The 57,671-nt window shown below is 73.3% G+C and carries 40 protein-coding genes and 2 pseudogenes (2 of these 42 cut by a window edge); 18 read left to right on the forward strand and 24 right to left on the reverse strand.

The window, feature by feature from the left end; genetic code table 11:
• Both IEY78_RS17385 and IEY78_RS17390 read right to left on the reverse strand, forming a co-directional pair.
• Positions 1–398: the 5' portion of a beta-ketoacyl synthase N-terminal-like domain-containing protein gene (locus IEY78_RS17385; RefSeq protein WP_189099250.1), read on the reverse strand. Its footprint begins 937 nt before the window's first position; 398 of the gene's 1,335 nt are visible here — the first part of the coding sequence; the start codon lies at positions 396–398; the stop codon falls past the left edge of the window.
• Positions 399–477: 79 nt separating this feature from the next.
• Entirely contained in the window at positions 478–684 is a 207-nt protein-coding gene (locus IEY78_RS17390; RefSeq protein WP_229700010.1) for a DUF5988 family protein, read from the reverse strand.
• Positions 685–2,945: 2,261 nt separating this feature from the next.
• Between IEY78_RS17390 and IEY78_RS17395 the strand changes: the two genes are divergently transcribed.
• Positions 2,946–4,022: a tyrosine-type recombinase/integrase gene (locus IEY78_RS17395; RefSeq protein ID WP_189099252.1), complete on the forward strand. Its 1,077-nt coding sequence runs from the start codon at positions 2,946–2,948 to the stop codon at positions 4,020–4,022.
• 51 nt (positions 4,023–4,073) lie between these two features.
• Here IEY78_RS17395 and IEY78_RS17400 read toward each other — a convergent pair.
• Positions 4,074–4,322 (reverse strand): annotated as a pseudogene (locus IEY78_RS17400) (alpha/beta fold hydrolase); the annotation flags it as partial.
• A 183-nt stretch (positions 4,323–4,505) separates the two neighbouring features.
• On the opposite strand from IEY78_RS17400, the gene IEY78_RS17405 reads away from it, so the two are divergent.
• The 3 genes from IEY78_RS17405 to IEY78_RS17415 all read left to right on the forward strand — a co-directional run bounded on the left by IEY78_RS17405 (position 4,506) and on the right by IEY78_RS17415 (position 6,307).
• Positions 4,506–4,895 (forward strand): PadR family transcriptional regulator, encoded by a 390-nt coding sequence (locus IEY78_RS17405; protein WP_444544918.1) that lies wholly within the window; start codon positions 4,506–4,508, stop codon positions 4,893–4,895.
• Entirely contained in the window at positions 4,892–5,911 is a 1,020-nt protein-coding gene (locus IEY78_RS17410; protein ID WP_189099254.1) for a hypothetical protein, read from the forward strand. The genes IEY78_RS17405 and IEY78_RS17410 overlap by 4 nt, the downstream gene beginning before the upstream one ends.
• A 102-nt stretch (positions 5,912–6,013) precedes the next feature.
• Positions 6,014–6,307 carry a hypothetical protein gene (locus tag IEY78_RS17415; RefSeq protein ID WP_189099256.1) on the forward strand — a complete coding sequence of 98 codons (294 nt, stop codon included), beginning with the start codon at positions 6,014–6,016 and terminating at the stop codon, positions 6,305–6,307.
• 15 nt (positions 6,308–6,322) lie between these two features.
• Here the strand turns inward: IEY78_RS17415 and IEY78_RS17420 are convergent, their stop codons facing one another.
• Together IEY78_RS17420 and IEY78_RS17425 are read right to left on the reverse strand one after the other, a co-directional pair.
• On the reverse strand, positions 6,323–7,402 hold the full coding sequence (locus IEY78_RS17420; RefSeq protein ID WP_189099258.1) for a rod shape-determining protein: 1,080 nt from the start codon (positions 7,400–7,402) through the stop codon (positions 6,323–6,325).
• 172 nt (positions 7,403–7,574) lie between these two features.
• Positions 7,575–9,737, reverse strand: coding sequence for an FUSC family protein (locus tag IEY78_RS17425; RefSeq protein WP_189099260.1), 2,163 nt, complete (start codon positions 9,735–9,737; stop codon positions 7,575–7,577).
• A gap of 268 nt (positions 9,738–10,005) precedes the next feature.
• On the opposite strand from IEY78_RS17425, the gene IEY78_RS17430 reads away from it, so the two are divergent.
• Positions 10,006–11,025 carry an alpha/beta hydrolase gene (locus IEY78_RS17430; RefSeq protein WP_189099262.1) on the forward strand — a complete coding sequence of 340 codons (1,020 nt, stop codon included), beginning with the start codon at positions 10,006–10,008 and terminating at the stop codon, positions 11,023–11,025.
• Positions 11,026–11,082: 57 nt separating this feature from the next.
• Here IEY78_RS17430 and IEY78_RS17435 read toward each other — a convergent pair whose 3' ends face one another.
• From IEY78_RS17435 to iolC, 8 genes are all read right to left on the reverse strand, one after another.
• Positions 11,083–11,943, reverse strand: coding sequence for an ABC transporter permease (locus IEY78_RS17435; protein ID WP_189099264.1), 861 nt, complete (start codon positions 11,941–11,943; stop codon positions 11,083–11,085).
• Complete coding sequence (locus IEY78_RS17440) at positions 11,940–14,642, reverse strand: alpha/beta fold hydrolase (protein ID WP_189099266.1); 2,703 nt, start codon at positions 14,640–14,642, stop codon at positions 11,940–11,942. Before IEY78_RS17440 ends, IEY78_RS17435 begins: the two co-directional genes overlap by 4 nt.
• 147 nt (positions 14,643–14,789) lie before the next feature.
• Positions 14,790–15,344: a GNAT family N-acetyltransferase gene (locus tag IEY78_RS17445; protein ID WP_189099268.1), complete on the reverse strand. Its 555-nt coding sequence runs from the start codon at positions 15,342–15,344 to the stop codon at positions 14,790–14,792.
• A gap of 202 nt (positions 15,345–15,546) precedes the next feature.
• Positions 15,547–17,040, reverse strand: a complete 1,494-nt coding sequence (locus IEY78_RS17450; RefSeq protein WP_189099270.1) for a CoA-acylating methylmalonate-semialdehyde dehydrogenase — start codon at positions 17,038–17,040, stop codon at positions 15,547–15,549.
• Between the two features lie 37 nt (positions 17,041–17,077).
• A complete protein-coding gene (gene iolD / locus IEY78_RS17455; RefSeq protein WP_189099272.1) occupies positions 17,078–18,961 on the reverse strand; it encodes a 3D-(3,5/4)-trihydroxycyclohexane-1,2-dione acylhydrolase (decyclizing) in 1,884 nt (627 codons plus the stop codon).
• Positions 18,958–19,854: a 5-deoxy-glucuronate isomerase gene (gene iolB / locus IEY78_RS17460; protein WP_189099274.1), complete on the reverse strand. Its 897-nt coding sequence runs from the start codon at positions 19,852–19,854 to the stop codon at positions 18,958–18,960. The genes iolD and iolB overlap by 4 nt, the downstream gene beginning before the upstream one ends.
• Before the next feature lie 30 nt (positions 19,855–19,884).
• Positions 19,885–20,772 carry a Cgl0159 family (beta/alpha)8-fold protein gene (locus IEY78_RS17465; protein WP_189099276.1) on the reverse strand — a complete coding sequence of 296 codons (888 nt, stop codon included), beginning with the start codon at positions 20,770–20,772 and terminating at the stop codon, positions 19,885–19,887.
• Between the two features lie 68 nt (positions 20,773–20,840).
• Positions 20,841–21,842 carry a 5-dehydro-2-deoxygluconokinase gene (gene iolC / locus IEY78_RS17470; RefSeq protein ID WP_189099278.1) on the reverse strand — a complete coding sequence of 334 codons (1,002 nt, stop codon included), beginning with the start codon at positions 21,840–21,842 and terminating at the stop codon, positions 20,841–20,843.
• 556 nt (positions 21,843–22,398) lie between these two features.
• Between iolC and IEY78_RS17475 the strand changes: the two genes are divergently transcribed.
• The 5 genes from IEY78_RS17475 to IEY78_RS17495 all read left to right on the forward strand — a co-directional run bounded on the left by IEY78_RS17475 (position 22,399) and on the right by IEY78_RS17495 (position 27,528).
• Positions 22,399–23,319 (forward strand): sugar phosphate isomerase/epimerase family protein, encoded by a 921-nt coding sequence (locus tag IEY78_RS17475; protein ID WP_189099280.1) that lies wholly within the window; start codon positions 22,399–22,401, stop codon positions 23,317–23,319.
• A gap of 355 nt (positions 23,320–23,674) precedes the next feature.
• Complete coding sequence (locus IEY78_RS17480; RefSeq protein WP_189099282.1) at positions 23,675–24,694, forward strand: Gfo/Idh/MocA family protein; 1,020 nt, start codon at positions 23,675–23,677, stop codon at positions 24,692–24,694.
• Positions 24,695–25,060: 366 nt separating this feature from the next.
• The gene (locus tag IEY78_RS17485; protein ID WP_189099284.1) at positions 25,061–26,470 is read left to right on the forward strand and encodes a sugar porter family MFS transporter; all 1,410 of its coding nucleotides are present in this window, start codon (positions 25,061–25,063) and stop codon (positions 26,468–26,470) included.
• Positions 26,471–26,561: 91 nt separating this feature from the next.
• On the forward strand, positions 26,562–26,930 hold the full coding sequence (locus IEY78_RS17490; protein ID WP_229700011.1) for a peptidoglycan-binding domain-containing protein: 369 nt from the start codon (positions 26,562–26,564) through the stop codon (positions 26,928–26,930).
• 403 nt (positions 26,931–27,333) lie between these two features.
• Positions 27,334–27,528 (forward strand): helix-turn-helix transcriptional regulator, encoded by a 195-nt coding sequence (locus IEY78_RS17495; protein ID WP_189099287.1) that lies wholly within the window; start codon positions 27,334–27,336, stop codon positions 27,526–27,528.
• Between the two features lie 73 nt (positions 27,529–27,601).
• Here the strand turns inward: IEY78_RS17495 and IEY78_RS17500 are convergent, their stop codons facing one another.
• Positions 27,602–28,696, reverse strand: coding sequence for a LacI family DNA-binding transcriptional regulator (locus IEY78_RS17500; protein ID WP_189099288.1), 1,095 nt, complete (start codon positions 28,694–28,696; stop codon positions 27,602–27,604).
• A 189-nt stretch (positions 28,697–28,885) separates the two neighbouring features.
• On the opposite strand from IEY78_RS17500, the gene IEY78_RS17505 reads away from it, so the two are divergent.
• A complete protein-coding gene (locus IEY78_RS17505) occupies positions 28,886–29,917 on the forward strand; it encodes a Gfo/Idh/MocA family protein (protein ID WP_189099289.1) in 1,032 nt (343 codons plus the stop codon).
• Between the two features lie 6 nt (positions 29,918–29,923).
• Here the strand turns inward: IEY78_RS17505 and IEY78_RS17510 are convergent, their stop codons facing one another.
• Positions 29,924–30,577 carry a DedA family protein gene (locus IEY78_RS17510; protein WP_189099290.1) on the reverse strand — a complete coding sequence of 218 codons (654 nt, stop codon included), beginning with the start codon at positions 30,575–30,577 and terminating at the stop codon, positions 29,924–29,926.
• Between the two features lie 267 nt (positions 30,578–30,844).
• Between IEY78_RS17510 and IEY78_RS17515 the strand changes: the two genes are divergently transcribed.
• Positions 30,845–31,132, forward strand: a complete 288-nt coding sequence (locus tag IEY78_RS17515) for a heavy-metal-associated domain-containing protein (protein WP_189099291.1) — start codon at positions 30,845–30,847, stop codon at positions 31,130–31,132.
• Positions 31,133–31,796: 664 nt separating this feature from the next.
• Here the strand turns inward: IEY78_RS17515 and IEY78_RS17520 are convergent.
• The 5 genes and pseudogenes from IEY78_RS17520 to IEY78_RS17540 all read right to left on the reverse strand — a co-directional run bounded on the left by IEY78_RS17520 (position 31,797) and on the right by IEY78_RS17540 (position 38,920).
• Positions 31,797–33,086, reverse strand: a complete 1,290-nt coding sequence (locus tag IEY78_RS17520; RefSeq protein WP_229700012.1) for a citrate synthase — start codon at positions 33,084–33,086, stop codon at positions 31,797–31,799.
• Between the two features lie 178 nt (positions 33,087–33,264).
• A complete protein-coding gene (gene recD2 / locus IEY78_RS17525; protein WP_189099293.1) occupies positions 33,265–35,523 on the reverse strand; it encodes an SF1B family DNA helicase RecD2 in 2,259 nt (752 codons plus the stop codon).
• Between the two features lie 232 nt (positions 35,524–35,755).
• The gene (locus IEY78_RS17530) at positions 35,756–36,613 is read right to left on the reverse strand and encodes a sugar phosphate isomerase/epimerase family protein (RefSeq protein WP_189099295.1); all 858 of its coding nucleotides are present in this window, start codon (positions 36,611–36,613) and stop codon (positions 35,756–35,758) included.
• Positions 36,610–37,758, reverse strand: coding sequence for a dihydrodipicolinate synthase family protein (locus tag IEY78_RS17535; RefSeq protein ID WP_189099297.1), 1,149 nt, complete (start codon positions 37,756–37,758; stop codon positions 36,610–36,612). Before IEY78_RS17535 ends, IEY78_RS17530 begins: the two co-directional genes overlap by 4 nt.
• Positions 37,755–38,920: pseudogene (locus IEY78_RS17540) on the reverse strand (Gfo/Idh/MocA family protein). The gene IEY78_RS17535 and the pseudogene IEY78_RS17540 overlap by 4 nt, the downstream one beginning before the upstream one ends.
• Before the next feature lie 220 nt (positions 38,921–39,140).
• Between IEY78_RS17540 and IEY78_RS17545 the strand changes: the two are divergent.
• From IEY78_RS17545 to IEY78_RS17555, 3 genes are all read left to right on the forward strand, one after another.
• Positions 39,141–40,127, forward strand: a complete 987-nt coding sequence (locus tag IEY78_RS17545) for a bifunctional helix-turn-helix transcriptional regulator/GNAT family N-acetyltransferase (protein ID WP_189099299.1) — start codon at positions 39,141–39,143, stop codon at positions 40,125–40,127.
• 574 nt (positions 40,128–40,701) lie between these two features.
• Positions 40,702–41,568: a sugar phosphate isomerase/epimerase family protein gene (locus tag IEY78_RS17550; protein ID WP_189099336.1), complete on the forward strand. Its 867-nt coding sequence runs from the start codon at positions 40,702–40,704 to the stop codon at positions 41,566–41,568.
• A 358-nt stretch (positions 41,569–41,926) separates the two neighbouring features.
• Positions 41,927–43,762: a glycoside hydrolase family 3 protein gene (locus IEY78_RS17555; protein ID WP_189099301.1), complete on the forward strand. Its 1,836-nt coding sequence runs from the start codon at positions 41,927–41,929 to the stop codon at positions 43,760–43,762.
• A 126-nt stretch (positions 43,763–43,888) separates the two neighbouring features.
• Here IEY78_RS17555 and IEY78_RS17560 read toward each other — a convergent pair whose 3' ends face one another.
• The 3 genes from IEY78_RS17560 to IEY78_RS17570 all read right to left on the reverse strand — a co-directional run bounded on the left by IEY78_RS17560 (position 43,889) and on the right by IEY78_RS17570 (position 52,447).
• On the reverse strand, positions 43,889–45,307 hold the full coding sequence (locus tag IEY78_RS17560; protein ID WP_189099302.1) for a S28 family serine protease: 1,419 nt from the start codon (positions 45,305–45,307) through the stop codon (positions 43,889–43,891).
• A 146-nt stretch (positions 45,308–45,453) separates the two neighbouring features.
• Entirely contained in the window at positions 45,454–49,395 is a 3,942-nt protein-coding gene (locus tag IEY78_RS17565) for an ABC transporter ATP-binding protein (protein WP_229700013.1), read from the reverse strand.
• 238 nt (positions 49,396–49,633) lie between these two features.
• Positions 49,634–52,447 (reverse strand): discoidin domain-containing protein, encoded by a 2,814-nt coding sequence (locus tag IEY78_RS17570; protein WP_189099304.1) that lies wholly within the window; start codon positions 52,445–52,447, stop codon positions 49,634–49,636.
• Positions 52,448–52,691: 244 nt separating this feature from the next.
• On the opposite strand from IEY78_RS17570, the gene IEY78_RS17575 reads away from it, so the two are divergent.
• The 3 genes from IEY78_RS17575 to IEY78_RS17585 are packed head-to-tail and all read left to right on the forward strand — an operon-like array spanning position 52,692 to position 56,405.
• A complete protein-coding gene (locus IEY78_RS17575; protein WP_189099305.1) occupies positions 52,692–53,654 on the forward strand; it encodes an ATP-binding cassette domain-containing protein in 963 nt (320 codons plus the stop codon).
• A complete protein-coding gene (locus IEY78_RS17580; RefSeq protein ID WP_189099306.1) occupies positions 53,626–55,746 on the forward strand; it encodes a YhgE/Pip family protein in 2,121 nt (706 codons plus the stop codon). Before IEY78_RS17575 ends, IEY78_RS17580 begins: the two co-directional genes overlap by 29 nt.
• Positions 55,743–56,405, forward strand: coding sequence for a TetR/AcrR family transcriptional regulator (locus tag IEY78_RS17585; protein WP_189099307.1), 663 nt, complete (start codon positions 55,743–55,745; stop codon positions 56,403–56,405). The genes IEY78_RS17580 and IEY78_RS17585 overlap by 4 nt, the downstream gene beginning before the upstream one ends.
• A gap of 102 nt (positions 56,406–56,507) precedes the next feature.
• Here IEY78_RS17585 and IEY78_RS17590 read toward each other — a convergent pair whose 3' ends face one another.
• Positions 56,508–57,671, reverse strand: partial view of an IPT/TIG domain-containing protein gene (locus tag IEY78_RS17590; protein WP_189099309.1) — the 3' portion only. Its footprint extends 372 nt past the window's final position; 1,164 of the gene's 1,536 nt are visible here — the last part of the coding sequence; the start codon falls outside the window, past its right edge — the gene reads right to left on this strand; it ends in the stop codon at positions 56,508–56,510.

The raw sequence follows: 57,671 nt of genomic DNA on the forward strand, positions 1-57,671 counted from the left end.
CTCAGCACCGAAAGATAACTTTCGACGTTCGCGTCCACGCCGCCGCGGCCCACCAGTATCGCCGCTTCGCTCAGCGCCCCGCCCTGGAATGTCAGCCCGGCGTCCGCGGTGGCTTCCGCCATCGACACCAGGCCGAATCGGTGGGCCTGTGTGTAATGCCGGGAGAAGAACGGGGGGACATCCGGGAGGCGTTCGTCGAACATCTCCTGGGTGAGTCCCACCGAGCCGTAGTACACCTCGTCACGCTTGAGGCAGGATTGGCCGTTGGAGACCACGTTCCACATGTCGTCGGCCGTGAAGACCGGCTCCGTCCGGCCGGGCAGACAGAATCCGACACCGGTCACGACCACATTCCGGCCGTCGCTTCCGCTTTCCGGGTTCCCTGATGCTCGGTTCATGACCGGACTCCTTCACTCCTGAGATTGCGCATGGTGTTTCTCCTGTTCACTTGCTTTTCTTCCGCGCGCCGCACGGCACTTACTCGGCGATGCGCGTGCGGTAGCACCAGCGATAGACGGGGACCGGCTCTCCGCCGACGTCCTCGTATTCGCCGTAGAATTCGAAACGCTCGTAGCCGTTGCCCCGCAGGACCCTTATCGGATCGTTCACGGCGTCCCGTGCGTGCTCCGGCAGGGAATTCCCTTCCGGCCCGTCGACGAGGATCACCATTGTTCGTTTCGCCATGTTGTTCTCCGCTTTTCTGTCGCAGTGGGTTTCTGGGGCGGGCGGAAGGTGCCGTGGGGGGACCCGGGTGCAGTCACTGCGGGCTGCGGCCGAGGGGACGACGGCTCCACCGGACCGGCCGTGTCCGGTGGAGCGACGGGGCGAGGGCGGTTCGCCGGAGGCGGTGGGGGTGGTGGTGCGGTGGGGGTGGTGGTGCGGTGGGGGTGGTGGTGCGGTACTGCGGGCCGACTGGGTACGGCGGCGTCCAGGGAGGGTGGGAAGCCGTTTCGGGTGCCCGGATCCGCGGTGAGACGGACGGCCCGGAGGCGGTGGGGGTGGGGTGCTGCGGTGGTGCGGTTCTGCGGTGGTGCGGTTCTGCGGTTCCCGTGCCGGGTGCCGCGAGCGGACCCGGTCCGGGCGGGCGCCGGTCTCAGGCGACCTGCCGTGTCACGGGGGTGCGGGCGCCCCGGGCGGCGCTTCGGCCGGCGGGGAGCACGGCGCCCACCGGGCGGGCCGTGTCATACGGCGGCGCGGTGGGCGCGGAGGCGTCGGAGGGGGTGGACGCGGGGGCGGGGGCCGTCCGCGGGGGCCCGCATCGCGCCGCGGGGGCGTCGCCCGCGGGGCCGCTGCCGGTGGGGGGAGGGGGGACCGGGGCTCCACCGCCGGTGGACCCCTGGTGCGGGGAGAGAGGCATCGCTGTTCCTTGGCGTCGAGGTGTGGGACCTACCTGGGGTGCCGCGGGGCCGGCGGGGGAACCGGTCGTGGCGGAGGGCACCGGCGGGGACGCCGGGCGGCGGGAGCGCCGTCAGTGGCCGCGGCCGGGGACGGGGCACCGCGGGGTGCGGGGGATGTGGCGGGGGCGGCGGCCGGCGTCGTGGCCGACGCTCCTCGGAGCCCGTCCGGCGTCGGCGACAAGGGGCCGGCCGCCTGCACCTCCGGGCACGTAATTCACCCTCGGTAAAAGGGACATGGGGGCGACCGTGGCGACAGGAGCGGCGGCCTCGCGGCCCGGGGAAGGAACGGGGCCGCGGACGGCGGCCGCGGCCGGTACGAACCGTCCGCCGGTGCCGGGGACGGGCACCGCGGCGCGCGCCGCGCGGAGGCGGAACCGCCCGCGGCGACCGTCGCGACCGGGGGCGGTGCGCGGTGCCGCCGGGCGCCGCGCCACGGCGCTGCACCAGAGCCCCGCGGCATCCGAACTTCGGCCGTAGCCAGGGGTGTTGCTGAGGGAGGGGTCGTACGGCACCGGGGCCGGGCGATTGCCGGCGGCCGGGTGGTCCGGGACGACCGGGAGGGCGGACGCCGGGTGCCGGGAGGGCGCCGGGGGCGTGGCACTCGCGTCGCTGCGGGAGGCGCCGGGAGCCGGCGCGGCCGCGGTGAGGCTCAGGGGCTCGGTGCGGACACCGTTGGCCCGGCGAAGGAAGGGAAGAGTTCGCATGAAGCCCCCTGACCGAATGTGGGGGGCCGATCAGCCGGTGCCGAGAATCGGCACCGGCTGACGGATCCAAAACCCTCTACCGGGGACGCCCATACGGCATCTCGGTCTGACCGCAACCAGGCGCTGGGGCCGGGCCAACGGGTAGGCCAGGTGCCGCTCCCCGGAGAGGATGGGCGGCCCACCGGTTGGATGGAACTAGTTATCCATGCGGCTCGTCGCGCTACAACAGTCAATCGATAAGGCCACCCGTTCGGAGCAGCGCGAAAAGTGGAAACTCGTACCAACTTGCGCAATGGCCTTAGTAGATGCCTTTATTCCAGACATGACTGATGAAGCGTTTGATTGCAGACCGGTCCCTCCCGGTCACCGCCAGGAACCGCCTGCTCCGGCAAGGCGGCCGCTCGTCATTCTTGTGCGCGGAACGCATCGGGACCGGCTTCCCGCCTTTAGGCGGGTGGCCTCGCCGGCCGCCCACGACCATGACAACGGAAGTCATTACAGCATCGAAGACCCCTCCTCCGCAGCCACATCTCCCTTTGCGATTGGCCGAGTTGGCGCCGCGCCCGCAATTCTCCCCTACCGGTGACTGATCCGCGGAAGGCCGCCGCCGCGGACCGGCCGCGCTGCGGCGCTCGGACTTTTGCCGGCCCCGGGGCCGGCCCCCGTCCCCCCGCCGCGGTGGAGAGCGCACCAAAGCGCTCCCACCGGAGCGCGCAGTTCACCGCACCGCTCCTGGGCACGGTGCGACCGGATTCCTCGATTCCGATTTCGCGCTCCCGAGTGATTCGCGCCATCGGTACCGGTCGGCTGAATAACTCCCCGATCAGACAAGGGTGATTCGATAATGAACAACGGTGCCGGGTATCCGTTTCCCCCCGACGACGAGACCCACGCCCTGTCGCTCGTCGCCTACGGGGAGCGGCGGTGGCCGGCCGCGATGCACGGGCTGGAGCCGCTGACCATGTCCCCGTACCAGGCCGGGTGGCGGCTGCGGGTCGTTCCCAGCATCGGCCACGTCCCCGTCCGCGAGGTCACCCGGCGGGTGGTCAACCGCGCACTGCACTGCTGGATCGCCGACGAGTGCGGTCTGTCGACGGTGAAGAACAGCCTGGCCGTGCTGGTCCGCGTCCTGGAACAGGCCGTCCGCGACGGGGCGCTGGACGCCAATCCGGCCCGGGTGGCCGGCTGGCAGCAGGAGTTCCAGCGCGCGCAGCGCGAGCGCGCCACGCCCCGGGCGCTGGCCCTGCCGGACGTGCGGACGCTGGACCGGCTGGCGGCCTCGCTCGTTGAGCGGTCCGCCGACGGCTACCAGGGCTGGGGGGATGCCGTCCGGTTCGCCGCCTGGACCGGCACCCGCTTCAGCGAGGTGTCCGGCCTGCGGGCCCAGGACATCGATGTGAGCACCTGGACCTGGCACGTGCGGCGCTTCACCGTGTCCGAGCCGGACGGCCCGGGCGAGAGGGCCTGCCGGGGCAGGCACCAGCGGGTGGTGCCGCTGCGCCCCGCCGTGCGGGACCTGGCGGCCGCGCGGCTGGAGGCGGCGCGCCACACCCCGCAGGCCCGGCTGTTCACCGGCCCGGACGGGAGCCGCTTCACCGCCGCCGTCCTGCGCGACAGCACCCGCTGGGACGACGTGGTGACCGAGCTGGGCCACGAGTACCTGCGACGCCAGGACCTCCGCCACACCGGGCTGACCTGGATGGCGGACGCCGGGCTGCCGCTGCCCCTGCTGTGCGGCGCCGTCGGCCGGCCCCTGGAGGACGCCCGCCGGTACCTGCCCCCCGACCTGCATCCCCTCCCCGCGCAGAGCCACCGCGAACCACCGGCCGGTCAGGCCCCCGCCCCCACCTCGGGCGGGGGCCGCACCCTTTTCCCCCACGGCCCCGGGGGTGACGTCCGGCCGCCGCCGACCGGGCGTTGAGGGAACCGGGAACGCGCCCCCGGGCGGCCCGGAGGCCTCTGCGGGCCGGTCTCAGTCCGGGATGCCGGCGGGGGCCGCGGGCAGGGTGTGCAGCCAATCGGTCAGCAGGCGGTTGACCTCCGCGGGGCGTTCCTGCTGCACCCAGTGGCCGCAGCCGTCGAGGATGTGGGCGGCGGACAGGCCCGGGAGGGTGCGGGGGAAGGCCTTGATGGCGTCGGCCATCCACCGGGTGGTGGCGTCGAGTTCCCCGCCGATGAAGAGCGCCGACTGGGTGAGCGCGGCCCCCTGCCAGGCGGCGAGGGCGGGGCAACTGGCCGTCGGGCGAACGGACTTCGGGCCCCGCCAGCACGATCGCGGCCCCCGCCACCACGATCATGACACCGCCCCCGTCGGACGGACGGCGGGGTCGGCGCAGTTCGGACAGCGCCGGAACGGGACACCCTTCCTCTCCCCATATATCGGAAGGCAAGATATAGTGCCGCCATGGCTTCCAGGGATATGACGCAGGCCGCGTTCTTCGTCCTCACCGCGCTGGTCGACGAGCCGCGGCACGGTTACGGGATCGTGCAGGTGGTCGACGAGGTGTCCGAGGGGCATGTGCAGCTGCGGATCGGCACGTTGTACGGCGTGCTGGACCGGCTGGCCGCCGACGGGCTCATCGAGCGGGACCGCGAGGAGGTGCAGCAGGGCCGGCTGCGCAGGTACTACCGGCTCACCGACGCCGGTGGCGCGGCCCTGTCCGCCGAGGCGCGGCGGATGACGGCCGGGGCGCGGGCGGCGACGGAGCGGATGGCCGCCCACCGCCCGCCGTCCGCCGGACCGGCCCCCGCCGGCTCGGCGCGCCGCCCGGGCCTCGCGGGAGGCACCGCATGACGGCGACGCTGCTCGAACGGCGCTACCGCACCGTGCTGCGCCTGCTGCCCTCCTACTACCGCGCCGAGCGGGAGGAGGAGATGGTGGAGGCCTATCTGCACGGGGTCGACGAGCGGGACCTGGACGAACTGCGCCCGGCGTGGGGCGAGGTGGCCAGCGTCGCCGCCCTCGCCGTCCGCACCCGCATGGGCAGCGCCGGCGCCCCGGCCCGCTACGCCACGCTCGGCGCGGTGGTGCGCCTCTTCGCGCTGCTGAGCATGTTGCTGCAGGCGGCTTCCGGGCTGACCGGGCAGGCCTTCTTCCTGGCCTGGGTGCAGGGCGCCCCGGCCCGGGACCGGGAGATGGCACTGAGCAGCTTCACCGGCCACGGTGCGCCGGCGGGGCTGTACGAGATCGTGTGCCGGCTGCTTCCGCTGGCGTGGACGGTGGCCTACCTGGCGCTGCTGCGCGACCGCCGGCGCACCGCCTTCGCCTTCGCCGCTCTCGCGGCCCTGCCCGGTCTGGCGTCCGTGGCGCAGCACCTGGGCGGCGGACAGGACGCCCTGGTGTTCTCCTTCTCCCTCACCACGGCCGCGCTCTCCTGGCTGACCGTCCTCGCGCTGTGCTGCGGCTTCCACCGCGACGCCCCGCCCGCCCGGCTCCCGTTGGCGTCTCCCGGGCTGGTGCTCCTGGGCACCTGCGTGCTCATGGGCGCGGCGATGGTGGTGTGGCCAGGGAACGCGGACCAGGTGTGGGCCGGCGGTGCGCCCTTCATCGTCGGGGCCGCCGGGTGGCTGTTCGCCCGGTTCCGTTTCCCGGAGCGCGCGGCGGACCCCGCGCTGCCCCTCGCCCTGGCCGCGCTCGGCCTCAGCACGCTCGTGGAGCGGACGCTCAGCCTCTCGTTCCTGGCCGAGGCCGACGCGCCGGGCGCTGTCGTCACCGCCGCCGGCGTGCAGGCGGCCGTCCTCGCGGCCCTGGCGGTGGCCTTGGCCGCGACCGGCGCCCGGGGCCTGACCGCACGGCGCGCGACCGGCTGAACCGGCCCGCCCGCCGGCGTCGGACGGGGCCCCGCGCCCCGTCCGTCGCCAGGTCCGTTCCGTATCCGGCCCGTGCCCGCCCTCGCGTGGAGAATTCACGGCATGCCGACACCTGACACCGCCCCGGAGCAGGGAGCACCGCTGCACGTCGAGATCGTCCGCGACGGTGTCCCGACGCCCTTCGACGCCGAGGAGGTCCGGGTCACGCTGCCCAACGGCATCGTCTTCCGCCTGTACCCGGGGCAGGATCCCGCCGGCTCCGTCGTGGCGGACGTTCCGTGCGGCGGGCCGGACGCCGACGAGTTCGCCGCCTTCGTGCTGCGGCCGGGCGCCTCCAACCTCTTCCTCATCAACGCGGAACGGCACGGGCGCCGCACCGCGGAGGAGGGCGGCTGACCGGGGGCCCCTCCCCTACAGCCGTACCGACTTCCTCGGCTGCTGCTTGGCGCCGGTCAGCAGGCCGTGCAGGCTGGCGAACTCGTCGACGCACTTGGCGGTGCCGTTGACCACGCAGTCCAGGGGCTCGTCGGCGACCGTCACGGGGACGCCCATCTCCTGGCGCAGCCGCTGGTCCAGGCCGCGCAGCAGGGCGCCGCCGCCGGTGAGGGCGATGCCGTGCTCGACGATGTCGCCGGAGAGCTCCGGGGGGCACTCGTCGAGGGTGCGGTGGACGGCCTGGACGATCGCGTCGACGGGTTCGGCGAGGGCGTCGCGGATCTCCTCCTCGGTGATCTCCTGGATCCGGGGCAGTCCGGTGACGTGGTCGCGGCCGCGGACCGTGTAGGAGGTGGGGCGGTCCTCCTCGCCGTCCTCGTCGGTGCCGACGGGGGTCCAGGCGGCCGAGCCGATCGCGATCTTGATGTCCTCGGCGGTGCGCTCGCCGATCGCCAGGTTGTGCTTCTTCTTGACGTAGGAGGTGACGGCGGCGTCCAGGGCGTCCCCGGCGACCCGTACGGACTGGGCGGTGACCAGGCCGCCCAGGGAGACGACGGCGACCTCGGTGGTGCCGCCGCCGATGTCCACCACCATGCAGCCCACCGGCTCGTCCACCGGGAGGCCGGCGCCGATCGCGGCGGCCATCGGCTCCTCGATGAGGTGCACCTCACGGGCGCCGGCGCCCTTGGCGGAGTCGACGACCGCGCGCCGCTCGACGCCGGTGATGCCGGACGGGACGCAGATGACCACCCGCGGCCGGGAGAAGCGGCGGCTGGGCAGGGCCTTCTTCATCAGGGCCCGCAGCATCCGCTCGGCGGCGTCGAAGTCGGCGATCACGCCCTCTCTGAGCGGGCGCATCGCGGTGATCCCGGACGGCGTGCGGCCGATGGTCCGCTTGGCCTCCTCGCCCACCGCGATCACCTCGCCGGCGGCGTTGACCGCGACGACGGACGGCTCGTTCAGCACCACGCCCTTGCCGCGGGCGTACACCAGGGTGTTGGCGGTGCCGAGGTCGATGCCTATGTCATACGTACCGGACGAAGTGCTGGACGCCATGGGGGGTTCGTGTGCTCTCTGGAGAGGGGAGGGAAACCTGGGGCATTGCACCGCAGACAACCCCATGGGCTACCAATGGCGTTCAATGCGGGCAACTCATAAGACTACCGGGGGCTCGGAATGGTTCCCGACGCCGCGTTCCACCGACTCCACCACCCCCTCGTCCGCCGCCTCATCCGCCACCGTTCCTCTCCGTGCCGTCTGCCCCGCCGCGTGCCGTGTCATGTGCGGTGCCAGGTGCCTCGTCCCCCGGGGCGCCGTCCGCTTCGGCGGGCTCCCGGGACAGCGCCTCGGCGAGGTCGTCGAGGGCGTCGACGAGCAGGTCCGCGGCGCGCAGGGCGACGCCGCGGCTCTCGTCCTCCGCGTCCCACCTCTCCCATACGGCCCGCAGCTCGCTCCAGTTCACCTCGCCCCGTTCCCGGACCGCTTCGGTGGCCTCCTCCAGGGAGGCGCGCAGTTCGAAGGCGAAGGCGGTGGCGCCGGGTGAGGCGTCCGCGTCCCGCTCGGGGAGATGGACCTCCAGGATCATGGTGACCCGGCCCATGGTGGCCAGCGCGGCGCCGGCCGCCTTCGCCGAGGCGCGGGACAGCCCGCGGTGGCGCACCGGCTCCTTCTCGGCGCGGGCCTCGCTCTCCTCCCAGGCCGCGCGGGCCGCACGGGAGTCCAGCAGGGCGTCGCGGATCTGCCGGGGGCGGCGCTCGGCGGGCGTGGCGTAGAGGTCGAACACGGCCAGCGCGTAGTGCCCGTTGGCCGCGAGCCAGTCGGCGAGGCCGTCGCGGAGCCGGGGCGTCTCCCAGGCCGGGAACAGCGCGTACGACAGCATCGCGAGCAGCCCGCCGACGAGGGTGAGCACCACACGTTCCTGGACGGTCTGCTGCCAGCCCGCACCGGCGATGCCGAGCAGGAAGACCACATAGGCGGCCACGCACGCCGAGGTCACCGAGAAACCGGTCCGCATCAGCAGATACATCAGCGCCACGCAGACCACGGCCAGCGCGGCGCTGACGTACAGCCCGGGGTGGGCCAGGGCCATCAGCCCGCCCGCGACGCCGACGCCGACGAGGGTGCCGATGAAGCGGGCCACGCCGCGCGAGTAGGTCTGCGCGAAGTCCGGGCGCATCACCATGACGGAGGCGAGCGGCGCCCAGTAGCCGTGGCCGAACGGGAGCACGGTGCCCAGCAGATAGCCGGCGACGGCGACGGCGGCGACCCGCAGCGCGTGCCGCAGGACATGGGAGGACCAGCGGGCCTCGCGGTGCAGGGCGCGCAGCGCGACCGGCACCAGCCGCGGGACGCTGGGGCGCAGCAGATGGCCGCGTTCGCCCTCGGTGGTGGGGCGGGTGGCCTCGACCGGCTCGTCGGTGAGTTCGACGGCGTCGGCGAGCAGGGAGATCAGGCGGTAGGCGGAGCGGCGGGCGGCGCCGTGCAGCATCGGGCCGGTGGCGGGGACTTCGAGGACGGCCATCGCCTCGGGCGGCAGCCGCACCGGCCTGGCGTGCCGCACCGCGTGGGCGACGGCGTCCAGGACGGTGCCCGCGGCGCCCAGCAGATCGCGGGCGCGGTCCCGCTCGGGCCCCTCCAGCGGGGCGCCGACGACCGGGTCGGCGAGGGAGGCGAGGACCGGGCGGACGCGTTCGGCGAGGCCGCGCGGGCCGTGCAGCTGGACGGGGCGCCGCCTGGCCTGACGCGGGGTCACGGCGGAGGCGATCCGGGCGTCCATCAGGGGCGCCGGGTCGAACGGGGCGACCGGGTCCTGCCGCAGCCGCCGCGCGTAGTCCGCCTCGGCGGCCAGCGCGTCGGCGAGCGCGTCGCGCTGCACGCCCCACGGACGGACCGGGAAGACCACGATGAGGGTGGCCTGCACGAGGCCGCCGAAGAAGATCAGGGCGGCGTGCTGGAGCGCGCCGAGGACGGATGTCGGCAGGGTGACGGTGACCAGCATGATCGCCACGGTCTGGGTGCCGGCCAGCCCGGCGACCGGGCCGATCGCCCACGCCATCCCGGCCAGGAACGTCCAGCCGGCCAGCAGCAGCATGAAGGCGAGGAGGTGGGCGGCGGCCAGATAGCCGAGGAAGGTGGAGACCGCCAGCGCGCCGGCGACGGCGAGCGCGAGCACCGGGCGCGGCCGCATGCTCCGCTGGAAGGTGACGATGCCGGAGGAGAACGCGCCGAAGGCGGAGGACACCGCGAGCGTCGGATCGCCGCGCCACAGGCACAGGCCGATGACCAGGGCGACACCGACCGAGCCGCGGATCGCGATCAGGGGCGTGAGCTTGGTCCGCTCGATGGTCAGCCCCGAGCGGGCGGCGTCCTTGAGCGCACGCGACCAGGTCATGGCGACGAGGATACGGGCCGCGGCCGGGGGTTCCCGGAGGGCGCCGGCGGACGGTGTGTGGGCCCGGCCCGCCCGGCCGACCGGGAAAATCCCGGTAAACCACCCTTCTGTTGACCGTAAAACATCCCAGGTCAGGAAGGGGATCCTCGACTTCCGGGCGCATCGTGCGACGAAGCCGACACCCCGGAACGGAAACCAGGCGCCGCCCCGGGGCCCTCTTGCTGGTCAGCCCGGACCACCCCCGGGTGTTCGGCAAGGAGAAAGCCCCGTGCACAAAGCCCTGTTCCGTCCGGTGATCGCGCTGATCGCCCTGACCGTCCTCGCCGCCACGGCAGGCTGCGGCACCGGCGCCTCCCAGGCCTCCGCGCCCGTCAGCTTCGGGCCCAAGACCAGCGCCGCGCTGCACCGCACCCCCGCGGGCAGGCACTCGCTGGTGCAGTGGCCCACCCGGCCGATCAACTTCACGGAGGAGAGCCGGGTCGGCGGGGCCGGCCAGAACACCCCGATCGGGGTGACCACCCTGCACGGCCCCAAGTCGGGCTTCACCGGCAAGGTGTGGGTGTGGGCGCCGCCGGAGTACTACGAGAAGCGGAACGCGAACAAGGGCTTCCCCGTGATGGAGGCGCTGCCCGGCTCCTACGGCTTCCCCGTCAACTACTGGATCGGCTCCGACCTCAAGCTGGAGGAGAGCCTCGCCCAGTGGTCCAAGGACGGCACCAGCCTGCCGTTCATCGTCGTCATGCCGGTGCTCAACCCCAACGACAAGCAGTACTACGACGGCAGCGACATACCGGGCCAGCCGAAGATCGGCACCTGGCTCAGCAAGGACGTGCCCGACCTCGTCCGGCAGAACTTCCGCACCCTCAAGACCCGCGACGCCTGGGCGATCATGGGCTCCTCCTCGGGCGGGTTCGCGGCGCTGAAGAACGTGCTGCAGAACCCGGAGACGTTCAAGATGGCGATACCCAACGGCCCGGACATCGTGCCCGACTCGCCGCTGTGGAACGGGCACGCCAAGGAGGAGCGGGAGAACAACCCGGAGGTGCTGGCCCGCCGGCTGATCGCCCGCGGCGGACCGCCGGTCTACGTCGCCTTCCAGGACGGCTCCCGGGAGAACACGGTGCTGCCGAAGGTCCGGAAGTTCATCTCCCAGTACGGCCACGGGCCGGTGCACACCCGGCTCCAGATCGTGCCGGACGGCACCCACAGCGCGGCGACCTACGTCCAGGGCCTGGGCGAGGGCACGATGCGGTGGGTCAGCGCGCGGATGACGGGGCCGACCGCCTGACCGGGCGGGCGCCGGCGGCCCGACCCGGCCGCCGGCCGCCCGCCGTCCGGCGCCCCGTCAGGACACCACGTCCTTGCGGGCGAAACCGCGGAACGCCAGCGCGCACAGCACCAGCGCGCAGGACACCGAGACCGCCGAGCCCTGGATCATCCCGGACCACTCCGGCCGGGGCTGCAGGGCGTCCACCCAGGCGTACTGCCAGTGCGCGGGCAGCGCCGCGCGCCAGCCGCCGAGCGCGGTGACCTGGTCGAGGACGTTGCCGGCGATGGTCAGCCCGACGGCGCCGCCGACCGCGCCCAGCGGCGCGTCCGTCACCGTCGACAGCCAGAACGCCAGCCCCGCGGTGACCAGCTGGCTGACGAAGACATAGCCGGCGACCACCGCCAGCCGCCCCACCGCCTCCCCCGCGGGCAGCGCGCCGCCGGTGGGCAGTTGCAGCGGCCCCCAGCCGTACGCGGCGGTGCCGACGCCCAGCGCGACCAGCGGCAGCAGCAGCATCGCGGCGGCGCTGAACCCCAGCCCCACGGTGAGCTTGCTCAGCAGCAGCCGGGCCCGCGGGACCGGCGCGGCCAGCAGATAGCGCAGCGAGGCCCAGCTCGCCTCCGAGGCGACCGTGTCACCGCAGAACAGCGCCACCGGCACCACCAGCAGGAAACCCGCCGAGACGAACAGGGCGGTGGCGGTGAAGTTGGCCCCCGAGGCGGTCGCGGCGTCCATCAGGGTGATCCGGCCGTTGCCGCGGCCGCCCGGGTCACCGCCGACCGCGAACGCCACCAGCAGCACGAACGGCAGCAGCGCCAGGACCGCGGCGACCACCAGGGTGCGCCGGCGGCGCAGCTGGCGGCGGGCCTCCACACGCAGCGGCAGGGTGCGGCGCGGGCGGTAGCCGGGCGCCCGCGCCGCCGGGGTCGCGGTCATCGGTCCCCTCCGATCAGGGTGAGGAAGGCGTCCTCCAGGCGGCGGTGCGGGCCGAGACGGTCCACGGCGATCTCCAACCGGAGCAGTTCGGTGAGCAGTTGGGTGGCGTTCGCGCCGTCCAGCCGGACCAGCAGCCCGTCCTCGGCGCGCACCGCCGAGGCGACGCCGGGCAGCGCGCCGACCTTCTCCACCACGGCGTCGGAGACCTCGTCCGCGACGCCGACCAGCAGGGTGTCGCCGGAGCCGGTGATCTCGGCGACCGGCCCGGCCGCCACCAGCCGCCCGCCGTCCATGACGACCAGATGCGTGCAGCTCTGCTCGACCTCGGACAGCAGATGGCTGGAGACGATGACGGTGCGTCCGGCGGCCGCGTAGCGGATCATGACGTCCCGCATGGCCCGGATCTGCGGCGGATCGAGCCCGTTGGTGGGCTCGTCGAGGATCAGCAGCTCCGGCAGCCCCAGCATGGCCTGGGCCAGCGCGAGCCGCTGCCGCATGCCCTGCGAGTAGGTGCGCACGGCGCGCTGCAGGGCGTCGCCCAGCCCCGCGATCTCCAGTGCCTCGTCGAAGTGGGCGTCGTCGGCCGGCCGGCCGGTGGCCTGCCAGTACAGATCGAGGTTGGCGCGGCCGGACAGATGCGGCAGGAAACCCGCGCCCTCCACGAACGCGCCGACCCGCGACAGCACCGCGGCGCCCGGCCGCACCGCCTGCCCGAAGATCCTGATCTCGCCCTCGTCCGGCGTGATCAGCCCCATCAGCATCCGCAGGGTGGTGGTCTTGCCGGCCCCGTTGGGCCCCAGCAGACCGAGCACCTGCCCCTTCTCCACCCCGAACGACAGATCCCGCACGGCGTAGCCCGCGGCGGACTTCGCGTAGCGCTTGCTCAGTCCGCTGATCCGCAGCGGGACCTCGGCCAGCGCCGGGTCGGGGGCCGGTGCCGCGCCCCGGCGGCGGCCGGTGAGCAGCAGCAGCCCGGCGAGCACCGCGGCCCCGGCGGGCAGCGCCCAGGTCCAGGCGGGCAGCGGGGCCGGCGCGGTACGCACCCGGGGCGCGGTGGGCACCTCGATGCCGCCGCCCCGCAACGAGACGGTGTAGGAGGCGGGTTCGGCCGGCGAGGCGTAGCCGAGGTCGGTGGACGACAGCACCAGCCGCAGCCGGTGGCCGGCCGCGAACTCGTGGTCGACGGCGGGCAGCCGCAGCTTCACGGTCCGGCCGCCGCCGTCGCCGGTGCCCTTGAGCCGGTACGGCGTGACGAGCTGGGACGGCAGCTCCTGGCGGCGGCCGTCCGGCGCGACGTCGTAGACCTTGGCGAACAGCACCGCGTCCGGGGTGTCGGACCGTACGTGCACGGTGGCGGTGGGGCTGCCGGTGAGCCGCACGGGGGTGCGCAGCGGCGCCGAGACGAACCGGGCGTACTGGCCGGCGAAGTCCAGGGACAGGCCGCCCGCGCCGAGTTCGGAGAGGTTGCCGAGCGCGCCGACACCGGGCACCGCGGAGATCGCGGGCGGCCCGGCGCCGGGCGGGTTGCCGAACGTCTGGGGGCGGCCGGCCAGCCGGATGTGCCGGGGGTCGTTGTCCAGGCCCGGGTAGCGGTCCGCGCCGGCGCCGCGCAGCCGCGCCGTGCCGTTGGTGGAGTCCACTCCCCCGGTGCGGCTGATCCGGAACGCGGGCCCGGTGTCCGTGTGCCGGTCGCCCTTCAGGTAGCGGTCGAACCAGAGCTTGGTGCGGACGTCCAGCCGGCCCATCTCCCGGTCCCCGCCGTCGTGCCCGCCGGCGATCCAGTCGACGTCGACGGGCGCGCCGTTGTGGCGCACCGCCCGCCGGATCGCGTCGGCCTGGTCGAGCGGGAACAGCGAATCGGTCTGGCCCTGCATCAGCAGCGTCGGCACCTTGATGCGGTCGCCGACGGCCTTGGGGCTGCGGCTCTCCAGCAGCTTGCGGGCCGCGGCGTCGGGCCGGCCGTTGACGGCCACCCGCTGGTACATCCGGCACAGCTCGGGCTCGAACCGCCCGCAGCCGGGTTCGGCGGGCGGGCCGGTCGGCGTGCGGGTGGCGGTGCCGGCCGAGCCGGTGGTGAAGAAGATCCCGGCCCACAGCTTCTTGAACACGCCGTGCGGGAACAGCGCGTCGGCCAGGTTCCAGTAGGTGATCTGCGGGGCGATGGCGTCCACCCGGCGGTCGTGGCCGGCCGCCAGCAGCGAGATCGCGCCCCCGTAGGAGCCGCCGGCGACGCCCACCCGGGGGTCGCCCGGCTTGTCCAGCTGGACCTCCGGGCGCCGGGCCAGCCAGTCGATCATCCGGCGCACATCGGCGACCTCGCCCCGCGGATCGTTCAGGCCGATCTTCCCGGTGGACCGGCCGAAGCCGCGCGCCGACCAGGTCAGTACGGCGTATCCGTGCCGGGCCAGCCGCTCGGCCTGCGGGCGGAGGTTGGCCTTGCTGGCGCCGAAGCCGTGCGCGAGCAGCACCGCGGGGCGGCGCCCGGTGGCGCTGCCCGCGGTGAAGAAGGAGGTGTCGATCCGTACGTGCCGCGTGCTGCCGGGCCGGTCCGGCATCGTCATGAACCGGTCCTCGCGGTGCACGGCGGGTGCGGCGTCCGAGGAGGCGGACGCCCAGGTGCCGCCCCCTATGAGGACGGCCAGCGCGCCCACGAGGGCGTACAGGCGCCGTCCACGCGTTCTGAGGGCTCGGAGTTCCATGCCCCGATCCTAAGGACGGGCCCCGGCGCTCCCCCGGCCCCCCGGGCCGACCCCGCCGGCCTCCCCGGGGAGTAGGGTTCGCCGGCCCGGTACCACGGAGGGGTATCCGGCCGGCGCGCCCAGTGGGACCTCACGCCCGGCAGGACCTCACGCCCGGCCGGGCGCCGTCACGCGGAAGTACGCGTGAGTGTCGTCACTCCGCCAGCGCTCCAGTCCGGCGTTCTCCAGGACGCGGCCGGACGCCGGATTCCCCAGCTCGATGTCCGCGCACACGGTGTGCACGCCCGGTGCGGTCAGGGCGAACGCCACCAGGGCCCGCGCGGCCTCGGAGGCGTAGCCGCGGCCCCGCCGGGACGGCACGATGCCGTAGCCGAACGCGACCGAACCCTCGGCCGGCGGCCAGAACAGCCCGATGGCGCCGACCACCAGGCCGCTGTCCCGCTCCAGGATCTGCCGCTGGCCGTGGACGCCGCGCGCGGCGGGCGTCTTCGCGGTGAATCCGGCGATGACGCGGTCGCCCTCGGCGGGGAAGTCCGGGGCCCAGTGCGGCTGCCGCGTCCCGTCGAGGACGGCGGCGAGGTCCCCGTCGGACCAGGGGCGCAGCAGCAGCCGTGCGGTGCGCAGGTCGGCGTCCGCGGCGGCAGAGGCGGAGGCGGCGGGCTCGTGCGGGGCCCGGGGCTGCGGCGGCGGGGCGGCGGACATGGTCACTCCTGGTCGTCGGGCCCGGGGCCCGGGCGGCGCCGCACCGTACCAACCGGCCCGCGCCCGGGGACAGTTGTTTTCCCCGGCCGGTCCGAGCGGCCCCGGACAGGACGGACCCCCGGCGGCGGAGAGCCGACCGGGGGTCCGTCAGAAAACCGGGAACCCGTCAGGGCATTCGTCGGGGAACCCGTCCGGGCGACCCTCAGTGGTTGCTGGGGAAGCCCAGGTTGATGCCGCCGTCCGACGGGTCGGGCCAGCGGGTGGTGACGACCTTGCCGCGGGTGTAGAAGTGCACGCCGTCGTTGCCGTAGATGTGGTGGTCGCCGAAGAGCGAGTCCTTCCAGCCACCGAAGGAGTGGTAGCCCACCGGCACCGGGATCGGCACGTTCACGCCGACCATCCCGGCCTCGACCTCCATCTGGAAGCGGCGGGCCGCGCCGCCGTCCCGGGTGAAGATCGCGGTGCCGTTGCCCCACGGCGAGCTGTTCATCAGCGCGATGGCCTCGTCGTAGGTCGCCACCCGCACCACGGCCAGCACCGGGCCGAAGATCTCGTCGCGGTAGGCGTCCATCTCGGGCGTGACGCGGTCGAGGAGGGAGATCCCCAGCCAGTGGCCGTCCTCGTAGCCCTCGACGGTGAAGCCAGTGCCGTCGATGACGACATCGGCGCCCTGGGCCGCCGCGCCGGTGACGTACGAGGCCACCTTGTCGCGGTGCACCTTGGTGATCAGCGGGCCCATCTCGGAGGCCGGGTCGTCGCCCGGGCCGATCCGCAGCTGGTCGGCGCGCTCCTTGATCTTGCCGATCAGCGGGTCCGCGGTCTCCCCGACGGCCACGACGACGGAGATCGCCATGCAGCGCTCGCCCGCCGAGCCGTAGGCGGCGTTGATCGCCGAGTCCGCGGCCAGGTCGAGGTCGGCGTCCGGCAGCACCAGCATGTGGTTCTTGGCGCCGCCCAGCGCCTGGACCCGCTTGCCGTTGGCGGTGCCCGTGGTGTGGATGTAGCGGGCGATGGGCGTCGAGCCGACGAAGGACACCGCGGCGACGTCCGGGTGCTCCAGGATCGCGTCGACCGCGACCTTGTCACCGTTGACGATGTTCAGCACCCCGTCGGGCAGCCCCGCCTCGGCCGCCAGCTCGGCCAGCTTGAACGCGGCGCTGGGCACCTTCTCGCTCGGCTTGAGGACGAAGGTGTTGCCGCAGGCGACGGCCAGCGGGAACATCCACATCGGCACCATCGCCGGGAAGTTGAACGGCGTGATGCCGGCGACCACACCGAGCGACTGGCGGATCGACGCCACATCGACGCGGGTGGAGACCTGCGTGGACAGCTCACCCTTGAGCTTCTCGGGGATGCCGCACGCCAGCTCGACGATCTCCAGACCGCGGGCCACCTCGCCCAGCGCGTCGGAGTGCACCTTGCCGTGCTCGGCGGTGATCAGCCGCGCGATCTCCTCGCGGTGCGCGTCGATCAGCTCGCGGTAGCGGAACAGCACCGAGGTGCGCTTGGCCAGCGAGCTGGTGCCCCACGTCCGGAAGGCCTCCCTGGCGGCGCCCACCGCCGCGTCGACCTCGTCGACCGAGGCGAAGGCGACCTGCTTCTCCTGGGCGCCGGTGGCCGGGTTGTAGACCGGACCGAAGTTGCCCGAGACGCCCTCGACGGGCTTGCCGCCGATCCAGTGGTTGATGGTCTTCATGCGGGGCCCTTTCCGGGGTGACGACGTCGGGCGGTGTTCAGAGGTGACGGCGGCGACCGGCGGCCTGCCGGTCGTACGCCTGGCGGGCCGCGACCGCCGCCGGCCGGGTCGCGGTCTCGGCAACAGGTACATCCCACCAGGCCTGCGCCTCCGGTGCGCCCGGCACAGTGTCAGCCGTTTCGGTCTCGACATAGACACATGTGGGCCGCTTCGCGCCACGCGCCTCGCCGAGCGCGGCCCGCAGCTCGGCGACGGTCGCCGCCCGGATGACGTGCATGCCCAGCGAGGCGGCGTTGGCGGCCAGATCGACCGGCAGCGGCGCACCCGTGTACGTGCCGTCCCCGGCCCGGAAGCGGTACGCCGTCCCGAACCGCTCCCCGCCGGTCTGCTCGGAGAGCCCGCCGATCGAGGCGTAGCCGTGGTTCTGGAGCAGGACGAGGGTGAAGGGCAGGTTCTCCTGGACGGCGGTGACGATCTCGGTGGGGTTCATCAGATACGTGCCGTCGCCCACCAGCGCCCACACCGGCCGCCCCGGCGCGGCCAGCCGGACCCCGATCGCCGCGGGGATCTCATAGCCCATGCAGGAGTAGCCGTACTCCAGGTGGTACTGCCTGCGGGACCTCGCGCGCCACAGTTTGTGCAGGTCACCGGGGAGGGAGCCGGCGGCGTTGATGATCACGTCGGTGTCGTCGACCAAGGCGTCCAGCACGCCGAGGACCTGCGTCTGGGACGGCCGCACCGAGTCGTCCGGCGCGGCGTAGGCGGCGTCCACCCGGCGCTCCCACTCCTGCTTCGCCGCCGTGTAGCCCTCCTCGTACGCGGGCGCGACGCGGTGGCCGGACAGCTGGGCGCCGAGCGCCTCCAGCCCGGCGCGGGCGTCCGCGACGAGGGCGGTGGCACCGAGCTTGTGGGAGTCGAAGGCGGCGATGTTGAGGTTGACGAAGCGCACGCCGGGCGCCGCGAACAGCGTCGAGGAGGCGGTGGTGAAGTCGGTGTAGCGGGTGCCGACGCCGATCACCAGGTCGGCCTCGCGGGCCAGCGCGTCGGCGGTGGCGGTGCCGGTGTGGCCGATTCCGCCCACGTCGGCGGGGTGGTCGTGGCGCAGCGAGCCCTTGCCGGCCTGGGTGGACGCGACCGGGATGCCGGTGGCGCCGGCGAAGTCGCGCAGCGCGTCCTCGGCCTCCGCGTGGTGCACCCCGCCGCCGGCGATCAGCAGCGGCCGGCGGGCGGCGCGGATCAGGCGGACCGCCTCGGCGAGGGCCTCCGCGTCGGGCGCGGGCCGCGGCACGCGCCAGACGCGGTCGGCGAAGAACTCCTCGGGCCAGTCGTACGCCTCGGCCTGCACATCCTGCGGCAGCGCGAGCGTGACGGCACCGGTGTCGACCGGGTCGGCGAGCACCCGCATCGCCTGCAGCGCCGCCGGGATCAGGGCCTCGGGCCGGGTGACCCGGTCGAAGTAGCGGGAGACCGGCCGCAGCGCGTCGTTGACCGACACATCGCCCGCGTGCGGCACCTCCAGCTGCTGGAGCACCGGATCGGCCGGCCGGGTCGCGAAGACATCGCCCGGCAGCAGCAGCACCGGCAGCCGGTTGACGGTGGCCAGCGCGGCGCCGGTCACCAGGTTGGTCGCGCCGGGCCCGATGGAGGTGGTGACGGCCTGCGCGGACAGCCGGTCGCACTGCCGGGCGTAGCCGACGGCGGCATGCACCATGGCCTGCTCGTTGCGGCCCTGGAGGTAGGGCAGCGCCTCACCGGACTCCAGCAGGGCCTGGCCGAGACCGGCGACGTTGCCGTGGCCGAAAATGCCCCAGCAGGCGCCGATCAGGCGGTGCCGCCGCCCGTCCCGCTCGGTGTACTGGTGGGCGAGGAACTCGACCAGGGCCTGGGCGACGGTGCGGCGGCGGGTCGTCGGGGCGTTCATCGGGCGTCTCCTGCGGGCGCTTCGTAGAGGGGGAGGCGGGCGTCGACCGGCTGATCGGGCCAGGTGCCGCGGATCCAGCCGTGATCGGGGTGATCGCAGATCAGCCACTCACGGGTCTCCCCCGGGCCGGCCATCACATTGAGGTAGTACATGGCGTGCCCGGGCGCGGCGATGGACGGGCCGTGCCAGCCGTCGGGAATCAGCACGGCGTCGCCGCTGCGGACCTCGGCGAGCACATCCGTGCCGCGGCCGCGCCCGGACGGGCTGACCCGCTGATAGCCGACCCCGTCCGTGCCGTGCGACGGCTCGATCTCGAAGTAGTAGATCTCCTCCAGCTCCGACTCCTCCCCCGGGCGGCACTCGTCGTGCTTGTGCGGCGGGTAGGAGGACCAGTTGCCGCCGGGCGTGAGCACCTCCACCGCGATCAGCCGGTCGCACTCGAAGGTGCCCGCCGCGCCGAAGTTGTTGACCTGGCGGGAACAGCTGCCGGTGCCCCGCAGCTCCACGGGGACGCCGGAGGCCGGACCGTACCGGGCGGGCAGCCGCCGCGCGCAGCGGGCACCGGTCAGCGCGAACCGGCCGCCGGCGCCGGAGGCCAGCCGGACCTGCGCGTCGCGCGGCACGTACGCGAAGTCCGTGACGCCAGCGAACACGCTCTTGCGACCGGCGAGTTCGAAGACCTCGCCGTCATCGGTCCGCACCGTGCAGCCGCCGGACAGCGGCAGCACGATCCACTCGCTGTCGCCGGTGGCGAAGGAGTGGTCGCCGCCGGGCGGCAGGTCGAGGACGCGCAGCGAGGAGTACCCCCAGCCGGCCCGCTCGGGGTCGATGTCCAGCACGTACGGGCCCGCCTCGGCGGCCGCGTCGGCCTTCAGGTGGAATTCAGTACCCATGTGTCGAGTCTCCTGCGGAAGTCGGGGCGATCACAGCAGGCCCACGGCGGTGTCCACGGCGGCGGCCACGTCCCCGTCCGCGGGGTAGAGCAGGGAGCGGCCGACGACCAGCCCCTGCACCGTCGGCAGCCGCAGCGCCTTGCGCCACTTCTCGTAGGCGGCCTCCTGGTCCCGGACGGTGGATCCGATGTCGCCGCCGAGCAGCACGGTGGGCAGCGTGGTGGTCTCGCAGACCCGGGCCATCGCCTCGGGATCGTCGGTGACCGGCAGCTTGAGCCAGGTGTAGGCGGAGGTGCCGCCGAGGCCGGAGGCGATGGCCACGGAGTGCGTGACGGCGTCGGCCCCGAGGTCGTTGCGGACCCTGCCCTCCCTGCGGGAGGACAGGAACGGCTCGACGAAGACGGGCAGTTGCCGCTCGGCCATCGCGTCGATGGCGCGGGCAGTGGTCTCCAGCGTGGTCAGCGAGCCGCGGTCGGCGTAGTCGATGCGCAGCAGCAGCTTGCCGGCGTCGAAGCGCAGCCGGGCGAGGTCCTGCGGCCGGTGGCCGGTGAACCGGTCGTCCATCTCGAAGGACGCCCCCGCGATGCCGCCCCGGTTCATCGACCCCATCACGACCTTGCCGTCCAGGGCACCGATCAGCAGCAGGTCCTCCAGGATGTCGGCGGTGGCGAGCACCCCGTCCACACCGGGCCGCGACAGCGCGAGCACGAGGCGTTCCAGCAGGTCGAAGCGGTTGGCCATGGCCAGCTGCCGGTCACCGACGGCGAGCGCGCCACGGGCCGGGTGGTCGGCGGCGACGATCATCAGCCGGCCGCTGTCGCCGACGAGCGGGCGGCGGGTGCGGCGGGCGGCGGCCTCCGCGACGGCTTCGGGGTGCCGGGCCCGCAGCGTCGCGAGGTCACTGATCCGAGGAGTCAAGGCTCAACTCACCTTCTTGAGTGCACAGGTGGGGCGGGCGGAGGCCGAGTCGCGCGCGGCCACCGGGGTCACCGGCCCGCGAGGAACGCGTCGACCTCGCCGGGCCCGGGCATCGCCGAGGAGCAGGCCAGCCGGCCGGCGACCAGGGCTCCGGCGGCGTTGGCGTAGCGCATCATCGGCTCCAGGTCCCAGCCGGCCAGCAGGCCGTGGCAGAGCGCCCCGCCGAACGCGTCACCGGCACCGAGGCCGTTGACGACCTCGACGGGGGTGGGCGGCACCTCGGCGGTGCGCCCGTCGCGGTGCACGGCGAGGACGCCCTTGGGCCCCTGCTTGACGACGGCGAGTTCCACGCCCATGTCCAGCAGGGCCCGGGCGCAGTCCCCGGGCTCGCGCAGCCCGGTGGCGACCTCGGCCTCGTCGACATTGCCGACCGCCACGGTGGCGTGCCGCAGCGCGGCCTCGTAATACGGACGGGCGGCGGCCATCGCCGCGGCACCGCTCGCCCCGCCGTCCCCGGAGGCGCCGCCCTCGCCTCCCCAGAACATCGGCCGCCAGTCGAGGTCGAAGACGGTGGCGCCGCCCGCCGGGGACCCGGCGCGGGCCTCCAGCGCGGCGAGCGTGGCGCCGCGGCTGGGCTCCTCGCACAGCCCGGTACCGGTGATCCAGAAGATCCGGGCCGCCGCGATGGCCTCCCGGTCCAGCTCCTCGGGGTGGATGACCAGGTCGGGGGCCTTGGGACGGCGGTAGAAGTACAGCGGGAAGTCGTCCGGCGGGAAGATCTCGCAGAAGGTGACCGGCGTCGGGTGGTCGTCGACGGCGGTCACCCAGCGGTCGTCGACCCCGAAGTCACGCAGCGCCTGGTGGAGGTAGTCGCCGAACGGGTCCCGTCCGGTACGGCTGATGACCGCGCTGCGACGGCCGAGCCGGGCCGCGGCAACCGCGACATTGGTGGCGGACCCGCCGAGGAACTTCCCGAAGGTCTCGACCTGGGCCAGCGGCACACCGGTCTGCAGCGGATAGAGATCCACCCCGATGCGGCCCATGGTGATCAGGTCGTACGGCTCGGTCATGTGCGCCCCTTCGGGTCAGCCGGCGCGGCGGGTTCAGCGGGTTCGGCTCTGAGGAAAGGTCTAACGGGGAGAACCAGACCCTGTCAATACTTTGTCCTTACATACTGACGTCAAGCAGAACTACACCCGAGCGCGGCAAGAAAGGGGCGGCGTACCTATGAAGGGGCACGCAGCGGTCACCCGAGCACCGCCGACGAGCCACTCCCGAACACCGCCGACAGCCGCCCCGCGCGCCCCACCAGCTCGCCACGCACCACCGGCGACCGCACCAACCGCCCCTCTGCCACCCCAACCCTCACCCGGCCCGGCGCACCCCCGGCGCCCCTCCGACTTCCACTCGGCGCACACCCCCACCACCCCCTCCGACGACCTCCAACCCCCGCCCGGCGCACGCTCCGGCGCACCCCGACACGCACCCCACCTACCCCACAAAGTCCTTAAGTCCTTATGTCAGGACGAAGTCTTGACACTCCCCGGGGCGGCAGAGAGGCTGTGCCCCACAACCCCACCCCAGCGCCTCCCGGTCACCGCCGACCGGCGAGAGGAGAGCCGCAGCATGTCCGCTTCCCATGCCGCCCCGCCCGTCCTGGACCGCCTCCGCATCGGCTCCGCACCCGACTCGTGGGGAGTCTGGTTCCCCGAGGACGACCAGCAGGTCCCCTGGCAGCGCTTCCTGGACGAGGTCACCGGGGCCGGCTACGAGTGGATCGAGCTGGGCCCGTACGGGTACCTGCCCACCGACCCCGCCGTGCTGCGCGACGAGACCGCCCGCCGCGGCCTGAAGGTCTCGGCCGGCACGATCTTCACCTCCCTGCACCACGGCCCGGCCGTATGGGACAAGACCTGGGCGCACGTCTCCGAGGTCGCCACCCTCACCCGGGAGATGGGCGCGGGACACCTCGTCGTCATCCCCTCCTTCTGGCGGGACGACAAGACGGCCGAGGAGCTGGAGCCGCGCGAGCTGACCGCCGAGCAGTGGACGCACCTGACGACCGGCACCGAGCGCCTGGCCGCGCGCGTGCGGGACGAGTTCGGGCTGGACATCGTCGTGCACCCGCACGCCGACACCCACATCGACACCGAGGAACACGTCGAGCGCTTCCTGCACGCCACCGACTCCGACCTGGTCAACCTCTGCCTGGACACCGGCCACTACGCCTACTGCGGCGGCGACAGCGTCAAGCTCATCCGCACCTACGGCGAGCGGATCGGCTACCTCCACCTCAAGCAGGTCGACCCGGACATCCTCGCCGACGTGGTCGCCAAGGGCACCCCCTTCGGGCCCGCCGTCCGACAGGGCGTGATGTGCGAGCCGCCGCTGGGCGTGCCCGCGCTGCCGCCCGTCCTGGAGGCCGCCCAGGAGCTGGACGTCGACCTCTTCGCCATCGTCGAGCAGGACATGTACCCCTGCCCGCCCGACCAGCCACTCCCCATCGCCGAGCGCACCCGCCGCTTCCTCCGCTCCTGCGGCGCCTGAACCACCCGAGCCGCCCGGAGCCCCCTGACTTCTCGGGCCCGCCGTCCCGGCCCCTCGGGTCCGTCGGGGCACCTGGGCCTGGCCCGGCCACAGCCCCTCGAACCTTCAACCCCCTCAAGCCCCTCAAGCCCCTCGGGCTCGCCCTGGGCCATTCTGGAGCGCGTGACTGGAGCGCGTGCGTCTGCCGCGTGACGCCTCCTCCTCATACCCCGGCAACGATTACGGAGAGTAATTAGTTTCCAGAGTACAGCACACTCTCCGTAGCAAGTAAGGCTTCGTGGCGAGCGAGGCGAGTAGGGCGAGCAAGGCTTCGTAGCAAGCAAGGACACGTAGTGAGTAAGGACGTGAGGACGACATGACTTCGCTGGGAACGCTCGGTGTGGCGGTCATCGGTACCGGCCGCATGGGGGCCGATCACGTGCGCCGGATCGATGAGGTGATCAGCGGTGCCCGGGTGGCGGCCGTGGTCGACATCGACGCGGCCCGTGCCAAGCGCCTCGCCGACGGCATCGAGGGGTGTACCGCCTACACCGACCCGGTCGCCGCCATGGACGACCCCGCCGTGGACGCCCTGCTGATCGCCTCGCCGGGGCCCGCGCATGAGGCGACGCTGCTGGACGCCTTCGCGCGCGATCTGCCGGTGCTGTGCGAGAAGCCGCTGACGCCGGACGCGGCCTCCGCGCTGCGGGTGCTGGAGGCCGAGCGGGCGCTGGGGCACCGCCGGGTCCAGGTGGGTTTCATGCGCCGCTACGACGCCGGCTACCGCAGCCTCAAGTCCCTGCTGGACCAGGGTGCTTACGGCCGTCCGCTGATGCTGCACAACAAGCACCGCAACGCCGACACCCCGCCCGGCTTCACCAACGCGATGATGATCAACGACTCGGTCGTGCACGAGATCGATGTGACCCGCTGGCTGCTGGACGACGAGATCACCGCCGTGCGGGTGCTGCGCCCGGCGCCCACCGGGAACGCGCCCGAGGGCCTCAGCGACCCGCAGCTGATCCTGTTCGAGACCGCGGGGGGCCGGGTCGTGGACACCGAGCTGTTCGTCAACTGCGGGTTCGGCTACCAGGTCAGCTGTGAGGCGGTCTGCGAGGGCGGCACCGCCAGGATCGGCGACGACCACGGGGTGTTCAGCAACGCCGCGGGCCGCTGGGGCGGTGCCGTCCCGCCCGGCTTCGTGGAGCGCTTCGAGGAGGCCTACGACCGGCAGGTGCAGCGCTGGGTGCACGCCACCCTGCGCGGCGAGGTCGAGGGCCCCAGCTGCTGGGACGGCTATGCCGCGGCCGCGGTGTGCGAGGCGGGCGTGCGCGCCCAGTCCACCGGCGAGCGGGTGGCCGTCGAACTGATCGAACGACCCGCCCTCTACCGCTGAGGCCCCCGCCCCGTAATCGCTGAGCCCCGCCCTGTACCGCTGAGCACCGCCCCGTACCGCTGAAGCCCAGCCGTCCCCGAGCGCCGCCACCGCCTCGCCACACCCGCCGCGCCGAGCCACAGCCACGTCACCCGCCACCCCAGCCACACCCACCCACCGAGCCACCGCCGCCCCGCCACCGCTCCACCGCCCCACCGAAAGGCCCCGCACCGTGCACCTCGCTCCCGGCGCAGTCCGGCGCCACCACACCGCAACGCCCATACGCCCCACACAGTCCATACGTCCCGCCCCACCCGTAAGGCCCGCACCACCCGTACCTCCCGCCCCGCCCACCGGTTCGGCCACCGCCTCGGGCCGGAGCTGATGATGGCCGCCCCGACCAGCCGGCTCGCGCCCGCCGGCCCGACCGCCGCCGCGCGAAGCGCCCGTGGTGCCAGGCGCTTCCTCGTCGCCATCGCCGCCGTCGCCGCCCTGGGCGGTGCGCTGTTCGGCTACGACACCGGGGTGATATCCGGTGCCCTCCCCTTCATGGAGGACCACTTCGGGCTCACCTCCCTGGGGGAGGGCGTCATCACCAGCGCGCTGCTGATCGGCGCGGCCTTCGGTTCGCTGCTCGGCGGGCGGATGTCCGACGCGCTGGGGCGGCGCAACTCCCTGTTGTGGGCGGGCGCGGTGTTCATCGGCGGCGCGCTGGCCGTCGCGCTCTCGCCGGGTGTCGCGGTGATGACCGTGGCGCGCTTCGTGCTCGGGCTCGCCGTCGGCAGTGCCTCCGTGATCACCCCGCTCTACCTCTCCGAGATCGCGCCTCCGCACATCCGCGGCCGGCTGGTGTCGTTCAACTCGCTGATGATCGTCAGTGGTCAGCTGCTCGCGTATCTGATCAATGCGGTGCTGGCGCACTGGGCGGCCTGGCGGTGGATGCTGGGGCTGGCCGCGCTGCCGGCGGTGGCGCTGTTCGCCGGGCTGTTCTTCCTGCCGGACACCCCGCGCTGGTACGTCAGCAAGGGCCGTCGCGACGAGGCGGCGCGGGTGCTGGGCCGTACGCTGCCGGCCGGGGACGTGCCCGCCGAGCTGGCCCGTATCGATCAGGCCCGCACGCTGGAGGACGACGCCCGGCGGGGCGCCTGGCAGGAGTTGCGGACCCCGTGGGTGCGGCGGTTGCTGCTGGTCGGTATCGGGCTGGCGGCGGTCCAGCAGATCACCGGTGTCAACGCGGTGGTGTATTTCGCGCCCAAGATCCTGGCGTCGACGGGGCTGGGGACGGGTGACTCGATCACGGCCACGATCGCGGTGGGTGTCGTCTCGGTGGTGGCCACCGCGGTCGGGATGTCGTTGATCGACCGGGTCGGCCGGCGGCCGATGCTGCTCAGCGGCCTGGCCGGGATGACCGTTTCGCTCGCCCTGCTCGGTGCCGCCTTCCGGCTTCCGCACTCCACGGCGGTCAGTTTCCTGGTTCTGGGTCTGATGGTGCTCTACATGGCGTTCATGCAGGCCACGTTGAACACCGGGGTCTGGCTGCTGCTGGCGGAGATGTTCCCGCTGCGGGTCCGGGGGCTGGCCATGGGCGCCGCGGTGTTCGTGATGTGGCTGGTCAACTTCGGGGTGGCGCTGGCCTTCCCGCTGCTGCTCGACGCGGTGGGCGCCGGTACGACGTTCTGGTTCTTCGGTGTGATGTGCGTGGTGTCCCTGGTGTTCTGCCGCCGGTTCGCGCCGGAGACGAAGGGCCTGGCGCTGGAGGACCTGGAGGACGAGTTGCGCAAGGTGGCGTACGGGTAGGGAGATTGACGGTCGGTCATCGCAACCGTACGGGGTGTGTCCGGCGTCCTTGCGGGTGGAATCACATCCAACGGGGGAAACGGTGGAAATCGTGAATGTCCATGCAAGCAGTCGCGCCCTCACCCGCATCGCCGTCCTGACCGCGAGCGCGGGCCTGCTCACCGCGGGCCTGCTGACCGGTCCGGCGTCCGCCGCGGAGCGGTCCGCCCAACGGCCCGACACGCTGGCGGCCTGCGCCTACTACAACGGGAGCGCCCTGACCGTCTACGGTCAGCGCGGCGACCGCGTCTCGCAGGTGCAGTGCCTGCTGGCGAACCGCCGCTATCTGCGCTGGGGCGAGGTGACCGGGTACTTCGGTCCCAAGACCCTGGCCGCGGTGAAGAAGTTCCAGTCCCGGCAGCATCTGACCGCCAACGGCAAGGTCGACAAGAAGACCTGGCACGCCCTCTATTACGCCTGATCGGCGTCCGGTATCACGCCTGATCGGCGTCCGGCGGGTCCGTAGTTCACAGGTGGCGGGCCGGTTCCCTTTCCGGGAGCCGGTCCGCCACACGGCCGTTCGGGCACGCGGCTCCCCGGCCGTGGCTCCCCGCCCGCGGCGCACCGGCCGACGGGCCCACCACCGCCTTGCCCCGCCGCCCACATCACCCAGCCCCGACCGCGTCCCGTCCGCGTCACAGCCATCCGGCGTGCGTCACGGCTGTCACCGTTGCGCGGGGCTTCCGTCACAGCCGTTCAACAGCCCCTCCCCGGCGGTTACTCCGTGTCGTTGTCCAGGCACAGGGTGAGTGATCACCAGGCCGTCGCGGCCCCTGCCGGCTCCCCCGGGCCGAGCTGCGTACGGCGCTCAGGAGGTGGCAGAGATGACCGACCGCAAGCTCTGGTCGTACAAGGAGATCGCCGCGCACATCCAGGTGCAGCCGGACACCGTGCGCTCGTACCGCAAGCACGGGCTGCTGCCCGAACCGGATCTGGTGGAGGGCGGGAAACCGTTCTGGTTCGCCGATACCGTCAGAGCGTGGGTGGCGCGTCGGCCGGGCCAGCGCGGCCGCCGCTGAGCGCCACCGGACCGGCCCGGCCGACGCCGGGCGCCGCCCGCTCGGCCCCCCAAGAACCCGGCCGCGCGGCGGCTCAGACGGCCCCGGGCGGTGCCGTCGAGCCTCTGATCTCCAGTGCCGGGGCGACGAGTTGGTGTCCCGCCGGGGCGTCCGGGCGGGCCATGCGGTCCAGGAGGCAGCGTGCCGCGCGCCGGCCGACCTCGTGACTGGCGTTGTTCACGGAGTTCAGCCAGAGGTGGCGGATGCGGGCGAGGTAGGTGTTGTCGTAGCCGACGAGGGACAGGTCGGCGGGGACGTCCAGGCCGAGTTCCTGGGCGGCGGACAGTGCGCCGACGCAGGAGATGTCGTTGAACGCGAAGACGGCGGTGGGGCGTTCGGTGGGGGTGCGGCGGGTGGTGCGCGGGGGGCCGAGCAGGCGGACGGCGGCGCGGTAGCCGCCCTCCTCGGTGCCGTCGCCGCTCTCCACGACGGCGTGCGCCGCCAGGCCGTGGGAGCGCATGGCGGTCTCGAAGCCGCGCCGGCGCCGCTCGCCGACCGGTCCCTGTCCGGCGATGTGGGCGATCCGGCGGTGGCCGAGGCCGATGAGGTGTTCGGTGGCGAGCCGGGCGCCGTGTTCGTCGTCGTTGGCGACGAGGTCGGTGTGCGGCAGGCGGGGTTCGTGGTTGCCGGCGATGACGGTCGGCAGCCGCTCGGCGGCCTCGGCGAGGCCGGTGGTGTCGGGAAGGGTGCCGACGACGACGAGGCCGTCGACGCGCAGTTCCTGGAAGGTGCGCGCGAAGTCGTGGCCGGCGCGCCGGTCCAGCCGTCCGTCGGCCATCAGCATGCGCAGGTCGTGGGCCTGGAGCAGGGAGTTGAGGCCGTCGAGCACTTCGACGAACCAGGGGTTGCGCATGTCGTTGAGCAGGACGCCGACGGTGCGGGTGCGGCGGGCGACGAGGCTGCGGGCGGCGGCGTTGGGGCGGTAGCCGAGTTCGTCGATGGCGGCCAGCACGGCCTGCCGTTTGGCGTCGCTGACGCGTGGTGAGCCCTGGAGCACGAGGGAGACCAGTGATTTGGAGACACCGGCGCGTGCGGCGACGCCGCGGATCGTCGGGGGGCGGTCCGCGCCCGGCCGGGTGCCGGGCCGTTCGCCGGGTGGCGCCTCGGCGCGCTTGTTGGACCGTTCCATGAACGGAAATCCTTCCACCGGTCCGGGAGGGCGTCAATGCGGCGCCGGAAAGCCCCTGCGGAATGGTTGACATGCGGAGATCGGGAGCTGCAAGGTGCCGGGGAAGAGAGCGTTGGACCGTTCCAATCGACGCGCCTGCGGCGAGGCCCCCGGCGCTCTCCCCCTCCCTCCCCGGAAAGGATCCGCCGCATGAAGATCGGCCTGATCGGTACGGGGCGCATCGGCGCCTTCCACGCCCGGACCCTCCTCGGCGTCCCGGGCGTCACCGGCCTCGTGGTCGCGGATGTGGACACCGCGCGCGCCGCGTCGCTGGCGGACACCCTCGGCGTCCGTGCCGCGCCCGGCATCGAGGAGATGTACGCGGACGGCCTGGACGGGGTGGTGATCACCGCCGCGACCGGCGCGCACGCCCCGCTGATCCATCAGGCCCTGGATGCCGGGGTGCCGGTGTTCTGCGAGAAGCCGGTGGCGCCGGACGTGCCGGGCACCGTGGGCGTGGTGGAGCGGGCGCGGGCCTGCGGGGTGCCGGTGCAGATCGGTTTCCAGCGCCGCTTCGACGCGGGCTATCGCGCCGCCCGCGCGGCGCTGCGCTCCGGCGAGCTGGGCTGGCTGCACACCCTGCGCGCCTGCACCAGCGACCGGACGCCGCCGCCGGCCGCCTATATCCCCACTTCCGGGGGGCTGTTCCGGGACTGCAGCATCCATGACTTCGACATCCTGCGCTGGCTCACCGGCCGGGAGGTGGTCTGGGTCTGCGCCCAGGGCGCGAACCGCGGTGCGTCCTTCTTCGCCGACGGCGACGATGTCGACACCTGTGCGGCGCTGCTGCGCTTCGACGACGACACGCTGGCCACGGTCACGGCGACCCGCTACAACGGCGCGGGCCACGATGTCCGGCTGGAGGTGTGCGGGTCGGAGGGCACCCGTGTGGTGGGGCTGGACGACCGGGCGCCGCTGCCGTCCGCCGAGGCGGGGCTGTCGTGGCGGCGGGCGGCCGAGCCGTACGCCACGTTCATGGAGCGCTTCCATGACGCCTACGTCGCCGAGTTGGGCGCCTTCACCGAGGTCGCCGCGGGGCGGGTGGCGAGTCCGTGCGCGCCGGCGGAGGCGCTGGAGGCGCTGTATGTGGCGGAGGCGTGCGAGCGCTCGCGGCGTATGGGTGCGCCGGTGGCGGTGGCGGAGGTCCGGGCGGGTGCGGGCGGGGCGTTGTCGGGCGGCTGAGGGGCGTCAGTGCGCGGTCGCGGTGGACGGCCGGCCGCCGCCGCGCTCCTCCCCGTCGCTCTTGCGGGGCCCGCCGCCCTCGCTCTCGCCGCTCTCCTCCGGCGGGGTGCGCAGGGTGCGGCGGCGGGCGGCCCACTGGATCGCGGCGCCCACGGTGGCGACGGCACAGGAGACGCCGAAGCCGATGCCGGCGGCGTAGAGGGGGCGGCCGGCGGCGGCGCTGCCGAGGTAGCCGAGGCCGACGGAGTAGGTCGCCCAGCTCGCTTCGGCGATGGCGGCGCCGAGGGCGTATTTGCGCAGCGGGTAGCGCAGTACTCCGGAGGCCAGGGCGCCGGCGATCCGGCCGCTGGGCAGGAAGCGGACGACGATCACGAAGGGCAGGCCGTAGCGCTGGATGCGGCCGGAGGTCCAGTCGAGCAGGGCGCGGCGGCGGGGGTTGCGGCGCATCCAGGAGCGGACGGGGCCGCCGAAGCGCCGTGCGCCCAGGTACATCAGCAGGTCGCCGAGGAGTGCGCTGCCGGCGACGACGACGAGGACGAGGGGCAGGAACGCCTCGCCGCGGGAGGCGAGGACGCCGGCGGTGACGAGCAGGGCGGAGTTGGGGACCAGTGGCGGCAGGGTGGTGAGCACCAGCAGGCCGTACAGGGCGAGTACGTCCATCCGGCCGCCTCCTCGGATTGGCCCCGAGTCCGTACCTTCCCAGGCTGACGTGTGGTGGGGCGTGCGGCAACGCGGTGCGGTGCGGCGCGTGGGGCGGTGTGCGGGGCGAAGGCTGGAATTGATACCCCCTAGGGGTATAAGCTGCCCAGGGTTGGCGGGTACCGGCAGTCGCATGGGCCACTCGCGGCTCGTGCGGCGCTCCGGCGCCTGGCGCCACCGCACGCACCAGCACCACTGCACGTATCGGCACCACAAGGAGAGTCCCCCATGACCGAGAACAGCTCCCGCAGCACCCCGGAAGGCGCCGGCGAGGTCGGTGGCACCGACGACCGATCCGGCGAGGTGACCGCGACGTACAAGGTCACCGGCATGACCTGCGGGCACTGCGAGGGTGCGGTCTCGTCCGAGCTGGGCGAGCTGGCCGGGGTCAGCTCGGTGCAGGCGGTCGCGGCCAGCGGCCTGGTGACCGTTACCTCGAAGGCGCCCCTGGACGAGGAGGCCGTGCGCGCGGCCGTCGACGAGGCGGGGTACGAGCTGGTGGGGCAGGCGGGCTGACCGCGGCGCCACCTCCTCGCGCGGGGCGCGGGCCGGCTCGCCACGGGCGGGCGGATCCGCGCCCCGCGCACCACGGCTGTCAAGGCGGAGCACAAAAGCGCTCGGCCGCGCGACGGCCGGGTTGCCGGGGGTCGCGTGCGGAGCGCTTCGCGCGGTGTGCGGGTGCGCCGGGGCGGCCCCGGACGGGTCTTCGTAGTGGTCGGCGGCCTGCGGCCGGGAAATTTCACCTGGCCCTTACAACTGACACAACACCCATACCCCAGGGCCCCGATCTCCAGATCGGGGTGCTTGACCGCATTCGCCCGCATATGGCAAGAGACCCAGATCACACTCATTGGAACGTAACCATTGAGGGGGGTCGTGAGTCTAACCGGGCAGTGCAGGCACCCCGGCGGGGCTTGCACTGCACCAGCCGTGCAGATCTTGGGGGATCGTGCCCGGCTACGCGTGGCCGGGGCGACGCGCCCGGGGAGCTTTGAGCGGCCCTCCCGAATGTGCGCGTCCCGGCAGATCGCGGTGCAACCCGAACGCCCGGACGGATCCCGTGGGGGGAATCCAACCGGGACAAGGGAAGCGCCCCGCGCTCTGGACCCGTGGGGGGATCCGGAGGCGGGGCGCTTTCTTCTTTGTCAGACCTCGGCGGCCCGGCGGCACAGGGCGGCCGTCAGCGCTCCTCGACCGGCACGAAGTCGCGCTCGACGACGCCGGTGTAGATCTGCCGCGGGCGGCCGATGCGGGAGCCGGGCTCCTTGATCATCTCGTGCCACTGGGCGATCCAGCCGGGCAGCCGGCCGAGCGCGAAGAGCACGGTGAACATCTCGGTCGGGAAGCCCATGGCCCGGTAGATCAGGCCGGTGTAGAAGTCGACGTTCGGGTAGAGCTTGCGCTCGACGAAGTAGTCGTCGGAGAGCGCGTGCTCCTCCAGCTTCAGGGCGATGTCCAGCAGCTCGTCGGACTTGCCGAGCGCGGACAGGACGTCGTGCGCCGCCGCCTTGATGATCTTCGCGCGGGGGTCGAAGTTCTTGTAGACGCGGTGCCCGAAGCCCATGAGCTTCACGCCGTCTTCCTTGTTCTTCACCTTGCGGATGAAGGAGTCGACGTCGCCGCCGTCGCGCTGGATGCCTTCCAGCATCTCCAGCACGGACTGGTTGGCGCCGCCGTGCAGGGGCCCCCACAGGGCGTTGATGCCGGCCGAGATCGAGGCGAAGAGGTTCGCCTGCGAGGAGCCGACCAGCCGCACGGTGGAGGTGGAGCAGTTCTGCTCGTGGTCGGCGTGCAGGATCAGCAGCTTGTCGAGGGCGCTGACCACGACGGGGTCGAGGTCGTAGTCCGCGGCGGGCACCGAGAAGGTCATGCGCAGGAAGTTCTCGACGTACCCGAGGTCGTTGCTCGGGTAGACGACCGGGTGGCCGACCGACTTCTTGAACGCGTAGGCCGCGATCGTCGGGAGCTTGGCCAGCAGCCGGATCGTGGAGATGTGGCGCTGCTGCTCGTCGAACGGGTTGTGGCTGTCCTGGTAGAAGGTCGACAGCGCGCTGACGACGGAGGACAGCATCGCCATCGGGTGGGCGTCCCGGGGGAAGCCGTCGTAGAAGCGCTTGACGTCCTCGTGCAGCAGGGTGTGGTAGGTGATGTCCTGCTTGAAGTTCGCCAGCTCATCGACGGTGGGAAGCTCGCCGTTGATGAGGAGGTACGCGGTCTCGACGAACGTGCTGCGCTCTGCGAGCTGCTCGATCGGGTAGCCGCGGTACCGGAGGATCCCGTTCTCACCGTCGAGATAGGTGATCGCGGATTTGTACGCCGCGGTGTTGCCGTAACCGGAATCCAGGGTCACCAGACCGGTCTGGGCGCGCAGCTTCGAGACATCGAAGCCCTTGTCGCCAACGGTGCTGTCGACGACCGGGTAGCTGTATTCGCCGTCCCCGTAACGCAGTACTACAGAGTTGTCGCTCACGTCATCCCTCACCGACGTTGTGCCTCTTCTTCGAGGTGCCCTGACTGCCTATACCTTCCCCCATTTGAGACCTGGATGTGCACTCGGGGTCGGCCATAGGGCCTGGAAGCGGCACTCAGTGCCGCCTGAGTGCCCATCCTGCCCCTCTTCGCCCCGTATGGGAAAGAGGGGGGAGCCCTCACATCGCACCGGCGAGCCGGTGATCGAGCGCCGTGCACCGCCGACCGGCGGATACGGTGCGGACGGCCTGTCCGAGGGCCTTTCGGGAGCCGACCAGCACCACGAGGCGCTTTGCCCGGGTCACGGCGGTATACAGCAGATTGCGCTGCAGCATCATCCAGGCACTGGTGGTGACCGGAATCACCACCGCTGGATATTCACTACCCTGCGAGCGGTGGATCGTCACGGCATAGGCGTGGGCGAGTTCGTCGAGTTCGTCGAAGTCGTAGGGCACCTCCTCGTCCTCGTCGGTGCGGACGGTCAGCCGCTGCTCGTCCTGGTCCAGGGCGGTGACCACGCCGACGGTGCCGTTGAAGACGCCGTTGCTGCCCTTTTCGTAGTTGTTTCTGATCTGGGTGACCTTGTCGCCGACGCGGAAGACCCGGCCGCCGACGCGGCGCTCGGGAAGATCGGGGCGGCCGGGGGTGACGGCCTGCTGGAGCAGGCCGTTCAGGGCGCCCGCCCCGGCGGGGCCGCGGTGCATCGGGGTGAGCACCTGGACGTCCCGGCGCGGGTCGAGGCCGAACTTCGCCGGGATCCGGCGGGCCACGACATCCACGGTCAGCCGGCCCGCCTCCTCGGAGTCCTCCTCGGCGAACAGGAAGAAGTCCGGCAGGCCGTTCGTCAGGGGCGGCACGCCGGAGTTGATGCGGTGGGCGTTGGTGACCACCCCGGACTGCTGGGCCTGGCGGAAGATCCTGGTCAGCCGCACGGCCGGCACCGTCCCGCCCGCCACCCGGCCACCGCTCCCCTCCGGCGCGGCGCGCACGGGCCCTCCCGCGGCGAGCAGATCGCGCAGCACCTCGCCGGCGCCCACCGAGGGCAGCTGGTCGACATCGCCCACCAGCAGCAGATGGGCGCCGGGCGGCACCGCCTTGACGAGCTTGTTGGCGAGCAGCAGGTCCAGCATGGAGGCCTCGTCGACGACCACCAGATCGGCGTCCAGCGGGCGGTCCGCGTCATAGGCGGCGTCCCCGCCGGGCTTCAGCTCCAGGAGGCGGTGGACCGTGGAGGCCTCCGCCCCGGTCAGCTCCGCGAGGCGCTTGGCGGCGCGGCCGGTGGGCGCCGCCAGCACCACCTTGGCCTTCTTGGCGCGGGCCAGCTCGACGACGGAGCGGACCGTGAAGGACTTGCCGCAGCCGGGGCCGCCGGTGAGCACCGCGACCTTCTCGGTCAGCGCCAGGCGCACCGCCTGCTGCTGCTCGGGGGCCAGCTCGGCGCCCGTCCGCCGCGCCAGCCAGGCCAGCGCCTTGTCCCAGGCCACGTCCCGGAACGCCGGCATCCGGTCCTCGTCGGTGCGCAGCAGCCGGGTCAGCCGGCCGGCCAGGGAGATCTCGGCGCGGTGGAACGGCACCAGGTAGACGGCGGTGACGGGCGCGCCGTCCTCGCTGCCGGGTACCTTCTCGCGGACCACGCCCTCGGGGTCGGCGGCCAGTTCGCCCAGGCAGTCGATGACCAGGCCGGTGTCCACCCCGAGCAACTTCACCGCGTCGGCGATCAGTTGCTCCTCGGGCAGGAAGCAGTGGCCCTGGTCGGTGGACTGCGACAGGGCGTACTGCAGGCCTGCCTTGACGCGGTCGGGGCTGTCGTGCGGGATGCCCACGGACTGCGCGATGCGGTCGGCGGTCAGGAAGCCGATGCCCCAGACGTCGGCGGCCAGGCGGTAGGGCTCGTTGCGGACGACGGAGATCGAGGCGTCGCCGTATTTCTTGTAGATGCGCACGGCGATGGAGGTGGACACCCCGACGCCCTGGAGGAAGACCATGACCTCCTTGATGGCCTTCTGCTCCTCCCACGCCGCGCCGATCAGCTTCGTGCGCTTGGGGCCGAGGCCGGGCACCTCGACCAGGCGCGCGGGCTCGGTCTCGATGACGTCGAGGGTGTCGGTGCCGAAGTGCTCGACGATGCGGTCCGCGATGCGCGGGCCGATGCCCTTGATCAGGCCGGAGCCCAGATAGCGGCGGATGCCCTGGATCGTGGCGGGCAGGACGGTGGTGTAGTTGTCGACGGTGAACTGCTTGCCGTATTGGGGGTGGGAGCCCCAGCGGCCCTCCATGCGCAGCGACTCGCCCGGCTGGGCGCCCAGCAGCGCGCCGACGACGGTCAGCAGATCGCCGGCGCCGCGGCCGGTGTCGACCCGCGCGACGGTGTAGCCGCTCTCCTCGTTGGCGTAGGTGATCCGCTCCAGGACCCCTTCGACGACGGCTGCGTTGACCATGGACCGACGGTACCGCCGGGGTCTGACAGCGCGCCGCCGGCCGGGCTGCCGGCGCACCATCGAGGGGCCCGTCCGATGGTCGGGCCCCTCGATTCCCCCCTCCACGCCGGTCCCGGATCCCCCCGGATCCTCCCCTTTCGGGACCGGCGTCAGCTTTGACTTCTGTGAACGGTCAACGGTTGTGCGGCGTCGCGGGGTTATTTCCGCACCGCCCGGGGCGGGCGCGCCGGGCTCATGCGACGTGGCGGCGGAACCGGTCGACGATCTCCGCCAGGACCTCCGCGCCGTCCCTGGCCCACAGCGCCGGCTGGAAGATCTCCACCTCGACCGGGCCGCGGTAGCCGGCCGCCTCGACCCGGCGGCAAAACCACCGCAGGTCCACCGCGCCGTCCCCGAGCTGCCCCCGCCCCAGGAGGACGCCGGCCGGCAGCGGGGTGACCCAGTCGGCGAGTTGGAAGGCGGCGATCCGCGAGGCCGTGCCTCCGGCGGTGCCCGCGCGGTCGATCTGCGCGCCGACCGTGTCGTCCCACCACAGGTGGTAGGTGTCGATGACCACGCCGACCCGGTCGGCGGGGAAGCGTGCGGCGAGGTCCAGTGCCTGGGTGAGCGTCGAGACCACGCACCGGTCCGCCGCGTACATCGGGTGCAGCGGTTCGAGTGCCAGGCGCACGCCCCGCTCCGCCGCGTACGGCCCCAACTCGCCCAGGGCGTCCGCGATCCGCTCGCGGGCGCCGGCCAGGTCCCGGCTGCCGGCCGGCAGTCCGCCGGAGACCAGCACCAGGGTGTCCGTGCCGAGGGCGGCCGCCTCGTCGACGGCGGCGCGGTTGTCGTCCAGGGCGGCGGCCCGCTCGCCCGGGTCCGTCGCCGTGAGGAATCCGCCCCGGCACAGGCTGGTGACGCGCAGCTGGGCGTCCCGTACGAGCCGGGCGGCCGCGGCCACTCCGTACTCCTGGACGGGCGCCCGCCACAGGCCCACGCCCCGTACACCGGCCCGGGCGCAGCCGTCGGCCAGTTCGGGCAGCGACCACTGCCGGAGGGTCTGCTGGTTGAGGCTGAGCCGGTCCAGGAGCGCGGAGGGGGCGTCGCTCATCCGTCCTGCCCTCCGTGGACGGCGAGCAGGGCCCGCATCCGGGCGGCGGCGCGCTCCGGGTCGGGGAACAGGCCCAGTGCGTCGGCTAGTTGGTGGGCGCGCCGCAGGTGCGGCAGCGAGCGCGCCGACTGGAGTCCGCCGACCATGGTGAAGTGCGACTGGTGGCCGGCCAGCCAGGCGAGCAGGACGATGCCGGTCCTGTAGTGGCGGGTGGGTGCCCGGAAGAGGTGGCGGGAGAGCGCGACGGTCGGGTCCAGAGCGGCCCGGAACGCGGCCGCTCCCCGGGGGCCGGGGGTGTCGAGGTGGCGCAGGGCGTCGGCGGCGCGGCGGGCGAGCGGGTCGAAGATGCCCAGCAGGGCGTCGCTGTGGCCGTGTGTGTCGCCCGCGATCAGCTCGGGGTAGTGGAAGTCGTCGCCGGTGTAGCAGCGCACGCCCGGGGGCAGCATGCGGCGCAGCCGTACTTCCCGGTCGGCGTCCAGGAGGGAGACCTTCACGCCGTCGACCCGGTCCGGGTGGGCGGCGATGATCCGCAGGAGGGTCGCGGTGGCCGCGTCGGGGTCCGTGCCGCCCCAGTAGCCGGTCAGCGCCGGGTCGAACAGGGGGCCGAGCCAGTGCAGGATCGCCGGGCGGGCCGTCTGGCGCAGGAGGTGGCCGTACAGCTCCTGGTAGTCGTCGGGGCCGGTGGCGGCCGCGGCGAGCTGCCGGGAGGCCAGCAGGACGGGGCGGGCGCCGGCGTCCTCGACGACCGTGAGCTGTTCCTCGTAGGCGGCTCGCACCTGGTCCAGCGTCGCTCCGTGGGCGGGCAGTTGGTCGGTTCCGGCGCCGCAGGACAGGAGGCCGCCGGCGGCCCGGGCCTCGGCGCCGGTGCGGCGGATCAGTTCGGCGGCGGCGGTCCAGTCCAGGCCCGCGCCGCGCTGGGCGGTGTCCATCGCCTCGGCCACGCCCAGGCCCTGGGCCCACAGGTGGTGGCGGAATGCGAGGGTGGCGTCCCAGTCGAGGGCGGCCGGGCCGTCCGGGCCGGTGTCGGCGTACGGATCGGCCACCACATGGGCGGCGGCGAAGACCGTACGGGAGCGCGTCGGGGGGTGCGCGGCACGGGGTGCGGCGCCCGGCCCGGAGGAGGCGGGGGTGCCCGGGGCGGTCACGGGGTGGGCTCCGGTGCGGCGAGGTCCCCTACCGGCAGGCGGCGGCCCTCCGCCGAGGAGCGCAGCGCGAGCGCGGCGAGCTGGACGCCGCGGGCGCCGGCGGCCAGGTCCCAGCGCCAGGGCCCGTCCCGTAGGACGTGCCGCAGGAACAGCTCCCACTGCGCCTTGAAGGCGTTGTCGAAGGTGTCGTTGTCGGGGACCTCCTGCCACTGGTCGCGGAACGCCCCGGAGGCCGGCAGGTCGGGGTTCCAGACCGGCCGCGGGGTGGTGGCGCGGTGCTGCACCCGGCAGTGGCGCAGTCCGGCGACGGCCGATCCCTCGGTGCCGTCCACCTGGAATTCCAGCAGTTCGTCGCGGTGCACCCGCACCGCCCAGGAGGAGTTGATCTGCGCGACGATGCCGCCGGCCAGTTCGAGGATGCCGTAGGCGGCGTCGTCGGCGGTGGCCTCGTACGGGGTGCCCGACTCGTCCCAGCGGCGCGGGATGTGGGTGGTGACGTGCGCCTGGACGCTGCGGACCGGTCCGAACAGCTCGTGCAGGACGTACTCCCAGTGCGGGAACATGTCGGCCGCGATGCCGCCGCCGTCCTCGGCGCGGTAGTTCCAGGAGGGGCGCTGGGCCGGCTGCCGGTCGCCTTCGAAGACCCAGTAGCCGAACTCGCCCCGTACGGACAGGATGCGGCCGAAGAATCCGCCCTCGACGAGGCGGCGGAGCTTGCGGAGGCCGGGCAGGAAGAGCTTGTCCTGGACGACGCCGTTCTTGACGCCGGCCTCCCGGGCCAGCCGGGCCAGTTCGAGGGCGCCGGTGAGGCTGCTCGCGGTGGGCTTCTCGACGTACAGCGGCTTCCCGGCGGCGATCGCCTTCTTGACGGCTTCCTCGCGGGCGGCGGTGACCTGGGCGTCGAAGTAGATGTCGATGCTGTCGTCGCCCAGTACGGCGTCGAGGTCGCAGCTCCAGTGCGGCAGGTTGTGGCGGGCGGCCAGCGCCGGAGCTTGGGCGCGGAGCGGCCGACCAGCACCGGCTCGGGGAGGATCACCGTCCCGTCGGGCAGGGCGAGGCCGCCCTGGTCGCGCAGGGCCAGGAGGGAGCGCACCAGGTGCTGGCGGTGTCCCATGCGCCCGGTCACCCCGTTCATGGCGATGCGTACGGTCGTGGATGGCACGGTCGGGCCCCTCTCGCTCGCCGCGGGCAGGCGTCCCCGGATCGCTCGCCGCAGGCGGGCAGGCGTCCCCGGACCAGTAAGCGCCTCCTCGCGCCGGGGCGCCAGCATGCGGGGCGAGGTCGTGGGGGCGGGCGGGGGCAAAGCCGGGGCGTTGCGGGGGGGTGTGCAGATCGGCTTCGAGGACTTACTCTTGACTCAGTCAACGTTGAGGGGGTCGACGATGACCGCATCCGCCGGACCGCCCGGCCCGTCGGGCGACGCCACGCCCGATCCCGCAGCCGATGTCCGCGCGCTGCGCCGGTTCAACCGCTTCTACGTCAACCTGATCGGCGCCTTCGACTACGGGCGCCAGCTGTACACCCCGTTCACCCTCACCGAGGCGCGGATCCTCTACGAGATCGCCCACCACGATCGGGTGGACGCCGCGGACCTCCGGGTGTCCCTGTCGCTGGACGCCGGCTATCTCAGCAGGCTGCTCGGCAAGTTCGAGGACCGGAAGCTGATCACCCGCGGCCGGTCCGAGCGGGATCCCCGCCGGCAGTGCATCATGCTGACGCCCGCCGGCTGGGAGGCGGCCGGGCTGCTGGAGGAGCGCTCCCAGGAGGCCGTGGGCTCGCTGCTGACGGATCTGCCCGCGGCGGACCGGGCCCGCCTGGTGGACTCGGCGCGGACCATCCACGCCCTGCTCGCCAAGGGCCCGGAGGAGGCGCCCGACGCCCGTCCGCCCGAGGTCGTGCTGCGCCGCCCCTACCCCGGGGACCTGGGCTGGATGGTGGAGCGCAACGCCGCCCTCTACGCCGCCGAGTACGGCTTCGACCTGTCCTACGAGGCGCTGGTGGCCCGGATCGTGGCGGAGTACGCCGAGGCCTTCGACCCGCGATGGGACCGCACCTGGATAGCGGAGCTGGGCGGGGACCGGGTGGGCGCCGTGATGTGCGTACGGGACGGCGCCCCGGGCGTCGCCCGGCTGCGGCTGCTGCTGGTGGAGCCCGGCGCGCGCGGCCACGGCGTGGGCCGCCAACTCGTCGACACCTGCGTGGAGTTCGCCCGGGAGGCCGGGTACGGCGAACTGGCACTGTGGACCAACTCCGTGCTCCACGCGGCCCGGGGGCTCTACCAGCGCGCCGGTTTCGAGCTGGTCTCCGAGTCGGCGCACCACAGCTTCGGCCAGGACCTGGTCGGACAGGACTGGCGACTGACGCTCTGACGGGGGGCGAGGCAAGGCAGGTCGGGGCGGGGGCCTACGGCGGGACAGGGTGCGGTGAGGGCGCCGGGGGACGGGGTGCGGGGCCACGGGTGGCGGGGCTGAGACCTCGGGTGGCGAGGGTGCGGAACCCAGTGGCGGTGGTGAGGTCTCGGGTGGCGAGGGTTGCGGACTCCAGTGGCGAGGGTGGGGCCCCGGGTCGCGCGGGCGCTGACCCCGGGTGGCTCGGTGAGGCCCCCGGGTGTCGAAGGTGCGGACCCGGGTGGCGCGGGCGCGGCCCCCGGGTGCCCCGCCCGTGTACGCCGCTGCCCAAGCCCCCGCTCGCCGCTCCGGACGACTCACCCGGCGCAAAACGGGCACGGACCACGGAACACGGGGAAGGACCGTGGGAAGGACGGGGAGAACACCCGCAACACCCGCAACCAGGAGGAGCGCAGGCATGGTCAACACGGGCGCCACGAACGGTACGACCGGCATGGGCAGCACGGACGGTACGAACGGCGCGGGCGGCGCGACCGGTACGGGCAGCACGAATAGCGCGGGCGGCACGGGCGGCACGAACGGCTCCACCCCGGCGATGCGCTTCGCGTTCTCGACCCTCGGTGTGCCGGGGATGCCGGTGCCGGAGGTGATCGGGCTGGCGGCCGACGCCGGGTATCAGGGGGTGGAACTGCGGGCCCATCCGGAGGAGCCGGTGCATCCGCTGCTCGGGGCGCGGGAACGCGCCGAGGTGCGCGGCCGGTTCGCCGACGCCGGGGTCGAGATCCTGGCGGTGGCCGGATACGCCGGGGTCGCCGCCGCCCGGGACACGGCGGGTGAGCAGGAACTGGCGCAGGAGCTGAGCGAGCTGGTGCTGCTGGCTGCCGACCTGGGGGCGCCCTACGTCCGGGTCTTCCCGGGCGGCGGGGACCGCCCGGCGGACGCGGCGGACGCGGACGCCGCCCGCCGGCTCGCCGCGGTGGCCCCGCTCGCCGCCGAGCGGGGCGTCCGGGTCCTGCTGGAGACCCATGACTCGCACCGCACGGGCGCGGACGCCGCGCGGGTGCTGGGCCCCGTGGGGCACCGTCAGATCGGCGCGGTCTGGGACGTGCTGCACAGCTGGCTGGGCGGCGAGGAGCCCGTGGACACCCATGCCGCGCTCGCCCCGCATCTGGGCTATGTGCAGGTCAAGGATGTCGCCTCGGCCGAGGACCGCACCCCGCTCCCGCTCGGCGCCGGCGCCCTGCCGCTGGCGGCCGTCCTGGACACCCTCGCCCGCGACCCCGAGGACGCCCACGGCCCGGTGCCGGCCACGGAAGGCGGCTACGACCAGGGGCCGGGCGGCTGGCTCTGCTGGGAGTACGAGAAGCGCTGGTTCCCGCAGGCGGCGGACCTCCCCGGGCTGCTGGCCCCGGGCCGCGCCCACCTCCAGCGGCTGCTGTCCGGCGCCGCCGCCGGCTCCTGACCCGCCCGTGGCCGGAAGGGAAGGGGGCCGCCTACCGCCGGAGGGGAAGGACGCCCACCCGCCGCCGGAAGGGAGGAGGCCCACCCGCCATGGGAAGCGAAGGACGCCCGCCCGCCGCCGGAAGACGAGGGCACCCGCCCGCAACCGGAAGGGAAGGGCCCGCCGGGGAAGCGGCCACTCCGCTCCCCCGCTCCCCCACCCCCACTCCCCTGAGCCCCCATCACACATCCCCGCCCGCCCCGCAATCCCTGGGCGCCACCGCGGAAGGAGTCATTGACCGACAATAGTTTTCCGGCTATCCGTGTCTCCTTGGAAGTTTCCTTCACAGAGCCGAGGAAGCCCTCCGGAAGGAGCGCGGATGCACTCCAGACGTACCGTCCTGACCACCGCGGCCGCGGTGGTCGCCGCCGTGGGCCCGACGGGGGCGGCCGCCCCCGCACCCGCCACGTCGGCCGCCCCCCTCGGGCACCGTCCCCCCTCCCCCGCCACCCGGGCCCGGCTGCGCCGCCTGATCTCCCGTATGACCCCGGAGGAGAAGGCCGGCCAGCTCTTCGTCATGCGGGTCTACGGGCACTCCGCCACCGACCCGGACCCGGACGATGTCGCCGCGAACCGGAAGGAGATCGGCGTCGCCAACGCGGCGGAGCTGATCGCCAAGTACCACGTCGGCGGCATCATCTACTTCGGCTGGGCGCACAACACCCGCGAGCCGCATCAGATCGCCGACCTCTCCAACGGCATCCAGAGGGCCGCCGCCGCGCAGCGCGTGCCCGTGCCGGTGCTGATCTCCACCGACCAGGAACACGGCATAGTGGCCCGTGTCGGCGCGCCCGCCACCCTGTTCCCGGGGGCGATGGCGCTGGGCGCGGGCGGCTCCCGCGAGGACGCCGGCACGGCGGCCACCCTCGCCGGCCGGGAACTGCTCGCCATGGGCATCCGGCAGGACTACGCGCCGGACGCCGATGTCAACGTCAACCCCGCCAACCCCGTCATCGGCGTGCGGTCCTTCGGGGCGGACCCGCAGGCGGTGGCCCGGATGGTCGCCGCCGAGGTGAAGGGCTACCAGGGCGCCGGGATCGCGTCCTGCGCCAAGCACTTCCCCGGCCACGGCGACACCGACACCGACAGCCATGTCGGGCTGCCGTACATCCACCACACGGCCGAGGAGTGGGAGCGCCTGGACGCGCCGCCGTTCAAGGCCGCGATCGCCGCCGGCATCGACTCGATCATGACGGCGCACATCGTGGTGCCCGCCTTCGACAAGAGCGAGGACCCGGCCACCCTCTCCCGGCCGATCCTCACCGGCATCCTGCGCGAACGCCTGGGCTACGACGGTGTGGTGGTGACCGACTCCCTCGGCATGGAGGGCGTACGGGTGAAGTACGGCGACGCCCGGGTGCCGGTGCTCGCCCTCAAGGCCGGCGTCGACCAGCTGCTGAACCCCCCGGACCTGTCGCTCGCGCACGCCGCCGTGGTCCGGGCGCTCGCGGACGGCGAGCTGTCCGAGCGGGACATCGACGCGAAGCTGATGCGCATCCTGCTGCTCAAGGACCGGCGCGGACTCTTCGCCCACCCCTACACCACCCGCCGGGCGGTGGACCGGGTCGTCGGCATCCGCAGCCATCTCGCCGCCGCGGACCGGATCGCGGACCGCACCACCACCCTGCTGCGCAACGACGCCGGGATCCTGCCGCTGTCCCGGCGGCGGGAGCGCCGGGTGCTGGTGGTGGGCTACGACGCGGCCGCGCCGACCGGCACCGGCGGCCCGCCCACCACGGTCCTGGCCAAGGCGTTCACCGAGCTGGGGTTCACCGCCACCGCACTGTCCACGGGCCTGTCGCCGGGCCGGCCGCAGATCGACGAGGCGGTGGCGGCGCTCGCCGCGCGGGACGCGGTGGTGGTGGCCACCTACAACGTGACCGCGGACTCCTCCCAGCGGCAGCTGGTCGCCGCGCTGCTGGCCACGGGCAAGCCGGTGGTGCAGCTGGCGGTCCGCAATCCGTACGACATCGCCCAGCTGCCCGGGGTGAAGGCGGCGCTGGCGAGCTACTCGTGGACGGATGTGGAGCTGCGGGCGGCGGCCCGGGTGATCGCCGGGCGGCGGGACCCGGCGGGCAGGCTGCCCGTGGCGATAATGCGCGCCGACACCCCGACCACGGCGCTCTACCGGATCGGGCACGGCCTGTCGTACTGAGGCGCGGCGGCGGGCACGGACCCGGCGCGCCCTCCCGTCCCCGGGGAGGGCGCGCCGCGTCCGCTGCCGGAGGCCGGCGGTGGGCCCGGCGGCCTTGCGGTCCGGCGGCCGTGTGGCACTTCGGTCCTACGGCCGCAGCAGCGGCATCCGCCGGATCTCCTGCTTGTCCAGCTGCTTGTTGTACGGCGCCAGCGGCGTGGCCGTGCCGCTCGGGGCCTTGACACCGGCCCAGTCGAGAAGTTCGGCGGTGGCCTTGGTGCGGTCGGCATCCGCCAGCTTGGCGATGTTCGAGCCGTGGTTGCCGCCGGGCACGGTGAAGACGTACGAGTCGCGGGCGCCCTTGCCCAGCTCGAAGTGCTCCGAACTCCACGGGTCGAACTGCCCGTTGACGAACATCATCCGGTTCGCGTGGTGGCGCACCCAGTGGTCGACGTCGGGCATCGCGCGCTTGTCGAAGCGCATCGGGATGTCCTTGGGCACGAACGACCGCGAGTTGTTGATGCCGGGGTACTTCAGCAGGCCGGCGAGGTTCGGGTAGGCGTAGCCGGGCTCGCCCAGCTGGGTGCCCGCCTGGTAGTAGTACGGCGTGTACGGCTCCATGCCCTGGTCGGTGTAGCTGTCGAAGCCGCCGACCTTGTCCATCCAGGCCCACAGCCCGTCGGTGGAGACGGACGGCTTGGGGACCTCGGCGCAGGCGGTCTCGGCCGGCTGGTACTGCCAGAAGCCGAAGACCAGGTCCGTGACCATGACCTCGTAGGCCCGGTCGGCGCTGCCGACGGTCTTGAAGGTCTGCTTCTCCTTGTCGGCCCAGGTCTGGAAGCGGCCGACCATCTCCTTGCGGCGCACCAGGGCCTCGCGCTCGATGGCGGCGAGGTCGGCGCGGCACTGCGCGGTCCCGACGTTCTTGAAGAACCGGTCGTAGGCGGAGTCCTCGTCGTTGCGTACGTCGTTGGGCGCGACGTAGGCGACGGTGCCGTTCATGTCGTGCGGGAAGAAGCGGCGGTAGTAGGTGGCGGTCATGCCGCCCTTGCTGCCGCCGGTGTCGATCCAGTTCTTGCGGTAGATGCGGTGCAGGGCCTGGAAGATGCGGTGCTGGTCATCGGCGGCCTGCCGGATGTTCAGCTTCTTCCAGTCCGTGGGAGCCGGCCGCGACGGGGTGAAGTAGCGGTACTCCAGGGAGACTTGGTTGCCGTCGATGATCTTGGTGGGTTCGCTGCGGGACGGCGCGGTGTTGACGTTGTAGCCGGAGGTGAAGAACACCGTCGGGCGGTCGACCGACTTGTGCAGCAGGGTCAGCCGCTGCTGGAACGTCCCCTTCGACGGGTGCCGGTGGTCAATCGGCTGGGTGTAGTTCAGGACGAAGTAGCGGTAGCCGTCGACCGGCTTCTCTTCGATGAGGCTCATGCCCGGGATCGCCAGGATCCGGTCCTTGATGTCCTCGGTCTTCGGCTCGGCGGCCGTGGCCGCTCCCGCCGACACGCTGCCGGCGCCCACCGTGCCTATGAGCACGGCGAGTGACAGCAGCCATCTGGTGGCCTTGCGCATGCACCCTCCCCTTGGGATAGCAAAGGTCGGGCTGAACCTATCGGCGCGCTGCGGGTGCCACCAGCCCTCGGCGCCATCCGGTGGATCTTCCGAATGGCCGCGGGGACCGCCGGGCGGCAGTCCCCGCGGGGCGGGCCCCGGTCCGCTCAGGCGGCGAGTTCCTCCTCCTCGCCGGTGAAGGTGCGCCACAGCTCCGCGTAGCGGCCGTCGTGGGCCAGGAGCTGGGCGTGGGTGCCGTCCTCCGCTATCCGGCCGCGGTCGAGCACCACCACGCGGTCCGCGCGGGCCGCGGTGGTCAGGCGGTGGGCGACGATCAGGGTGGTGCGCCGGCGGGGGGCCGGGCCGGCGTCCGCGCGGGCGGGGTCGAGCGTGCGCTGCCGGTCGGTGGCCTGGTTGACGACCGCTTCGGTGGCGAGGTCCAGCGCGGCGGTGGCCTCGTCGAGCAACAGCACGTCCGGGTCGACGAGTTCGGCGCGGGCCAGGGCCAGCAGCTGGCGCTGGCCGGCGGAGAGGTTGCGGCCGCGCTCGGCGACCTCGTGGAGGTAGCCGCCGTCGAGGGTGGCGATCATGTCGTGGGCGCCGACGGCCCGGGCGGCGGCCTCCACCTGCGCGTCGGTGGCGTCCGGACGGCCGTAGGCGATGGCGTCGCGGACGGTGCCGGCGAAGAGGTAGGACTCCTGGGGGACCACGCCCAGGCGGCGGCGGTAGCCCGTCAGGTCCAGCTCGCGCAGGTCCGTGCCGTCGATCCGGACGGCTCCCCCGGACGGGTCGTAGAACCGCGCGACCAGCTTGACCAGGGTGGACTTGCCGGCGCCGGTCTCGCCGACGAAGGCCACGGTCTGGCCGGCCGGGATGGTGAGGTCGACGCCGGCCAGCGCGGGGGCGTCCCCGCCGCCGTAGTGGAAGTGGACGTCGTCGAAGGTGATGTCGCCGCGCAGCGCGGGCACCTCGCGGGGCCGCTCGGCGACGGGGGTGGTGGTCGGCTCGCGCAGCAGCTCCTGGATGCGGCCGAGCGAGACGGAGGCCTGCTGGTAGCCGTCGAAGACCTGGGAGAGCTGCTGGACGGGGGCGAAGAACAGGTCGATGTAGAGGAGGTAGGCGACCAGTGCGCCGGCGGTCAGGGTGTGCGAGCCGACCCGGTCGGCGCCGACGATCAGCACCAGCGCGGCCGCCACGGACGACAGCAGCTGGACGAAGGGGAAGTAGACCGAGATCAGGAACTGGCCGCGGACCCGGGCCCGGCGGTAGGCGTCGCTGCGGGCCGCGAACCTCTCCCGGCCACTGTGCTCGCGCCGGAAGGCCTGGACGATCCGCAGTCCGGCGACGCTCTCCTGGAGGTCGCCGTTGACGACGCTGATCCGCTCGCGGGCCAGTTCGTAGGCCTTCACGCTCTGCTTGCGGAAGAAGTACGTGCCGATGATCAGCGGCGGGAGGGTGGCGAAGACGACCAGGGCCAGCTGGACGTCGATGGCCAGCAGCGCGACGAGGATGCCGAAGAAGGTGAGCACCGAGACCAGGGCGGTGACCAGGCCGGTCTGCAGGAAGGTCGACAAGGCGTCGACGTCGGTGGTCATCCTGGTCATGATCTTGCCGGTCAGCTCGCGCTCGTAGTAGTCGAGTCCGAGGCGCTGGAGCTGGGCGAAGATCTTGAGGCGGAGGGAGTAGAGGACCCGCTCGCCGGTGCGGCCGGTCATGCGGTTGCCGCCGATCTGCGCCGCCCACTGGGCGAGGACCACCAGCAGGGCGACCCCGGCGGCCGTCCAGACGCCGATCAGCGCGCCGCGCCGCACGCCCTCGTCGATGCCCTGCCGGATCAGCACCGGCAGCAGCAGCCCGGCGACCGCGTCCACGGCGACCAGCGCCAGCGCGCAGCCCAGCGGCCGGCCGAAGCCGTGCAGCAGCCGGCGCAGGCCGTAGGAGCGCTCCGGGCGCAAGGCCCGGTCCTCGTCGATCTCGGGGGTGTCGGTGGCCGGCGGCAGGGCGGCTACCTGGGCGAGCAGTTCGGGCGTGGCCGTCATCCCGGCCATGGCCGAGCCGATGCCGGGCCCGGCGCCGGCCGCGGCGCGGGCCGCCGGACCGGCCGCGCCCGCCTCGGCCTCCTGCTCGCGGCGGACCCACAGCTCGGGGGTGATCGTGCCGGCGGCGGCCCGCTCCCCGCCGGGCCGGGCGCCCTGTCCGGTCCACTCCCCCGGCCGGTCCGCGGCGCCCTCGGCCGACTCGGTGTGCTCGGCCGACTCGGTGTGCTCGGTCAGCTCGGCCAATTCGGCATCGAAACCGTCCGCCGCTTCGTCCGCCGGGTCGGGCGCGGCCTCGCCCAGCTCGTCCGGGTCGGTCAGCAGCCTGCGGTAGAGGACGCAGCGGCTCTCCAGCTCCTCCTGGGTGCCGATGTCGACCAGCCGTCCGCTGTCGAGGACGGCCACCCGGTCGGCGAGCGCCAGGGTGGAGGCGCGGTGGGCGATCAGCAGGGTCGTGCGGCCCGCCATGACGCCGCGCAGCGCCTCGTGGATCTCGTGCTCGACCCGGGCGTCCACCGCCGAGGTGGCGTCGTCGAGGACCAGCAGCCGGGGGTCGGTGAGGATGGCGCGGGCCAGGGCGACGCGCTGGCGCTGGCCGCCGGACAGGGTCAGGCCCTGCTCGCCGACCTTGGTGTCGTAGCCGTCGGGAAGCGCGGAGATGAAGCCGTCGGCCCGGGCGGCGCGGGCCGCGGCGCGCACCTGGGCGTCGGTGGCCGAGGGGTGGCCGTAGGCGATGTTGTCGCGCACGGAGTCGGAGAACAGGAAGCTGGTCTCGGGGACCAGCCCGATGGCGGCCCGCAGCGACTCCAGGGTCAGCTCGCGCACATCGTGGCCGCCGATCAGGACGCGGCCGGCGGTGACGTCGTAGAAGCGGGGCAGCAGCAGCGAGACGGTGGACTTGCCGCTGCCGGACGTGCCGACCACGGCGACGGTCTCGCCGGCCTCGATGCGCAGCGAGAACCCGTCGAGGACCGGGCGGAGCGGGTCGGCGGCAGCCGGGTCGGCGACCGCGGGTTCCCCGCCGGGCTCGCGGTGCGGCGGCGCGTAGGCGAACGTGACGTCCTCGAAGGCGACGGTCGCGGGGGCGTCGGCGGGCAGCGGGCGGGCGTCGGGCCGCTCCGTCAGGGCCGGCTCGGTGTCGATCAGCTCGTAGACCCGCTCCACGCCGGCCCGCGCCTGCTGGCCGACGGTCAGCATCATCGCCAGCATCCGCACCGGTCCGACGAGCTGCGCGAGGTAGGTGGAGAAGGCGACGAAGGTGCCGAGGGTGACCTGCCCCTGGGTGGCCATCCAGCCGCCGAGGGCCAGCATCGCGACCTGGCCGAGGGCGGGGACGGCCTGCAGGGCCGGGGTGTAGACGGCGTTGAAGCGGACCGTGCGCAGCCGTCCGGCGAACAGACGCCGGCTGACCTCGCGCAGCTTCCCGGTCTCCTGCTCCTCCTGCCCGAAGCCCTTGACGACCCGGACGCCGGAGACCGCGCCGTCCACGACCCCGGCCACCGCGGCCGCCTGCCCCTGGGCGTACCAGGTGGCGGGGAACAGCCGGGCGCGGCTGCGCCGGGCGATGAACCACAGGGCGGGGGCGACGGCCAGCGCGACGACGGTGAGCAGCGGGGACAGCGCCAGCATGACGACCAGCGAGATCACGAACAGCAGGACGTTCCCGATCATCATCGGGACCATGAACAGCAGGCTCTGGATGAGCTGGAGGTCGCTGGTGGCGCGGCCGACGACCTGGCCGGTGCTCAGCTCGTCCTGCCGCCGGCCGTCGAGCCGGGCGATCGCGGCGAACATCCGGGTCCGCAGGTCGTGCTGGGCGTCCAGGGCGAGGCGGCCGCCGTAGAAGCGGCGTATGTAGGTGAGGACGTAGACCACGACGGCGGCGGCGACCAGCAGGCCGGCCCAGGGGCCGAGGGGGCGGGCGTGCCGGACGATGACATCGTCGATGATCAGCTTCGGGACGAGCGGGACCAGGGCCAGCACCGCCATGCCGGCGAGCGAGGAGCCGAGGGCGAGCAGCACGTCCTTCTTGTACTGCCAGCAGTCGCGGATCAGCCGCCTCGCCCAGCCCACTGGTTGCCTGTCCGTCCCCGCCACCCGGTGCCTCCCGCTCCTCGACACGCGCCGCCGCTCGGCACGTACCGCATGGCTCCAACACCGCCGGGGGCGGTTTTCATCCCGCCGCCCCCCGCCGGCGGCATTCCGGCGGGGGGCGCGAAGGAGCGCGGGGCGGCGCCGGGAGCGCGGCGGGCCCGTCCCGGCGGTGCGGGGCGGGGCCGTCGTCCGGTGCGGTGCGGCGGGTCGCGGCGGGCTACTTCACTCGCTGCACGTCCAGCTCGGTGATTCCCGGGTGCGGCTCGGGCTTGCCGCCCGCCGCCGGGGTCCGGTCGCCCTCGACGGTGACCCGGACGTACCGCGCCGGGCTCCGGCCGTCGTACCCGGTGCCCGTCCAGTGCTTGCCGTCCCGGGAGACCTCGATCCGGTAGGACTTCGGGCGGGTCGCGGTCCAGTGCGGGGTGATCTTCCCGACGAGAGTGGGCCGGCCGAGGTCGACGGTGAGGCTGCCGGTGGCGGCGTTCGGGACCCACGCGGTGGTGGCGTTGCCGTCCACGGCGGCGCCCGCGTACATGCCGGGCTCCTCCGAGGTCGCCGTGGCCGGGGTGCAGCGGGCCGCGTCCGAGGTCGGCGTCCGGTCCGGGCGGCGGGTCTTCAGGACGGCCGGCACCCCGCGGCTGACGATCTTGTCGCCCTCTGGCGTCTCGATCCGCATCGGTGCCCCGGCGGTCAGCCGCACCGTGGTCTGCTCGGCGCCGATGGCGATGTCATAGGTCCGGCCCTGCCAGTGCAGTCCGCGCAGGGTCACGCCCCGGGAGAGCTGCGGCGGCAGCATCGGGTCGAGGTGCACCGCGTTGTCCCGCAGCCGCAGCCCGGTCAGGCCGTTGGTGAAGGTCTGCAGGAAGCCGCCCTTGCCGGTGAGGAAGTCCTGTGCGGGCTTGCCGGCGTGCGGGTCGTCGGCGCCGGCCTTGTCGCCGCGCGCCTCGGAGAACTCCTTGAACGGCCCGCGCACGAACGGCTTGATGGACCGCTGCAGGTAGGTGTAGGTCGCGCAGCCGGGCTCGCCGAGGGCGGCGGCGTCGATGGCGTGCACCGAGTCCGTCATGGCCGGGCCGTCCGGGTCGGTGTGCCCGGCGTAGAAGTCCAGCGTGCGGGCCGCCTGCGCCTTCGACATGGGCCATTCCAGCGGGTACATCAGCAGCACGGTGTCGGCCTGCTTGATGGTGGTGCCCTTGTACCCGGCGTACTGCTCGAAGATCTTCTTCTTGCTGTCGTAGGGGATCCGCAGCTTGTCGGCGACGGTCTTCCAGGAGGACGGCGCCTTCTGGCCGAGGATCGCGGCGACGCGGGTGGCGTTGCGCAGGGCGGTGGCGGCGCCGGCGTTGGTGAACACCCCGTCGTTGACGCCGTTGCTGTACTCGTCGGGTCCGGCGACGTTCTTGACGGAGTAGCTGCCGTCGGCGTTGCGGGTGGCCCGGGAGGCCCAGAATTCGGCGATGCCCTTGAGGACCGGCCAGCCGCGGGACTTCAGCCAGGCGGTGTCCTTGGTGGCGAGGTAGTACTGGTAGGTGGCCAGGGAGATGTCGCCCATGAGGTGGTTCTGGGTCTTGCAGTGCGGCGGGTCCCAGCTGTGGCACTCGTTCCACAGGTCGCCCTTGCTGCCGCTGGTCCAGGGGTAGAACAGCCCCTTGTAGCCGAGCTTCCGGGCGTTGGCGCGGGCCCCGGCGCGGGTCTTGTAGCGGTAGTCGACGATGGACCGGGCGAGCGAGGGATGGGTGGCGAGCAGGCCCGGGTACATCCAGGTCTCGGCGTCCCAGAAGACCTCACCGGCGTAGTTGTCGCTGGTCAGGCCGGTGGGGCCGATGCTGTTGTCGCTGCCGGCGCGGGTGGCGGAGAGCAGTCCGTACTGCGCCGAGCGCACCCAGGACTGCATCTCGGGCTGCCCCTTGACCTCGATGTCGCTGCGCCACAGCCGCTGCCAGGCGGCGGTGTGCCGGGCGAACAGGGCGTCCCAGCCGCGGGCCGCGGCCCGTCGGGAGGCGGCGTCGGCGGCGGCCCGCGGGGAGCGGGAGGTGAGCGCGGTGTCCACGCCGACGTACTTGGTCAGCTCGTAGGAGCGGCCGCTGCGGACCGGGAAGGACACCCGCTGGCGGTTGCTCAGCTTGTCCTTCTGCGGCTCCTGGCGGGGCTGCCCGGCCCGCACCCCGGGCCCGGTGCGCAGGGTGGAGGCCACCGCGCCGTCGGTCCTGGTGCCGTCCGTGCGGAATCCGACGTCCATGGTGCGGTCGTGCTGCGCGCCGGTGCCGGACGGTGCCATCCGGCGGGCGCCGCGGCCGTCGAGGCCGTCGGTGACGGTGGCCGCGCCGCTCCAGTGGGGCGTCATCCGCAGGCGGACCGCGCCGGTGTGGGCGTCGTCTCGGTCGGCGAGCACGTCGTAGACCAGGTCGGTGCGGCGCCCGTCGGCGGCCGTCCAGGTCAGCGAGGTGCGGACGAAGCCGCAGCGCAGGGAGAGGGTCTGGCGGTAGTGCGAGATCCGGCCGGGCGCGGTGGCCGAGGAGAAGGTGTCGGGGCGGGCCCCGCCGGTGGCGACGTCGAGCGTGGACCAGGTGGGGATGGCGGCGATGGCCTGCCGGCCCTGCACGTCCTTGGGGCCCTTGGCGTAGAGCCCGGAGACGAACGCGCCGTCGTAGGCGGGGGTCTTCAGCGGCCAGCCGGTGGTGCCGCCGGGCGCGGTGTAGCCGGCGCCGTTGGGCGCGACCCGGGCGCCGAGGTACCCGTTGCCGACGTAGGCGTGGTAACTGTCCTTGGGGTCGATCTTGGTGGAGGTGGACGTCCAGCCGTCGCTGTCGTCGCCCGGTACGCAGGGCCCCTGGGCGCCGCCGGCGGACGGGCCGCCCTCGGGCGCGCGGACGGGTGCCGAGGCCGAGGCCGACACGGGTGCGAGCACCGCTATCAGGGCTCCCGCGAGCAGCGGGGCGACCAGCTTGCGCGAGCGGCGGGCAGCGCGCGGGCGCCGCCCCGCCTCGTCCCGCGGCGGCCGGTCAACGGGGGGTGATGCCGAATGTTCCATGGTTCTCCGATATACGGGCGTGCCCGTGCAGCGTCGTCCACGCGCACGGACATCACCGTGAACATCATCAGGCCCCCGCCTGCACGGCACCCTAGGACGTATCCCCCGTCCGGGTCACGGGATCCGCCGCACCGAGTTACCACCGGCGCGTTCCGGGTGTCCCACTCGTCACCCGATTGGTCAAAGGGCCCCCGATACGGCACACTTTTAGACTGACCAGTCAGATCAAAGGGGAGGGGTGTTCGTGAACACCACCCGCCAGGGGGCGGCGGTCGACGCCAGAGGCATAGGAGTGGAGGGCCCACGGGGCTGGGCGTTCCGGGGCATCGACATCTCCGCGGAGCCGGGCGCGCTGATCGCCGTCCAGGGCTCCTCCGGTTCCGGCCGCACGTGCCTGCTGCTGGCCCTCACCGGCCGGATGCGGATCACCGCGGGCGAGGCGACGGTCGCCGGACTCCCGCTCCCGAAGCGCATCGGGACGGTGCGCAGCCGCACCGCCATCGCCCATGTGCCGGGCGTCGTCGAACTCGAACCGGCCCTCACCGTCGCCGAACACCTCAAGGAGCAGGCCCTGTTGGGCCATCGCTTCCAGGGCCTGAGCGCTTCGCTCCCCTGGGGCAGGCGGCAGAAGGAAGCCACCCGGGCCCGGATCGACGCCGCGCTCGCGGTCGTCGGCCTCGACCCCGCGTCCCTCGTCAAGGGCCTGCGGACGGCCGTGCGGGACCTGGAGCGGATCGAGGCGCTGCGGCTGTCCGTCGCCCTCGGGATCATGCACGGGCCGCAGCTGCTGGCCGTCGACGATGTCGACCTCAAGCTGTCGGCGGCGGAGCGCGCCGAGGCCTGGGAGCTGCTGCGGGGCGTGACGCGGACCGGCATCACCGTCGTGGCCGCCGGCAGCGAGGCCCCCGCGGACGCCGTGCTCGTGCGCACCACCCCCGCGCCGGCCGCCGCGGACACGGCCGCCGCGGACACGGCCGCCGCGGACACGATCGCCGCACCGGCCGCGAAGACGCCGGAGGCACCGGCCGCCGAGGCGCCGGCCGCCGAGGCGCCGGCCGCCGAGGCGCCGGCCGCCAAGCCGGCGGCCGGTAAGACCCCGGCCGCCGACGCACCCGGCGCGGCAGGCACCGGCACCGAGAGCGCCACCCACACCGGCACCGACGAGGAGGAAGCAGCGGATGCGTTCGCCGAGACTGGCCGCGCTTGAGCTCAAGCGTTTCGGCAGGGGGAAGCTTCCCCGTCTGGGCCTGGTCGCCCTGATGCTGATCCCGCTGCTCTACGGGGCCCTGTACCTGTGCTCCTTCTGGGACCCCTACGGCCGCCTGGACAAGATCCCGGTGGCCCTCGTCAACGAGGACCAGGGCGCCACCACCGGCGGCAAGAAGTTCACCGCCGGCGACGACCTGTCCGAGAACCTCAAGGACAGCAAGAAGTTCCACTGGGAGGACGTCAGTTCCGCGGACGCCGCCAAGGGCGTCGAGAACGGCACGTACTACCTCTCGCTGACCGTCCCGAAGGACTTCAGCAAGCGGATCGCCTCCAGCTCCGGGGACACCCCGCAGACCGGCGCGCTCAAGGTCCGCACGAACGACGCCAACAACTACGTCGTCGGCTCGATCTCCAAGACGGTCTTCTCCGAGGTGCGCGCCAAGACGTCGGCCACCTCGGCGCGGGCCATGCTCGACAAGATCTTCATCTCGTTCTCCGACCTGCACGACAAGACCGCCGAGGCGGCGGACGGGGCCGGGAAGGTCGACAAGGGCGTGGGCTCGGCCAAGAAGGGCTCCGGCGACCTCGCCGACGGCCTCGGCAAGCTCAACGAGGGCGCCGGCAAGGTCAGTCAGGGCGCCGGTGACCTGAGCCGGGGCGCCTCGTCGGCCGTCGCCAAGGCCCGCGAGCTGCGCGACGGCGCGGGCAAGGTCGCCGACGGCACCCAGCAGCTCGCCGAGAAGGTCCACGGCCTCGCCAAGAAGGACCTGCCCTACCTCCGCGAGCACGGCAAGGAGATCGGCAGGGGCGCGCAGTTCGTCGCCGACGCCACCGAGACCGTCGACGACGTCCTCGACACCCTGCCGAGCGACTCCGCCAAGGCCGCAACGCAAGCCCGCAAGAACGCCGACAACGCCGCGAAGATCTACCAGGACCGCTGCGGCGGGCTGCTGGACACCGACCCCGACTGCACGGACCTGAAGGCCCTCGCGGACGGCAGCAAGGTGGCCGCCGACGCGGCGGAGAAGGTCCGCGACGCCATTGCCGGGGCGGACTTCGGTCCGCTGCGCGGCAAGCTGCACGAGGTGCACCAGGGCGCGGTGATGGTCGCCGAGCAGGCCCCGGGCATCGGGCAGCGCGCGGACACCGCGATCCGCCAGATCAACCAGCTCAACGCCGGTGCCCACAAGGTCTCCCAGGGCGCGGGGCTGTTCGAGAACGGCATCGGCACCCTCGCCGACGGCGCGGGCAAGGTCGCCGACGGCGCCGGCAAGGTCCACAGCGGCGTCGGTGACGCCAAGGACGGCGCCGTCAAGCTCACCGGCGGCCTCTTCAAGCTCAAGGACGGCACCAACCAGCTGGCCGACGGCCTGCACAGCGGCGTCGCCAAGATCCCGGACTACGACAAGAAGGACCGCGACGCCCGCACCCAGGTGATGTCCGACCCGGTCGCGCTGGCCGCCAAGTCGATGCACAAGGCGCCCAACTACGGCACCGGCCTGGCGCCGTACTTCATCCCGCTCTCCCTGTGGGTCGGCGCGATGGTCGCGTTCATGCTGCTCCCGGCGCTGGGCAAGCGGGCGCTGGCCGCGGGCGCCCCGGGCTGGCGGATCACCCTCGGCTCCTGGCTTCCCGCCTACGCCGTCGGCGTCGTCCAGGTGCTGGCCCTGATGGCCGTGCTGCACTGGGGCCTGGGCCTGGAGATGGTCCGCTCGGCGGGCACCGTCGGCTTCCTGCTGCTGGCCACGGCCTGCTTCACCGCCATCATCCAGCTGCTGGGCGCGTTCTTCGGACCGGCCGGCCGGGTGCTGACCCTGGTCGTCCTGATGCTCCAGCTGACCTCGGCGGGCGGCACCTACCCGGTGCAGACCAGCCCCGGCTTCTTCGGTGCCATCCACCCGTTCCTGCCGATGAGTTACGTGGTCGACGGCCTGCGCCGGCTGATCACCGGCGGTGACCTGGGCATCGTCTGGCAGGGCTGCGGCGTCCTGGTGGCCTTCACCCTCGGCGCGCTGGCCCTGACCGCCCTCACGGCGCGCGGCCGGCAGGTCGTCCGGATGAAGGACCTGCACCCGGAACTCAGCCTGTGAGTGTGCTCCCGGTCTCCCGGGGCGGTGCCGGCGACGGCACCGCCCCGGGGGCCGCCCCGGCCCCCCGGCGCGCCTCCACCCGCCGCCGGCTCTTCGAGGCCGCCGTGGTCCTCATCGCCGAACAGGGCTTCTCGGCCACCACCGTCGACGAGATCGCCGACCGCGCCGGTGTCGCCAAGGGCACCGTCTACTACAACTTCGCCAGCAAGAACGTCCTCTACGAGGAGCTGCTGCGCGACGGCATGGACCTGCTCTCCGGCTCGCTGCGCCGGGCCGCCGACGCCACGGTGGCCGCCGGCGGCAGCCACGTCGGCGCCCTGGACGCCATGATCCGCGCCGGCCTGGACTTCATCGCCGGCTCCCCCGCCCTGATGCAGCTCTACGTCGCCGAACTGTGGCGCACCAACCGCACCTGGCGGGCGACCCTCACCTCCGTCCGCGGCCGGGCCCTGACCGTCGTCGAGTCGGTCCTGCACGACGCCGTGGCCGCCGGCGAGCTCTCCGCCGAACTCGACATCTCCCTCACCGCCTCCGCCCTCCTCGGCATGGTCCTGGTGGCCGCCCTGGACTGGCAGTCCTTCCAGCCGGACCGCTCGGTCGAGGACGTGCACGCGGCGCTGTCCCGGCTGCTCCAGGGACGCGTGGCGGGCGGACCGTAGGGCCCCGCCCTGCCGTGCTCGGGCCGGCCCGGTCGTGGACAACCGCCCACGACCGGGCCGGCCTTCCGCATGCGGGCCCGGTCGGCCGGCGACCGGACGGGGTCAGGGTTCGATGACTCCCGCGTGCGCGCTGGACGGGGACAGGACTGCTGTCGCGGTGGTCGCCCCGGCGAAGGAGGCGTCGTAGCCGCCGTGCAGCAGGATCAGGCTCAGCAGCAGCGTCTCGTTGAGCCGGGCGGTGCCCTGGGCGTCGGTGACGGCGGTGCCCATGAGGTTGCTGCCGATGGTGAACACGATGGTCTGGCCGGGCACCGGCAGACCGGTGACCTGGTCGGTCAGCGTGGCGGTCAGGAACGGGAAGTACACGTGCGGCGGGAACAGCTTCGTCAGCGCCGGGGTCGCGGTCAGCGTGGTGGCGTGGACGGGGAGCACGTACGTGAACCCGTTCGTCAGCGTGACGCTGCCGCCGGGGGTGGTGACGGTGACGTCCACGGGGCCGGGCGCGCCCGGCGGCGTGGTGGCGGTGAGCTGCGTGCCGGCGGCGTTGACGCTCACCCCGATGGCCGGGTTGCCGCCGAACGTGACGCTCGCCCCGGTCAGATTGGTGCCGGTGATGGTCACGACCGTGCCGCCCTCGGTGGTCCCCTGGGTGGGGTTGACGGTGCTCAGCGTCGGGGAGAACTGGATGACGCTGACGCTGGCCCCGGCGATGTTGCTGACGTAGACCTTGTTGTTGGGCGCGACCACCAGCGCGATCGGCTGGCTGCCGACCGGGATCGGGGCGCCGACGGGCATGTTGGTGGTGGTGTCGATCACCGACACGTCGTTCGAGCCGCGGTTGGCCGTGTAGGCGGTGCCGTCGGAGCCGACCGCGATGCCCCACGGGTTGGTGCCGACGGGGATGGTGGTGAGGACCGTGTCCGTCGTCGTGTCGATCACGGACACGTTGTTCGACCCGATGTTGGCGACGTAGGCGTTGCCGTTGGGCGCGATCGCCACGAAGTTCGGCTGGTTGAAGCCGGGGATCGTGGTGAGGACGGTGGCGGTGGCGGTGTCGATCACCGTCACGCTGCTCGCGTTCCGGTTGGTGACATAGGCCTTGCCGTTGGGGGCGACCGCGATGCCGACCGGGCCGCTGCCGGTGGGGATGGCGGCGCCGACGGCGGTGTTGGTGGTGGTGTCGATCTCCTGCACGCTGTTCGCCCCGAAGCGGGAGACGTAGACGTTGCCGCTGGGGATGACCGCCGCCGCGGCGGGGCCGCCGCT

This window comes from Streptomyces kronopolitis (assembly GCF_014646275.1).
GTDB classification, from domain to species: domain Bacteria; phylum Actinomycetota; class Actinomycetes; order Streptomycetales; family Streptomycetaceae; genus Streptomyces; species Streptomyces kronopolitis.

Coding starts and splice junctions, on each gene's coding strand:
- iolB (WP_189099274.1), bottom strand. CDS start 19,854: ATGGGTACTGAATTCCACCTGAAGGCCGACGCGGCCGCCGAGGCGGGC.
- IEY78_RS17415 (WP_189099256.1), top strand. CDS start 6,014: ATGCCGACACCTGACACCGCCCCGGAGCAGGGAGCACCGCTGCACGTC.
- IEY78_RS17550 (WP_189099336.1), top strand. CDS start 40,702: ATGCGCTTCGCGTTCTCGACCCTCGGTGTGCCGGGGATGCCGGTGCCG.
- IEY78_RS17560 (WP_189099302.1), bottom strand. CDS start 45,307: ATGCGCAAGGCCACCAGATGGCTGCTGTCACTCGCCGTGCTCATAGGC.
- IEY78_RS17485 (WP_189099284.1), top strand. CDS start 25,061: ATGGCCGCCCCGACCAGCCGGCTCGCGCCCGCCGGCCCGACCGCCGCC.
- IEY78_RS17440 (WP_189099266.1), bottom strand. CDS start 14,642: ATGGAACTCCGAGCCCTCAGAACGCGTGGACGGCGCCTGTACGCCCTC.
- IEY78_RS17530 (WP_189099295.1), bottom strand. CDS start 36,613: ATGAGCGACGCCCCCTCCGCGCTCCTGGACCGGCTCAGCCTCAACCAG.
- IEY78_RS17510 (WP_189099290.1), bottom strand. CDS start 30,577: ATGGACGTACTCGCCCTGTACGGCCTGCTGGTGCTCACCACCCTGCCG.
- IEY78_RS17555 (WP_189099301.1), top strand. CDS start 41,927: ATGCACTCCAGACGTACCGTCCTGACCACCGCGGCCGCGGTGGTCGCC.
- IEY78_RS17515 (WP_189099291.1), top strand. CDS start 30,845: ATGACCGAGAACAGCTCCCGCAGCACCCCGGAAGGCGCCGGCGAGGTC.
- IEY78_RS17475 (WP_189099280.1), top strand. CDS start 22,399: ATGTCCGCTTCCCATGCCGCCCCGCCCGTCCTGGACCGCCTCCGCATC.
- IEY78_RS17445 (WP_189099268.1), bottom strand. CDS start 15,344: ATGTCCGCCGCCCCGCCGCCGCAGCCCCGGGCCCCGCACGAGCCCGCC.
- IEY78_RS17425 (WP_189099260.1), bottom strand. CDS start 9,737: ATGACCTGGTCGCGTGCGCTCAAGGACGCCGCCCGCTCGGGGCTGACC.
- IEY78_RS17450 (WP_189099270.1), bottom strand. CDS start 17,040: ATGAAGACCATCAACCACTGGATCGGCGGCAAGCCCGTCGAGGGCGTC.
- IEY78_RS17390 (WP_229700010.1), bottom strand. CDS start 684: ATGGCGAAACGAACAATGGTGATCCTCGTCGACGGGCCGGAAGGGAAT.
- IEY78_RS17580 (WP_189099306.1), top strand. CDS start 53,626: ATGCGTTCGCCGAGACTGGCCGCGCTTGAGCTCAAGCGTTTCGGCAGG.
- IEY78_RS17545 (WP_189099299.1), top strand. CDS start 39,141: ATGACCGCATCCGCCGGACCGCCCGGCCCGTCGGGCGACGCCACGCCC.
- IEY78_RS17480 (WP_189099282.1), top strand. CDS start 23,675: ATGACTTCGCTGGGAACGCTCGGTGTGGCGGTCATCGGTACCGGCCGC.
- IEY78_RS17405 (WP_444544918.1), top strand. CDS start 4,506: ATGGCTTCCAGGGATATGACGCAGGCCGCGTTCTTCGTCCTCACCGCG.
- recD2 (WP_189099293.1), bottom strand. CDS start 35,523: ATGGTCAACGCAGCCGTCGTCGAAGGGGTCCTGGAGCGGATCACCTAC.
- IEY78_RS17435 (WP_189099264.1), bottom strand. CDS start 11,943: ATGACCGCGACCCCGGCGGCGCGGGCGCCCGGCTACCGCCCGCGCCGC.
- IEY78_RS17505 (WP_189099289.1), top strand. CDS start 28,886: ATGAAGATCGGCCTGATCGGTACGGGGCGCATCGGCGCCTTCCACGCC.
- IEY78_RS17395 (WP_189099252.1), top strand. CDS start 2,946: ATGAACAACGGTGCCGGGTATCCGTTTCCCCCCGACGACGAGACCCAC.
- IEY78_RS17420 (WP_189099258.1), bottom strand. CDS start 7,402: ATGGCGTCCAGCACTTCGTCCGGTACGTATGACATAGGCATCGACCTC.
- IEY78_RS17500 (WP_189099288.1), bottom strand. CDS start 28,696: ATGGAACGGTCCAACAAGCGCGCCGAGGCGCCACCCGGCGAACGGCCC.
- IEY78_RS17410 (WP_189099254.1), top strand. CDS start 4,892: ATGACGGCGACGCTGCTCGAACGGCGCTACCGCACCGTGCTGCGCCTG.
- IEY78_RS17495 (WP_189099287.1), top strand. CDS start 27,334: ATGACCGACCGCAAGCTCTGGTCGTACAAGGAGATCGCCGCGCACATC.
- iolD (WP_189099272.1), bottom strand. CDS start 18,961: ATGAACGCCCCGACGACCCGCCGCCGCACCGTCGCCCAGGCCCTGGTC.
- iolC (WP_189099278.1), bottom strand. CDS start 21,842: ATGACCGAGCCGTACGACCTGATCACCATGGGCCGCATCGGGGTGGAT.
- IEY78_RS17570 (WP_189099304.1), bottom strand. CDS start 52,447: ATGGAACATTCGGCATCACCCCCCGTTGACCGGCCGCCGCGGGACGAG.